Source organism: Marinomonas sp. UCMA 3892 (assembly GCF_012726345.1).
GTDB lineage: Bacteria > Pseudomonadota > Gammaproteobacteria > Pseudomonadales > Marinomonadaceae > Marinomonas.
Window position 1 is genome coordinate 1 of sequence record NZ_PTXN01000002.1, and the last position, 57,671, is coordinate 57,671.

The 57,671-nt window shown below is 43.0% G+C and carries 56 protein-coding genes and 1 tRNA gene (1 of these 57 running past the window's edge); 29 read left to right on the plus strand and 28 right to left on the minus strand.

What is annotated here, in order from left to right:
• On the plus strand, positions 1–285 hold a 285-nt coding region (locus B6N13_RS02960; protein ID WP_169458451.1), incomplete at its 5' end, for an integrase core domain-containing protein.
• 46 nt (positions 286–331) lie between these two features.
• Here the strand turns inward: B6N13_RS02960 and secF are convergent.
• The 5 genes from secF to queA all read right to left on the minus strand — a co-directional run bounded on the left by secF (position 332) and on the right by queA (position 5,796).
• The gene (gene secF / locus B6N13_RS02965; protein WP_012070333.1) at positions 332–1,246 is read right to left on the minus strand and encodes a protein translocase subunit SecF; all 915 of its coding nucleotides are present in this window, start codon (positions 1,244–1,246) and stop codon (positions 332–334) included.
• A 9-nt stretch (positions 1,247–1,255) separates the two neighbouring features.
• Positions 1,256–3,106, minus strand: a complete 1,851-nt coding sequence (gene secD, locus B6N13_RS02970) for a protein translocase subunit SecD (RefSeq protein ID WP_012070334.1) — start codon at positions 3,104–3,106, stop codon at positions 1,256–1,258.
• Positions 3,107–3,184: 78 nt separating this feature from the next.
• Positions 3,185–3,511, minus strand: coding sequence for a preprotein translocase subunit YajC (yajC, locus tag B6N13_RS02975; protein ID WP_012070335.1), 327 nt, complete (start codon positions 3,509–3,511; stop codon positions 3,185–3,187).
• A gap of 72 nt (positions 3,512–3,583) precedes the next feature.
• On the minus strand, positions 3,584–4,729 hold the full coding sequence (gene tgt, locus B6N13_RS02980; protein ID WP_012070336.1) for a tRNA guanosine(34) transglycosylase Tgt: 1,146 nt from the start codon (positions 4,727–4,729) through the stop codon (positions 3,584–3,586).
• A 5-nt stretch (positions 4,730–4,734) separates the two neighbouring features.
• Positions 4,735–5,796 (minus strand): tRNA preQ1(34) S-adenosylmethionine ribosyltransferase-isomerase QueA, encoded by a 1,062-nt coding sequence (gene queA / locus B6N13_RS02985; RefSeq protein ID WP_012070337.1) that lies wholly within the window; start codon positions 5,794–5,796, stop codon positions 4,735–4,737.
• Between the two features lie 158 nt (positions 5,797–5,954).
• Between queA and B6N13_RS02990 the strand changes: the two genes are divergently transcribed.
• Both B6N13_RS02990 and B6N13_RS02995 read left to right on the plus strand, forming a co-directional pair.
• Positions 5,955–6,039: transfer RNA gene (locus B6N13_RS02990), tRNA-Leu, on the plus strand.
• A 101-nt stretch (positions 6,040–6,140) separates the two neighbouring features.
• Positions 6,141–6,338, plus strand: a complete 198-nt coding sequence (locus tag B6N13_RS02995) for a DUF2986 domain-containing protein (protein WP_169458452.1) — start codon at positions 6,141–6,143, stop codon at positions 6,336–6,338.
• On the opposite strand, the gene B6N13_RS03000 is transcribed toward B6N13_RS02995, so the two are convergent.
• Positions 6,335–7,162, minus strand: coding sequence for a helix-turn-helix transcriptional regulator (locus tag B6N13_RS03000; RefSeq protein ID WP_348981519.1), 828 nt, complete (start codon positions 7,160–7,162; stop codon positions 6,335–6,337). The two genes, B6N13_RS02995 and B6N13_RS03000, sit on opposite strands and share 4 nt — an antisense overlap.
• Positions 7,163–7,386: 224 nt before the next feature.
• Here B6N13_RS03000 and B6N13_RS03005 point away from each other — a divergent pair, with 224 nt between their 5' ends.
• Genes B6N13_RS03005 through B6N13_RS03015 form a run of 3 tightly spaced genes read left to right on the plus strand, consistent with a single transcriptional unit; the run spans position 7,387 to position 11,299 of the window.
• Positions 7,387–8,814 carry an alanine/glycine:cation symporter family protein gene (locus B6N13_RS03005; RefSeq protein ID WP_169458453.1) on the plus strand — a complete coding sequence of 476 codons (1,428 nt, stop codon included), beginning with the start codon at positions 7,387–7,389 and terminating at the stop codon, positions 8,812–8,814.
• Between the two features lie 53 nt (positions 8,815–8,867).
• A complete protein-coding gene (locus B6N13_RS03010) occupies positions 8,868–10,271 on the plus strand; it encodes an aspartate ammonia-lyase (protein WP_012070341.1) in 1,404 nt (467 codons plus the stop codon).
• Positions 10,268–11,299 (plus strand): asparaginase, encoded by a 1,032-nt coding sequence (locus tag B6N13_RS03015; RefSeq protein ID WP_012070342.1) that lies wholly within the window; start codon positions 10,268–10,270, stop codon positions 11,297–11,299. Before B6N13_RS03010 ends, B6N13_RS03015 begins: the two co-directional genes overlap by 4 nt.
• Before the next feature lie 69 nt (positions 11,300–11,368).
• On the opposite strand, the gene B6N13_RS03020 is transcribed toward B6N13_RS03015, so the two are convergent.
• The 4 genes from B6N13_RS03020 to B6N13_RS03035 form a co-directional block, all read right to left on the minus strand.
• Positions 11,369–11,722, minus strand: coding sequence for a VOC family protein (locus tag B6N13_RS03020; protein ID WP_012070343.1), 354 nt, complete (start codon positions 11,720–11,722; stop codon positions 11,369–11,371).
• Between the two features lie 7 nt (positions 11,723–11,729).
• Positions 11,730–12,617: an EamA family transporter gene (locus B6N13_RS03025; RefSeq protein ID WP_012070344.1), complete on the minus strand. Its 888-nt coding sequence runs from the start codon at positions 12,615–12,617 to the stop codon at positions 11,730–11,732.
• A 100-nt stretch (positions 12,618–12,717) separates the two neighbouring features.
• Positions 12,718–13,776: a nitronate monooxygenase gene (locus tag B6N13_RS03030; RefSeq protein WP_012070345.1), complete on the minus strand. Its 1,059-nt coding sequence runs from the start codon at positions 13,774–13,776 to the stop codon at positions 12,718–12,720.
• 36 nt (positions 13,777–13,812) lie between these two features.
• Entirely contained in the window at positions 13,813–14,328 is a 516-nt protein-coding gene (locus B6N13_RS03035) for an NAD(P)H-dependent oxidoreductase (RefSeq protein ID WP_012070346.1), read from the minus strand.
• Positions 14,329–14,418: 90 nt separating this feature from the next.
• Between B6N13_RS03035 and B6N13_RS03040 the strand changes: the two genes are divergently transcribed.
• On the plus strand, positions 14,419–14,859 hold the full coding sequence (locus tag B6N13_RS03040; RefSeq protein WP_012070347.1) for a GtrA family protein: 441 nt from the start codon (positions 14,419–14,421) through the stop codon (positions 14,857–14,859).
• Between the two features lie 57 nt (positions 14,860–14,916).
• Here B6N13_RS03040 and B6N13_RS03045 read toward each other — a convergent pair whose 3' ends face one another.
• The 3 genes from B6N13_RS03045 to B6N13_RS03055 form a co-directional block, all read right to left on the minus strand.
• Complete coding sequence (locus B6N13_RS03045; protein WP_157035983.1) at positions 14,917–15,921, minus strand: pirin family protein; 1,005 nt, start codon at positions 15,919–15,921, stop codon at positions 14,917–14,919.
• A 121-nt stretch (positions 15,922–16,042) separates the two neighbouring features.
• Positions 16,043–17,308: a HAMP domain-containing sensor histidine kinase gene (locus tag B6N13_RS03050; protein WP_169458454.1), complete on the minus strand. Its 1,266-nt coding sequence runs from the start codon at positions 17,306–17,308 to the stop codon at positions 16,043–16,045.
• Positions 17,305–17,985, minus strand: coding sequence for a response regulator transcription factor (locus B6N13_RS03055; RefSeq protein ID WP_169458455.1), 681 nt, complete (start codon positions 17,983–17,985; stop codon positions 17,305–17,307). Before B6N13_RS03055 ends, B6N13_RS03050 begins: the two co-directional genes overlap by 4 nt.
• 158 nt (positions 17,986–18,143) lie before the next feature.
• Here B6N13_RS03055 and B6N13_RS03060 point away from each other — a divergent pair, with 158 nt between their 5' ends.
• Complete coding sequence (locus B6N13_RS03060; protein ID WP_169458456.1) at positions 18,144–19,169, plus strand: glycosyltransferase family 2 protein; 1,026 nt, start codon at positions 18,144–18,146, stop codon at positions 19,167–19,169.
• Positions 19,169–20,599, plus strand: coding sequence for a glycosyltransferase family 39 protein (locus B6N13_RS03065; protein ID WP_169458457.1), 1,431 nt, complete (start codon positions 19,169–19,171; stop codon positions 20,597–20,599). Before B6N13_RS03060 ends, B6N13_RS03065 begins: the two co-directional genes overlap by 1 nt.
• 202 nt (positions 20,600–20,801) lie before the next feature.
• On the opposite strand, the gene B6N13_RS03070 is transcribed toward B6N13_RS03065, so the two are convergent.
• Both B6N13_RS03070 and B6N13_RS03075 read right to left on the minus strand, forming a co-directional pair.
• Entirely contained in the window at positions 20,802–21,908 is a 1,107-nt protein-coding gene (locus tag B6N13_RS03070; protein ID WP_012070353.1) for a GlxA family transcriptional regulator, read from the minus strand.
• A 265-nt stretch (positions 21,909–22,173) separates the two neighbouring features.
• Positions 22,174–23,304, minus strand: a complete 1,131-nt coding sequence (locus B6N13_RS03075) for a hybrid-cluster NAD(P)-dependent oxidoreductase (RefSeq protein WP_282434060.1) — start codon at positions 23,302–23,304, stop codon at positions 22,174–22,176.
• Positions 23,305–23,584: 280 nt separating this feature from the next.
• On the opposite strand from B6N13_RS03075, the gene B6N13_RS03080 reads away from it, so the two are divergent.
• The gene (locus B6N13_RS03080) at positions 23,585–24,859 is read left to right on the plus strand and encodes an aromatic ring-hydroxylating dioxygenase subunit alpha (protein WP_012070355.1); all 1,275 of its coding nucleotides are present in this window, start codon (positions 23,585–23,587) and stop codon (positions 24,857–24,859) included.
• An 84-nt stretch (positions 24,860–24,943) separates the two neighbouring features.
• Here the strand turns inward: B6N13_RS03080 and B6N13_RS03085 are convergent, their stop codons facing one another.
• Positions 24,944–25,849, minus strand: coding sequence for a LysR family transcriptional regulator (locus B6N13_RS03085; protein WP_012070356.1), 906 nt, complete (start codon positions 25,847–25,849; stop codon positions 24,944–24,946).
• Between the two features lie 129 nt (positions 25,850–25,978).
• On the opposite strand from B6N13_RS03085, the gene B6N13_RS03090 reads away from it, so the two are divergent.
• The 9 genes from B6N13_RS03090 (at position 25,979) to B6N13_RS03130 (ending at position 34,713) form a co-directional block, all read left to right on the plus strand.
• Positions 25,979–26,965: a 2Fe-2S iron-sulfur cluster-binding protein gene (locus B6N13_RS03090; protein ID WP_169458458.1), complete on the plus strand. Its 987-nt coding sequence runs from the start codon at positions 25,979–25,981 to the stop codon at positions 26,963–26,965.
• Between the two features lie 107 nt (positions 26,966–27,072).
• The gene (locus B6N13_RS03095) at positions 27,073–28,329 is read left to right on the plus strand and encodes an aromatic ring-hydroxylating dioxygenase subunit alpha (protein WP_012070358.1); all 1,257 of its coding nucleotides are present in this window, start codon (positions 27,073–27,075) and stop codon (positions 28,327–28,329) included.
• 2 nt (positions 28,330–28,331) lie between these two features.
• Positions 28,332–28,820, plus strand: a complete 489-nt coding sequence (locus tag B6N13_RS03100) for an aromatic-ring-hydroxylating dioxygenase subunit beta (protein WP_169458459.1) — start codon at positions 28,332–28,334, stop codon at positions 28,818–28,820.
• Positions 28,821–28,855: 35 nt separating this feature from the next.
• A complete protein-coding gene (locus B6N13_RS03105) occupies positions 28,856–29,170 on the plus strand; it encodes a non-heme iron oxygenase ferredoxin subunit (RefSeq protein WP_169458460.1) in 315 nt (104 codons plus the stop codon).
• An 89-nt stretch (positions 29,171–29,259) separates the two neighbouring features.
• On the plus strand, positions 29,260–30,222 hold the full coding sequence (locus B6N13_RS03110; RefSeq protein ID WP_169458461.1) for a TAXI family TRAP transporter solute-binding subunit: 963 nt from the start codon (positions 29,260–29,262) through the stop codon (positions 30,220–30,222).
• 55 nt (positions 30,223–30,277) lie between these two features.
• A complete protein-coding gene (locus tag B6N13_RS03115; RefSeq protein ID WP_169458462.1) occupies positions 30,278–32,221 on the plus strand; it encodes a TRAP transporter fused permease subunit in 1,944 nt (647 codons plus the stop codon).
• 9 nt (positions 32,222–32,230) lie between these two features.
• Positions 32,231–32,872 carry a maleylacetoacetate isomerase gene (gene maiA, locus B6N13_RS03120; RefSeq protein ID WP_012070363.1) on the plus strand — a complete coding sequence of 214 codons (642 nt, stop codon included), beginning with the start codon at positions 32,231–32,233 and terminating at the stop codon, positions 32,870–32,872.
• Between the two features lie 60 nt (positions 32,873–32,932).
• Positions 32,933–33,964 carry a cupin domain-containing protein gene (locus tag B6N13_RS03125; protein ID WP_169458463.1) on the plus strand — a complete coding sequence of 344 codons (1,032 nt, stop codon included), beginning with the start codon at positions 32,933–32,935 and terminating at the stop codon, positions 33,962–33,964.
• Between the two features lie 44 nt (positions 33,965–34,008).
• Positions 34,009–34,713: a fumarylacetoacetate hydrolase family protein gene (locus tag B6N13_RS03130; protein ID WP_169458464.1), complete on the plus strand. Its 705-nt coding sequence runs from the start codon at positions 34,009–34,011 to the stop codon at positions 34,711–34,713.
• 64 nt (positions 34,714–34,777) lie between these two features.
• Here B6N13_RS03130 and pssA read toward each other — a convergent pair whose 3' ends face one another.
• Together pssA and B6N13_RS03140 are read right to left on the minus strand one after the other, a co-directional pair.
• Positions 34,778–36,115 carry a CDP-diacylglycerol--serine O-phosphatidyltransferase gene (gene pssA, locus B6N13_RS03135; protein WP_211172761.1) on the minus strand — a complete coding sequence of 446 codons (1,338 nt, stop codon included), beginning with the start codon at positions 36,113–36,115 and terminating at the stop codon, positions 34,778–34,780.
• Between the two features lie 157 nt (positions 36,116–36,272).
• Positions 36,273–37,226 (minus strand): LysR substrate-binding domain-containing protein, encoded by a 954-nt coding sequence (locus B6N13_RS03140; RefSeq protein ID WP_169458465.1) that lies wholly within the window; start codon positions 37,224–37,226, stop codon positions 36,273–36,275.
• Between the two features lie 130 nt (positions 37,227–37,356).
• Here B6N13_RS03140 and B6N13_RS03145 point away from each other — a divergent pair, with 130 nt between their 5' ends.
• Positions 37,357–37,599 (plus strand): DUF1127 domain-containing protein, encoded by a 243-nt coding sequence (locus B6N13_RS03145; RefSeq protein WP_012070368.1) that lies wholly within the window; start codon positions 37,357–37,359, stop codon positions 37,597–37,599.
• A gap of 117 nt (positions 37,600–37,716) precedes the next feature.
• Here the strand turns inward: B6N13_RS03145 and B6N13_RS03150 are convergent, their stop codons facing one another.
• The 4 genes from B6N13_RS03150 to B6N13_RS03165 all read right to left on the minus strand — a co-directional run bounded on the left by B6N13_RS03150 (position 37,717) and on the right by B6N13_RS03165 (position 41,666).
• Positions 37,717–38,655 (minus strand): hypothetical protein, encoded by a 939-nt coding sequence (locus tag B6N13_RS03150; protein WP_248280219.1) that lies wholly within the window; start codon positions 38,653–38,655, stop codon positions 37,717–37,719.
• 215 nt (positions 38,656–38,870) lie between these two features.
• Positions 38,871–39,488 (minus strand): hypothetical protein, encoded by a 618-nt coding sequence (locus B6N13_RS03155; protein ID WP_169458467.1) that lies wholly within the window; start codon positions 39,486–39,488, stop codon positions 38,871–38,873.
• Positions 39,485–40,402: a hypothetical protein gene (locus B6N13_RS03160; RefSeq protein WP_169458468.1), complete on the minus strand. Its 918-nt coding sequence runs from the start codon at positions 40,400–40,402 to the stop codon at positions 39,485–39,487. The genes B6N13_RS03155 and B6N13_RS03160 overlap by 4 nt, the downstream gene beginning before the upstream one ends.
• Positions 40,403–40,760: 358 nt before the next feature.
• Positions 40,761–41,666: a LysR family transcriptional regulator gene (locus tag B6N13_RS03165; protein WP_012070371.1), complete on the minus strand. Its 906-nt coding sequence runs from the start codon at positions 41,664–41,666 to the stop codon at positions 40,761–40,763.
• 146 nt (positions 41,667–41,812) lie between these two features.
• Here B6N13_RS03165 and B6N13_RS03170 point away from each other — a divergent pair, with 146 nt between their 5' ends.
• The 3 genes from B6N13_RS03170 (at position 41,813) to B6N13_RS03180 (ending at position 45,769) form a co-directional block, all read left to right on the plus strand.
• Positions 41,813–42,739 carry a dihydrodipicolinate synthase family protein gene (locus B6N13_RS03170; RefSeq protein ID WP_211172762.1) on the plus strand — a complete coding sequence of 309 codons (927 nt, stop codon included), beginning with the start codon at positions 41,813–41,815 and terminating at the stop codon, positions 42,737–42,739.
• A gap of 90 nt (positions 42,740–42,829) precedes the next feature.
• Complete coding sequence (locus tag B6N13_RS03175) at positions 42,830–43,825, plus strand: TAXI family TRAP transporter solute-binding subunit (RefSeq protein WP_169458469.1); 996 nt, start codon at positions 42,830–42,832, stop codon at positions 43,823–43,825.
• A gap of 45 nt (positions 43,826–43,870) precedes the next feature.
• Positions 43,871–45,769: a TRAP transporter fused permease subunit gene (locus B6N13_RS03180; protein ID WP_169458470.1), complete on the plus strand. Its 1,899-nt coding sequence runs from the start codon at positions 43,871–43,873 to the stop codon at positions 45,767–45,769.
• Positions 45,770–45,855: 86 nt separating this feature from the next.
• Here the strand turns inward: B6N13_RS03180 and B6N13_RS03185 are convergent, their stop codons facing one another.
• From B6N13_RS03185 to xdhA, 6 genes are all read right to left on the minus strand, one after another.
• Positions 45,856–46,245 carry a tautomerase family protein gene (locus tag B6N13_RS03185; RefSeq protein WP_169458471.1) on the minus strand — a complete coding sequence of 130 codons (390 nt, stop codon included), beginning with the start codon at positions 46,243–46,245 and terminating at the stop codon, positions 45,856–45,858.
• A gap of 487 nt (positions 46,246–46,732) precedes the next feature.
• Positions 46,733–47,032 carry a type II toxin-antitoxin system RelE/ParE family toxin gene (locus B6N13_RS03190; protein WP_169458472.1) on the minus strand — a complete coding sequence of 100 codons (300 nt, stop codon included), beginning with the start codon at positions 47,030–47,032 and terminating at the stop codon, positions 46,733–46,735.
• Complete coding sequence (locus B6N13_RS03195) at positions 47,033–47,302, minus strand: type II toxin-antitoxin system Phd/YefM family antitoxin (RefSeq protein ID WP_012070385.1); 270 nt, start codon at positions 47,300–47,302, stop codon at positions 47,033–47,035.
• A gap of 233 nt (positions 47,303–47,535) precedes the next feature.
• Complete coding sequence (gene xdhC, locus B6N13_RS03200) at positions 47,536–48,402, minus strand: xanthine dehydrogenase accessory protein XdhC (RefSeq protein ID WP_169458473.1); 867 nt, start codon at positions 48,400–48,402, stop codon at positions 47,536–47,538.
• The gene (gene xdhB, locus B6N13_RS03205) at positions 48,399–50,738 is read right to left on the minus strand and encodes a xanthine dehydrogenase molybdopterin binding subunit (protein ID WP_169458474.1); all 2,340 of its coding nucleotides are present in this window, start codon (positions 50,736–50,738) and stop codon (positions 48,399–48,401) included. The genes xdhC and xdhB overlap by 4 nt, the downstream gene beginning before the upstream one ends.
• Positions 50,731–52,230, minus strand: a complete 1,500-nt coding sequence (gene xdhA, locus B6N13_RS03210) for a xanthine dehydrogenase small subunit (RefSeq protein ID WP_169458475.1) — start codon at positions 52,228–52,230, stop codon at positions 50,731–50,733. Before xdhA ends, xdhB begins: the two co-directional genes overlap by 8 nt.
• Before the next feature lie 465 nt (positions 52,231–52,695).
• Between xdhA and B6N13_RS03215 the strand changes: the two genes are divergently transcribed.
• From B6N13_RS03215 to B6N13_RS03240, 6 genes are all read left to right on the plus strand, one after another.
• Positions 52,696–53,184 carry a DUF2127 domain-containing protein gene (locus B6N13_RS03215; protein ID WP_169458476.1) on the plus strand — a complete coding sequence of 163 codons (489 nt, stop codon included), beginning with the start codon at positions 52,696–52,698 and terminating at the stop codon, positions 53,182–53,184.
• A 286-nt stretch (positions 53,185–53,470) separates the two neighbouring features.
• Positions 53,471–54,466, plus strand: coding sequence for an ABC transporter substrate-binding protein (locus tag B6N13_RS03220; RefSeq protein ID WP_169458477.1), 996 nt, complete (start codon positions 53,471–53,473; stop codon positions 54,464–54,466).
• 4 nt (positions 54,467–54,470) lie between these two features.
• Positions 54,471–55,262 (plus strand): ABC transporter ATP-binding protein, encoded by a 792-nt coding sequence (locus B6N13_RS03225; RefSeq protein ID WP_169458478.1) that lies wholly within the window; start codon positions 54,471–54,473, stop codon positions 55,260–55,262.
• The gene (locus B6N13_RS03230) at positions 55,240–56,031 is read left to right on the plus strand and encodes an ABC transporter permease (RefSeq protein ID WP_169458479.1); all 792 of its coding nucleotides are present in this window, start codon (positions 55,240–55,242) and stop codon (positions 56,029–56,031) included. The genes B6N13_RS03225 and B6N13_RS03230 overlap by 23 nt, the downstream gene beginning before the upstream one ends.
• Before the next feature lie 49 nt (positions 56,032–56,080).
• Complete coding sequence (locus B6N13_RS03235; RefSeq protein ID WP_012070393.1) at positions 56,081–56,557, plus strand: nucleoside deaminase; 477 nt, start codon at positions 56,081–56,083, stop codon at positions 56,555–56,557.
• 142 nt (positions 56,558–56,699) lie between these two features.
• A protein-coding gene (locus B6N13_RS03240) for an isopenicillin N synthase family oxygenase (protein ID WP_169458480.1) crosses the window boundary here: on the plus strand, positions 56,700–57,671 show its 5' portion. 15 nt of this gene lie beyond the right edge of the window; 972 of the gene's 987 nt are visible here — the first part of the coding sequence; the start codon lies at positions 56,700–56,702; its stop codon lies off the right edge, out of view.

Genomic DNA, 57,671 nt, shown 5'->3' on the forward strand with positions numbered 1-57,671 from the left:
TCGCAGTATTGTTCGGCTCTTTATCAAAAAGAATTACAACGTAATAAAATACGACCGTCGATGACAGATGGCTATGACTGCTACCAAAATGCGTTAGCAGAAAGGGTGAATGGCATATTGAAGCAAGAATTTTTGATTGGAAGATGCAGAACTTTTAAAGAGTTAGAAAGGCATATTAGTGAGTCTATTGATATTTATAATAGGTATCGACCTCACTTAAGTCTAAATATGAAAACACCAGAAGAAGTGCATGAAAAAGCCAGTATGGAATCCATACTGGCTTAACAAAAATCGTCAACGTATTTTAGGACGAGACAAAGGGATAAAGAAGTTAAGGTAACTCGTCTTCCAATTCAGCCTTTGGCGCTGGGATCAAATCTTCTCGCTTAACCCCCATCGCCAACAGCAAATTTGCCGCCACGAAAATAGAAGAATAAGTACCAATCACAATCCCTACCAACAAGGCCATGGCGAAGTTATGAATAGCCTCACCACCTGAAAAAAACAAAACAACCAATACAAACAAAGTCGTTAATGATGTAATCAAAGTACGACCCAGCGTTTGATTAATAGAATCATTCACTAAATCATACGGTGTTGTATCACGCATAATACGAAAATTCTCACGAATCCGGTCACACACCACTATCGTATCATTCAAAGAATAACCAACCACGGCAAGCAAAGCCGCTAACACCGTTAGATCAAACTCCACCTCAAAGATAGAAAAGAAACCTAACGTGATAATCACATCATGAATCAAAGCCGCAACAGAGGCTACAGAGAATTTAAACTGAAAGCGCACTGCTACGTAAATCATCACGATAGCCAAGGCAAGCAACATGCCTAAACCACCTTGCTCACGCAACTCCTCACCCACTTGCGCACCCACAAACTCAGAGCGCTGTAGCGATACATCAGTTGCACCATGGTTTTGAAGCGTAGCTAACACTTCATCACCAAGAGTCGCCGTGTAAGAGTTGGCCATACGAACAACAACATCAGTTGGCGAACCAAAGTTCTGCACAACAACATCAGAGTAGCCATTTTCACCTAGCAGCGTACGCACATCATCTAGCTGCGGCGCCTCTTTATAAGCTACCTCAATCAAGGTACCGCCAGTAAAATCTAAGCCAAACTGCAGCCCCTTTGTTGCCAAAGAGACAAGAGAGATCAGTATCAGCGTAAGTGAAAAGACAGCTACGATTTTACGCATTGCCATAAACGGAATATTTGTCACTTTCATGGCGCTCTCCTAAATGTACAGTTTCTTATTTTTACGACCACCATACACAAGGTTAACCTGTGCACGGGTTACAACGATTGCCGTAAACATAGAAGTAAGAATACCCAGCGACAATGTCACTGCGAAACCTTTAACAGGACCAGTCCCTACCGCAAACAAAATCACAGCAACCAACAGGGTCGTGATATTGGCATCAAAAATAGTCGTAAATGCACGGTTAAAACCAGAATGAATCGCTTGTTGATTCGATACCCCACTTGCCAACTCCTCCTTTATTCGCGAGAAAATCAACACGTTGGCATCCACCGCCATCCCCATAGTCAAAACAATACCCGCAATACCAGGCAAGGTAAGCGTGGCAGAAAGTAAAGACATACACGCCATTAGCAGTACAATATTCAACGCCAACGATATATTGGCAAAAAGGCCAAATACCTTGTAATAAAGCAGCATAAACACCATAACAACCAATAAACCAATTTGCGCAGAGCTGACACCCAACTTGATGTTTTCAGCACCTAAGCTTGGCCCAATAGTACGCTCTTCAACAAAGTAAATTGGCGCAGCCAAAGCACCCGCACGAAGCAACAAAGCCAATTCAGATGATTCACGTGGGCTATCTAACCCTGTGATACGGAATGAATTACCTAGGGTAGTTTGAATGGTTGCCAGAGAAATAATGCCTTTCTCACTATAACTTCTACGCACTTCTTCCATTTTGCCGTCTTTTTCAACAAAACGACTGCGAGACTTATGCTCTATGAACACAACCGCCATATTACGACCAACAGCAGAACGAGTAACTTTACTCATTTGCTTGCCGCCTTTGGCATCCAAATTAATATTTACCTGCGGGCGGCCGTTTTCATCAAAAGAAGAGCTCGCATCAGAAACACTATCACCAGTTATGATAAGATCACGCTCTAAACGCGCCGTACGACCACTGCCATCACGGAAAGATAAAGTCTCAATGTCCGCACCCTTATCCTCCAAACCAGCTTCCAAATGAAACTCAAGGTTGGCTGTTGCACCGATAATACGCTTCGCTGCCGCTGTATCCTGAACACCAGGCAATTCGACAACAATACGATTACTACCTTGACGCTGCACCAATGGCTCAGCCACACCCAACTCATTTACACGGTTACGCAATGTGGTTAAGTTTTGTTGCAATGCATAAGATTCGATTTCTTTCTTAGCTGCTTCCGTAAAACTCACATCTAAGTAAAAATCACTGCCATCTTGACGAGTAGCATAACGGTATTCAGAAAAATCTTTCTTCAGCAAGGTTTCTGCCGTAGCCAAATCAGGCTGCTGTAAAAAGCGAACCGAAAGCACACCATCCTCAATATCAACGCTACGGTAACGAACACGATCTTTCCGTAATGCAGCTTTCATTTCACTCGCGCTAACTTCAAGCCTTTGCTTTAACGCTGCAGGAGTATCCACTTCTAGTAAGAAGTGCACGCCACCACGCAAGTCAAGACCAAGCTTAGCAGGCCCAGCCCCTAACGCAGATAACCATTCAGGCGTCGTAGGAACAAGGTTAAGCGCGGTTACATAATCATCACCCAGTGCTGCCGCCACAACCGGCTTAGCAGCTAGTTGGTCCTCACCACTATTAAAGCGTAAGGTACCGCCAGCAGAGGTTAGCTCTGCTTCTTTTAAATCTATATTCGCTTTTGTAAGCGCAATTTTTGCTTTTTGCAAAGCCTGCTCATCAACAACAGCAGTCGCTTTTTGGGTAGATAGTTGTAGCGCTGGATCATCCGGATAAAGGTTTGGGAAGGCATACAGTAGCCCCAAAGCCAAAACAAGAAGAATTAGCAAATACTTCCACAAGGGATACTTGTTAAGCATGAAAATTCCTTTACACCTAAAAAATTAAATGGATCGATAAAGAAGAAAAGCGCCTAGGTAGGCGCTTTTCAAAGAAGGTTAAATAGACTTTAACGTTCCCTTAGGTAAAACAGCAGCAACGGAAGATTTTTGAAATTTCATTTCAATGCCTTCAGATACTTCAAGTACTACATAGTTATCGTCTACTTTAGACACTTTACCTAGTACACCACCGCCAGTTACTACCTCAGTACCTTTCGCTAGAGATGCAATCAAGTTTTTATGCTCTTTTGCACGCTTCGCTTGCGGGCGCCACATAAGGAAGTAAAAGATGACAACGAAGCCAGCAAGAAGTACCAGGTTAAAAATACCTGCATCTGCTGGTGCGCCGCCTTCAGCGTAAGCTGGTGAGATCAATGCGATCATGGTGTTAACTCTCCAATGGTTTATGAAACTGTTGCAAACCCTTATGTAAAGAAATTTGCTTAATTTTGTTTATTATTCACTCAAAGCTGGCGTTTCTAAGCCGCGCTTTGCATAAAACTCATCAACAAAGGCGTCAAATCTACCTTCATCGAGCGCCTGACGCAATCCCGCCATGAGTGTTTGGTAATATCGTAGGTTATGAATCGTATTTAATTGCGCCCCTACCATTTCTTGACACTTATCCAAATGATGTAAATAAGACCGAGAAAAGTTTTTACAAGTGTAGCAATCACATTCTTTATCTAGTGGACCTACATCATGACGATATTGAGCGTTACGAATACGCACTACACCATCAGAGGTAAATAAATGACCGTTACGTGCGTTACGCGTTGGCATAACACAATCAAACATATCTACACCACGACGAACACCTTCCACCAAATCTTCTGGCTTACCAACCCCCATTAGATAGCGAGGTTTATCTGCAGGCATTTTTGGTGTTGTATGATCCAACACTTTCATCATTTCGTCTTTAGGCTCACCCACTGACAATCCGCCAATTGCGTAACCATCAAAGCCAATATCAACCAAACCTTCTAGAGACTCGTCTCGGAGGTTTTCATACATACTGCCCTGGATAATACCAAACAATGCAGAAGGGCTGTCGCCATGTTCATCCTTAGAACGCTGCGCCCAACGCAAACTCATGCGCATAGACTTAGCGGCCACTTCTGGCGTCGCAGGATACGGTGTACATTCGTCAAAAATCATCACAATATCAGAGCCCAAATCACGCTGCACCTGCATGGATATTTCAGGGCTTAAGAACACTTTAGAGCCATTGATTGGTGAACGAAAGCTAACACCTTCTTCAGTGATTTTACGCATTTCACCAAGCGAAAAAACTTGAAAACCGCCTGAATCCGTTAAGATCGGCTTTTTCCATTGAGTAAAATCATGCAAATCACCATGCGCTTTCACCACATCCGTTCCAGGACGCAACCAAAGGTGAAAAGTGTTACCCAAAATAATATCAGCACCAATTTCTTCGATATCCTTGGTCAACATACCCTTCACTGTACCGTAAGTACCAACAGGCATAAAAGCTGGCGTTTCAACCTTCCCACGAGGGAACGTCAAGGTAGCACGACGCGCCTTTCCTGACGTTGTGTGAAGCTCAAAATCCATAAAACATTCTGGACGTTTATCAGACATTCGTCTTATTCCTCACCTTGCGGGCCTTTCGCCTGCGGATTTCGTGTAACAAACATGGCATCACCATAACTAAAAAATCGATATTTTTGCTCAACGGCTTTTTTATAAGCGGCCATCACATGGTCATAACCTGCAAAAGCACTGATAAGCATGATAAGTGTTGACTCCGGCAAATGAAAATTCGTTACCAAAGCATCTACTGTTTTAAATTCATAACCTGGGTAAATAAAAATACTGGTATCACCTTGCATCGGGGCGATTTCACCGCTTTGGCTTGCCGACTCAAGACTGCGAACACTAGTCGTTCCCACGGCAATAACTCGACCGCCACGCGCTTTTGCCGCTTTAACTTGCTCAACAACGCTAGGCTCAACTTCTACGTATTCAGCGTGCATAATGTGGTCTTTTACATTTTCGACCTTCATTGGCTGAAAAGTTCCGGCACCAACATGCAAAGTAACAAATGCAGTTTCAACACCTTTTGCTTTTAGCTTTTCAAGCAAAGCCTCATCAAAATGCAAACCAGCAGTCGGTGCAGCAACAGCACCGGGCTTTTGATTATAAACCGTTTGATAACGCTCTTGATCACTGTCTTCATCAGGACGCTCAATATATGGCGGCAACGGCATATGACCAGCACGCATTAAGACATCCAGTACAGGTTCATCAAAAACAAGATGAAACAAGGCGCCAGAACGACCAATCATAGTCGCTTCAATATGCTCGCCTTTATCTTGCCCTAAAATTAGCTTGCTACTTTCTTTTGGCGATTTACTGGCACGAACATGTGCCAGCGCTTCATTCACATTAATCACTCGCTCAACTAGTATCTCAACTTTCCCGCCGGATTCCTTTTGCCCAAATACACGCGCAGGAATCACTCGAGTGTTGTTAAACACCATCAAGTCACCTGGCTGAACCAAGTCCAACACATCTGGAAATTGACGATGGACCACTTCACCGCTATGACCATCAAGATGCAACAACCGACTGGCTGTTCTATCAGGCATAGGGTAATTAGCGATCAATGAATCAGGTAAATCAAAGTGATAATCGGAAACGAGCATGAAAAGAAAACTACCTAGAAAAAACGACCCAGCATTCTAGCGAAAATCCACTCAAAAAGGTACTTCTACGCCACTAGTTGTTAAAAAGATAAAAAATAACACTTCTAGCCGTTGACTTATCTTATAAATACCCTAGAATACGCCTCACCTTTTTCAAGGCCAGTGTGGTGGAATTGGTAGACACGACGGATTCAAAATCCGTTGCCTTCGGGTGTGGCGGTTCGAGTCCGCCTACTGGTACCAACATAAAAAGCCCTGATCAATGATCAGGGCTTTTTTTTCGTTCCTTGAATGTCATTCTTGGGTTATTAAATCAGATAAATGTGTCATTTCAGGAACAAAAAATGAATCGCCGCAAAAAAATCAAAGACATATACGACAAGCGCATGAAGCAAGCTAATTTAAAGATCAACCCTAAAAAAGCTAAGCCTAAATACATATCTAAAGCTGAACGCGCCAAAATGGAAGCCGAAGCTGCTGCAAATCCAAGCATGGATCTTAATGCAGAAGCATCTGAAACAAGCGAAATACAAGACGCTTAAAATCGCGCTCTAAAGTGCCAGTCACCTTCTTTCATATCATTTTTGATTGACTGGCAAATATCCCCATCTATCTGATCACCATCAACGTCATACAAACCGCACTGAGAAACCGCACGTTTTTTATTGATATTCGCCCCCAAAAACTCATAAACCACTCGCGCACAACATGGCGCCCTTTCACCACTTCCCGATACACCTAAACGCAATCCAGTTAATCGCTCAACACGATTTTGAAAAGAAGGATAAAGAATCGTCTGTGTCATCTCCACATGAGTCTGGCTTTCATAGTCGATCAAAAACAATCGGTCCGATAACAACTGAACAACACCATTATAAACACCATGAAAAGACTTTTTTAAATTACGCGGATTCAATCGCTCAGTCCGTCGATAATAGGTTTTGTCGCCTTGGGATTCGATGTGCACTAAGGTTCGCAGAATCTTTCCTGGACAGGCCATAGATAAGTAATATTCGAAGTAATAACCACAATATTTGCCTAAGCCATGCTGCCCAGATTCATTCAATTGATTGAACTGTTGCTGTTCAGGCGTAATACTTTTGACATCATCATTCTGTCGAATTGGCCGCGCCTGCACTAACTTAACAAATTGTGCGTGCGGCAGCGTCATCTCACTAGGCTCAACACCAAAAAATTCCCCTATACGACGCTGAGTACTATTACTCGGCACCGTCGTCCCGTTTAGATAACGATTAAATTGAGCACGATTGATATTTAATCGGCGACATACATCCGCCACCGATTTATAGAAACTGCATAACAACCGTAGATTATCAGCAAAATGTTGCACCATGATTATTTCCACCCAATCAACTCCACAATCCACCCTCACAACAACGCGACCAGTGTAATAAATAATCTTACTAAAAACACGCCAAAAATGGTGCTATTTGATGCTACCAGAGCATCAAATAGCACCAAATAGAGTCTTTTTACGAACTGCCTTTCCTACTAATTTTTCGTTCCAATGAGCCTCTTAGCACGACTAAATAAAACTAAATAATAAATCTAAGAAAACAGGAGTCCCCCATGCTATCTTTTCTCACTGACTTGCTTTGGAGCAAGGTTCTTATCGCCGTATTAATCGGCATTGGTATCTGGTTTACCATTGCGACCCGCTTTGTACAATTTCGCTATTTCGGCAACATGTTCGGCATTCTTACCGCAAAACACCATGAAGCTGATGGCAAACACCTAAGTTCTTTCCAAGCGTTAATTCTCTCTGTAGCCGGCCGAGTTGGCGGCGGTAACATTGCCGGCGTTGCAGTTGCCATTACCATTGGTGGCCCAGGTGCTATTTTCTGGATGTGGGTTGTTGGCCTAATGGGCATGGCAACCAGTTTCGTAGAATGTATGCTGGCACAAACCTATAAAGCAGCCGAAAAAGACGGCACTTATCGTGGCGGCCCAGCATTTTATATTGAGCGCGGTTTAGGCAAAAATTGGAAATGGCTATCCGTACTGTATTCGATCTTGCTATTGGCAACTTTTGGTATCGCTTTCACCACACTACAGTCTTACTCAGTTGCGACTTCACTAGAAGATGCATTTGGTATCCAGCCTTACTACAGCGGCATCGGTATGGCGCTTATTGTCGGTTTGATTATTTTTGGTGGCGTAAAGCGTATTGCTCAAGTCGCAGAAATCTTAGTTCCCATCATGGCGGGCGGATATTTGTTGATTGCACTTATCGTTCTTGCGATGAACCTAAGCGCAGTTCCGGATACTTTGATGATGATAGTTAAAAGCGCGTTTGGCTTAGAACCAGCATTTGGCGGCGGCATTGGTGCAGCTATACTAATGGGCGTAAAACGCGGTCTGTTCTCTAATGAAGCTGGTCTTGGTAGCGCGCCAAACGTGGCAGCAGTTGCTTATATTCCACACCCAGCGAACCAAGGCATAGTTCAAGCCTTCTCCGTATTCATCGACACTATCGTATTATGTACTTGTACTGCACTGATTATCCTTCTTGGTAGCGCTTATGATCCAAGCAGCACTGAAACTGTTCAAGGTGTCGCTCTAACTCAAGCATCACTGGCCACTCATATGGGCGATTATGGTCGCATGTTCGTCAGTATTGCTCTACTACTATTCGGCTTTAGTACCATTTTGTACAACTACTACTTAGGTGAAAACAGCGTTAGCTACCTAACCAAATCAGATAATCATGGCTTCTACATGAATGCCTTCCGCGTCATCATCATTTGCCTTTGCTGCACGGGTGCTATTCTTGATCTAGGCACAGTGTTCGCCTTTGCAGATTTGAGCATGGGTCTATTGGCGCTTGTTAACTTATTTGCTCTAGCTCTGCTATTTAAAGTTGCTAAACGTGTTATGAAAGACTTTGATAATCAGCGCAAACAAGGTAATAAAATGCCAACGTTTGAAGCAAATCGTTTCGCCGATTTGGATCTAGACCAAGAGTCTTGGCCAAATAACGAAAATCACCACCAATAAACTAACTTAGATTACGCCTCATCGTGATCCGGTGAGGCGTCAGGAAGAACATCATGAATACTCGCTCTGAATACGATTTACTTGGCAATATGGACGTTCCCGCTGACGCGTTGTATGGTATACAGACATTGCGCGCAGCTCAAAACTTCTCGATTACTGGCGTTCCTATTTCTCACTTTCCTGAATTGATTAAAGCCTTGGCAATGGTAAAAGCGGCTGCAGCTCGAACCAACCAAGAAATGAAACTACTAACAGCTGAAAAAGCCGATGCCATTGTTTATGCCTGCCAAGATTTGATCCAAGGTCAATATCACGATCAATTCATTGTTGATGTAATTCAAGGTGGTGCAGGCACTTCAACCAACATGAACGCCAACGAAGTTATTGCCAACATTGCACTAATGAAATTGGGTCGTGAGAAAGGCGAATACAAATTTCTACACCCAAACGATGACGTAAACCGCTCACAATCCACCAACGATGCTTACCCAACAGCTGCCTGCTTAGGTATTCAGTTTGCGGCGGACAACTTTATTCCAAGCCTTGCATCACTTAAAGCAGCACTTGAAGACAAAGCACGCGAATTTGCGCATATCGTAAAAATGGGCCGTACGCAGCTTCAAGACGCAGTACCAATGACCTTAGGCCAAGAGTTTGATGCCTTTGCTGTTACCCTTGGTGAAGACATTGATCGTATCGGTGAAGCCTGCGCCCTACTTTGCGAAGTAAACCTCGGTGGTACAGCAATCGGTACTGGCATCAATACACCTGAAGGTTATGCCAAACTGGTAGTAGAAAAATTAGCAACCATATCAACAAAACCGCTCGTACCTGCCAGCAACTTAGTCGAAGCAACATCAGACATGGGTGCCTTTGTATTTTTCTCCGGCATTTTGAAGCGCCTTGCTATTAAATTAAGCAAGATGAGCAACGACTTGCGCTTGCTATCAAGTGGGCCTCGTACCGGTTTAGGCGAAATCAACCTGCCTCCAATGCAGCCTGGCTCATCTATCATGCCGGGCAAAGTAAACCCTGTGATTCCTGAAGCGATGAACCAAACTGCATATCAAGTCATCGCGTCTGATCTTGCTGTAACTCTAGCGGCTGAAGCGGGTCAATTACAGTTGAACGCCATGGAACCTATGATCATTTATAACGTACTAAATTCGTTAAAAATGCTTAAAGAAGCCTGCCAAATGCTGGAAACTCGCTGCATACGCGGCATCACAGCCAATGAGGCAGTGTGCGCTGGCCACGTAGAAAACAGTATCGGTATCATTACTGCACTGGTTCCGCATATTGGTTATGCTAATGCCTCTCGCATTGCTAATACTGCACTACACACTGGCAATACAGTAAAAGCCTTGGTAATTGAAGAAAACCTGCTAACGGAAGAGCAGGTGAATATTTTGCTAAGCCCACAATCCATGCTTTCCCCTAGCAAGGTTGTAATATGAGCGCAAAAGTACTCATCTTGTATACAGGTGGTACCATTGGCATGATTCAAACAGAGCAGGGCTTAGCCCCTGCTTCTGGTTTGCAAGAGCGTATAGAAATGGCGTTAGGGATGAGTGTAAATACTCTTCCCTCTTTTGAAGTACTAGAAATTTCGCCCCTAATTGACAGCGCGAATATAACGCCAAAGCACTGGACTAAACTAGTGTCAATTCTTGCGACTCATTGGCAAGATTATGATGGTTTTGTGATTCTCCATGGTACGGACACCATGGCGTACACAGCCTCAGCCTTGTCTTTCATGCTCGGCGCCTGCACTAAAAACATCATACTAACAGGCTCTCAGATTCCGTTAGGGATGAATAGAAGTGATGCCACTTCAAATTTACAAGCAGCACTATCACTGGCAATTTCTCATAGGATAGCCGACGTAAGCTTGGTTTTTGATGGCAAATTGATGCGCGGCAATCGTATTCAAAAAATTAGCAGCGGCCGCTTTGAAGCTTTTCATACACCAAATGACGATTTGTTAGGTGAATTATCTATTGGCATGCAGCTTTATCCAAATCGTATGATTAAAAGCCATGACGAAAGCACAACAACATCACTTGAAAACAATATTGTCAGCTATAAAACTGGTGCGGTTGGAGTGATTACACTACACCCAAGTCAACCAGTTGCTGTTTATTTAAGCCTCTTGGACGACGATAACTGCCAAGCAATTGTTTTACTTACCTATGGCGCAGGCAACGTTCCAGATCAGAACCCAGCATTTTTATCCTTCTTAACCGAAGCCATGCTACGCAAGAAAAATATTGTGAATCTGACACAATGTCTGCATGGTGGCGTATCTCAGGGAGCCTATGCTGCGGGATCTATCTTGTCTTCAATGAATGTGCTAAGTGGAAGAGACATGACACTGGAAGCAGCTTTTTGCAAGCTACACTGGCTAATTGCTACAGGCGAAAGCTATTACGGCATTTTAGAAAAATGGAACACCAATTATTGTGGTGAATTCACCTCTCAATAATCGATACCTCAAACAAAAAAACGGGAGTAAATCTACTCCCGTTTTTTTGATCTTACGACATTCAAACCGCTAAGCTGGCTCACTCCACACCGCCCACTCGTTACCACACGGATCTAGAAAGTGAAAACGACGACCACCAGGGAAGTCAAAAATCTCTTGCTCTATCGTTCCACCCGCCGCTTGTACTTTTTCCAATGCGACTTCAAGTTCATTACTATACAAAATAATCAACGCCGCGCCATTTTGTGGTCTTGAACAAAAGTTCGCCTGAAAAAAACCACCGTCCAATCCTGCATTTTCAAACGCTGAATATTCTGGGCCATAATCTTTAAACCCCCAACCAAACACTTGACTAAAAAAGGCTTTATTTAACGCCAAATCACGTGCTGGTAATTCAACATAATTGATCTTATTGGTTTCCATATATCCCTCACTTAATCGTCGATGTCACTACCAAGACAACGCTGATCACAATCATTGCACCACCAATCCATTGCTGCGTCGTCATTTTTTCAGAAAACCGTACTTTTGAATAATACAAGGTTCCGATTATTTCAATCTGCCCCAACGTTTTCACCAAAGCCGGATTAACCAAAGCAAAACCAGTAAACCAGCCAATTGACCCTAGAGAACTTAAGACACCTACCTTACAACTTAGCGCAAATTCATGTTTAAACGGCGCTAAAATATCTTTGCTTTTATAAATCTGAATGCCACACAAAATAATAGATTGCAAAGCTAAAACATACCAAAGCGTGACGCCTGCACTAGTAATCAGAGAACCAGATAAAGAATGGCTAGCAATAGACGATGTTACCGAAGCAATAGCAAAACACAAACCACTAGCAAGCCCAAGTAAAAGAGATACGTCCTTGTGTGCTTGTCTAATATTGCCCCACTTAACACTCATTACAACTGCTCCTAGCACGCCAAAAGCAATGCCAAACCATGCTCCCATGGTCAAAGTATAATGCAGCAAAGGCAAACCAATTAACGCAGCCAAAACAGCTTCTGTTTTAGACAACAAGGTTCCCAATGCGAAACTACCAGCCTGAAAGGCTCGCAACATGAAATACGTCGCCATAATCTGGGTAATGGCACAAGTGCTTGCCGCGATAACAAAAACTAGATTTTTTTCGACGGACACCCAACCAAATAGCTGCCAACAAATAACAAGATACACAGTGACTAATGGCAAGCCATATAAAGAGCGCGACATAGTGGCATGTAAAAACCCAGTTTCACGAGCCAGAGTATTTTGATACGCCGTTCGAACCGACTGACAACCTGCTGCAAAGAGAGTAATAAAGATCCACATGCCAACGCCTTATCTCACAATTTGAAAGCGCTAGCATGAGGTGAAGAGGTGTATTTGTAAAAGGAATAAAACTTATATTTTGGATTCCATATAGGAATACCTATGAAACAATTCGACAGGCTTCAGCAAATTGTTTAGTTAACTCAAAAGCGGATATTTCTTGACAACCTGACACATTCTGCCCACTCCACAAAGAAGAGAAATCATCCAAATTCTGCTTCTCTGCCAAATTTTTTAATTGCGCCATTTCCATTGATGCATAAGGAAAATCTGGCACACTGGAATTCATATAGCCAAGATCTTTCATAATACGATTAGCAATACCTCGTGCAGGTCGCCCGGTAAAAACATTGGTTAAAGCCGTATGATGGGCTCTTTGACTTTTTAGTGCAGCACGATGAAGTTGAGATGTTTTTGCTTCGTGACACAACAAATAGGAAGTCCCTATTTGTACTACTGACGCACCCAGAGACAAAGCGCAATTAATACTGCGAGCATCACAAATACCACCTGTAGCAATCACAGGGACACTGACTCGATCGACAATTTGAGGCAATAGTGAAAACAAACCAATTTGAGTAGAAATATCTTTCGACAGAAACATCCCTCGATGCCCTCCCGCCTCAAGACCTTGCGCAATGATGCCATCTACGCCATTTTCTTCTAACCAAACCGCCTCTTCAAGTGTTGTCGCAGAAGACAGCACCTTAGTTCCCCAACTTTTAACCCGTGCAAGCAACTTGGCGTCAGGCAAACCAAAGTGAAAACTAATAACGGGGGGAGCAAAACCTTCTATCACATCGGCAATATCATGACTAAAAGGCATTCGGGTTGCAGCTTTTATGGTCGCATCATATTGGCCCGAAAGCTCCTCAAAATACGGTTTCAACAACGCTCGCCATTGCTGATGCTTTATTTCATTATATCCTGATGTTTCATGACAGAAAAAATTCAGGTTATACGGTTTATTCGTCGAGGCTTTAATTAAGGAAACCTGATGAGCAATATCATCCACGTTTAGCATGGCGCATGGCAAAGACCCCAAACCACCCGCTTCCGAGACCGCAATAGCCAAAGCACTGTCTTGAACGCCTGCCATAGGTGCCTGAATAATCGGATAGTCCATTCCCAACCAATCACATAAACGAAACTGCTTCATCTGGTCTCCTTATACTTAAATCTAAGAACTTAAAACTTAAAACTTAGCAACAATCGCCTTTAAAGACTGCTTAACAGAATCATCTACGATTTCGCCATCTTTCATCACATCATAAAAGTTAGGCACGCTCAGGCTTCCCACAATATTACCTTTGAAAAACGGCATACTGTTAACAGTTTGTGCAAGCACACTGCTTGCACCACCAGGTCCTGGAGATGCAGAAAGCACCACGATTGGTTTATCTTGATAAACAGCTTTTTCGATACGGGACGCCCAATCAAAGATATTTTTATACGCAGAAGAATAAGAGCCATTGTGCTCAGCAAATGATGCAACGATTGCATCTGTTTGAGCAATAGCATCGACGAAGGCTTGAGCTTGAGCTGGAACGCCTGATTCTTTCTCAAAATCTTCGCTGAAAAGCGGCATTTCGAAGTCATTAAGATCAAGAAGCGTCACTTCCGCACCTTCCACAAGGTTTGCAGTGTAACCAGCCAAAGCCTTGTTAATAGACTGGCGGCTTGAGCTAGCACCAAATGCAAGTATTTTCATTTTCGGTCCTTTTATTTCGTTAAGATTAAAAAACTCTTCGAGAGAAATAGTTTCATATTTTTTTGATGTTCAGCCGCTTAGAATGCCACCATGAACTTAATTTTCAAACATACTTTTGTACGCTTTGCTATCGTCGGCGGTGCAGGCTTTCTAGTTGACCTTACCTGTATGCTGCTGCTTTCCATTTGGTTGCCACATCTTGTTGCTCGAGGTATCGCATTTTGGGTCGCAGCCAGTTCGAACTGGTGGTGGAATCGCACTATTACTTTTACTGACCCCAAACAAGAAAAAGCAAGCAACAGCAAAAAGGCTGCTGCTCTGCAGTGGATACAATTTCTCGGCAGCTCTGTTATTGCCTTTGTGCCTAATTGGGGTTGCTATCTAATATTAATGTCTCAACCACCAGCAACATCCAATTCTACACTGATTATTTTATGGCCTTATTTAGCCATGATACCTGGCATATTAATTGGCATGATGCTCAATTATGCCTTCTCACGCTTTTGGGTATTTTCTCCCGCTAAGCTGTAAGCCGCCAAGTTTACTGATTTAATTTGTATTGATTAAATCAGTTTTCATTCAATCAGCTTAGGCTTCTTCGCCGCCATGCTCAGCAAATCGCCCTTTCGATTTATCATGCACTTGATCATGGCGCGGCCAAGGCCAACCACCAAATTGTGTACGCTGATAATCTTGAAACGCTTGCTGTAACTCTGCACGTGTATTCATCACAAAAGGTCCATGTTGTTCAACATGCTCACCGATTGGGCGACCTTGCAATAACAAGAATCTGGCTTTTTTACCCTTATTCAGTAGAGTTAAAGCCGAATCACTTTTCAAAACAAAGGCTTCATTAATAGATGCATTTGCACCATCTAACGTGACATTCTCACCTTCAAAAAAGTACAAAGTACGGCTCAAATTAGCTGCCGCTGCAGGTAAGGTCCATTCACCGTTTTCTGGCAAATCAATCAACCAAATAGCAACGTCGTTTTTACTATCCGCAGCCCATGAATTAGGCGGACAAGGTGAAGGATCAACATTTTGAAACCGCCCTGCAACCACTTTAACTTGCGTTTCCAGGCCTTTACTGTCAGCCACTTTAACAACTGGAGTATCTTCATTCCACAACATAGCGAAATGCGGTGGCACCATTTTGTTTTTACTGGGTAAGTTCAGCCAAATCTGAAAAAGCTCTAATGGGTTCACACCTTCTTCATTCAACAAAGGAAACATTTCAGAATGCTGAACACCTGACCCTGCAGTCATCCACTGAGTGTCGCCTTCACCGTAACGACCTGCCGCACCAATTGAATCAGCATGATCAACAAAACCTTTATTCACAATAGTCACTGTCTCAAACCCGCGATGTGGATGAGCAGGAAAACCTGGAATACTTTTTCCGTGATACATACGCCAACCATCAATACCGCCAAAGTCTTGACCCAATGGACGGTTATTTAGCGGGGCATCAGGCCCCATAGATGCGTTTGCTTTTGGATACGTATCGTTATGAAAAGCACAAAACAAAAAAGGATCAAATGTAGGCCAGAACATTTGCAGAGGAATTCGCTTTAAAATTGACGAGCTCATCATGTTTCTCCATCAAAAAATAGTGTAACTGATAGACACATCATAACATCTATAATCTTGATTGTTTTATGCTGATATTAGTTTCAATCCATCTAATTTTTAAATATGTTGTCTGGCAGCTCTATCCGACACTTGGAAAAATTACTTTAGCAGTACAACCAATCGAATTTGCATTATCTTCTAACGAGAATGAACATTGATATTTGGCACAAATATCCCGCACTATCATCAAGCCCAACCCATAGCTTTCGCCCCCCGGCTTTCCGCTTAGACCACAACCTGTATCAACAATAGATAATTCATTTTCCTTGATCACCATATTCACACTGCCTTCCTCGGTACAGGCCATAGCATTTTTTAATAAATTCCCTACTAAAATATGGAACGTAGGAATTGGCAACTTAGTAATAATTTGACCATTTTCGACAATATCAACCGCAACAGACTTTCCTGTAAGGTATCCCAAATGTGTTTGTCGAATATCTTCATATTCATGAAGCTGCACGACGCGTGAAGTAATAGCACCAAGATCTTCATCCCGAGTCAAAGACAATAGCGTAGTAATGTAATCTTCCATCTCTTGACAAGCTTGAACCATACGCACCCGTTGACGCTCTAAAAATTCCTTCGAATCGGATTTACCAAGTAACGTTGTTGCCCCCTTCATAACCATTAGAGGTGTCCGTAACTCATGGCTCGCATAGCGATTAAATGCTCGCTCCCGCTCAATCAACTCTCGAATTTGATTTTGGTAGCTGTTTAGCCTATCAACCAAATGACGAATCTCTCTTGTCGCCGCCCCTTCTGGCAGCTCAATTGCAGACAAATTGGCAGGTGTTCTTTCACCGAGACTTTTTGAAAGTAAGGCAAGTGGTTTAGTTAGACGATCAGAAATGCGCATTACTACCCACAAACTGACAATCAACAACAACAAAGACAAGACCAGTTGAGTGCTCTGTGTTTCAAACATTTGCTCTTCCGATATTTCATAAATCTCATCGTAATGAATCACATAAATATCTTTCATCTCACCATTTAGCATCGCCTTAGAATGCATAGAAAACATTTCTAGTGTCGTATCGGACTCTTTATCCAATTCATAAGGTTTATTATCTTTGGTGTTAGCAGCAAGAACCACACCTGATGGTAAATTTTCTTTACCCACGTAGACTTCGGAAAAAGGTGGCACAGAAACATGTGTTAACTGAGTACCATCGAGTAAAGAGATCGCTGTATTTTTATCTTTTAACATACGATTTTCAGCATAAATCATTTCTATATTTTCGATCATCGACGTAAACATAGAAAAATGAAATGCAATAATCGCGAATGCTACGATTGAAAAATAAGTAAAGGTTAACTGCTTCGCGGTTTTAATTCGTTTCATTCATCACCTTCAGCAACAAGACGATAACCCACCTTGGAGACCGTCCTCAGATAAGCATGTTCAAATGGTCGATCAATCAAACTACGCAACTGATAAATATGGCTACGCAATACTTTACTATCTGGCTCTTCGTCCCCCCATAAGGCATCGCAGATTTCATCTTTTGACACCACATCTGGGGCTTTTTGAATAAGGCATTTTAAAATAGTGTATTGAGAAGGATTTAATGAATAACGACCACCTTCACGCTGCAAAACTCGTGTATTCATATCCAAAGACAAATTACCAAAAGTTAACGTCCGGTTGGCAACACTGCCTTTTCGCCTTCTGACCAGAGCTTGCAATCGAGAGTCAAGAATCTCCAAATCAAAAGGCTTCACTAAATAATCGTCAGCGAAATGGGCAAAACCAGTCAATATATCGTCTTTGGTATCACGTGCTGTCAGCATTAATATAGGTGTATCGATGCCAGCTTCTCGTAACGATTTACATACAGTCAACCCATCCATTTTAGGCAACATTACATCTAAAATAATGGCATCATAATGTTCGGTTTTCGCTAATTCATAGCCTTGTAAGCCATTGTTCGCATAATCTAATACATAGTTCTTGATTTCAAAATAATCAAAAATCACACCAGCAATATCTTTATGATCTTCCACTAACAGTAATTTCATATTCGTCTCAATTATCCAAAAAAGGCTGTAAAAAAAGAGTGGGCTAATAAAGCCGAATTGTCACTTAAAAGCGTGAAAAAAAAGTGAATCACCTTTTTGCGACACCACTGTTATTAGGATGTACTCATGAACTTTTTTTCCGTTTCAGGAGAATGCCAATGAGCGCCATTCCATATAGACAATACGCGAACTTTGAACCCACGGCAAAGGAGCCTACGGTAACGGCGCAACCACTCGTATCCGTTATCATTCCATTCCTAAATGAAGCCGATGTCTTGGCAGTTTGCCATCAGCGAGTCTGTAAAGCACTCTCTAAACTCCAACAGTATTGTGAAATCATCTACATTGATGATGGCAGCAATGACAACAGCTGGAAAATGGTGAGCCAGTTCAAACATCCCTTACATCAAATACGCAGTTTAAGATTAAGCCGAAATTTCGGCAAAGAAGCCGCAATGAGTGCAGGCATGAAAGCAGCCTCAGGCCGATGTGTCATTCTACTTGATGCGGATTTACAAGATCCACCAGAATACATTCCCGATATGGTACAAGCCTGGCAAGATGGCGCACAAGTTGTCGAAATGCAACGCCGCGAACGTCATGGAGAGAGCTGGGTAAAGCGCACCACTGCACATTGCTTCTATCGTTTTATGTCCAAAATAAGCGATCACCCAATTACTGAAAACGTCGGTGATTTTCGTTTGATGGATCAAAAAGTCGTTAACGTTATTAACACCTTGCCCGAAAGAACCCGCTTTATGAAAGGCTTACTTGCTTGGCCTGGCTTTACTCGTAAAGTCCTCACCTTTGACCGCGACCCTCGCCTCGCTGGTGATACCAAGTGGAATTACCCAAAGCTGATTCATTTGGCATTGGAGGGCATTACCTCTTTCAGCACCAAACCATTACGTTGGGCGACTATGGCAGGTTTAACTACATCAGCTATCGCCTTTATTATGGCCCTGATTATTTTTACTAAAACCATCGTTTGGGGTGATCCAGTTGCTGGTTATCCATCGACAATACTCGTCGTTTTATTTTTAGGTGGCATTCAGCTTTTATCCATTGGTGTATTAGGTGAGTACGTTGGACGATTGTTCATTGAGTCCAAACAACGACCTTTGTATGTACTCATGGAAGATGCCATGACAAAACCCACATTCAAATACTCGGATTCTGAATAATGCAACAACCTACCTACTCATTACCCTCAGCCAAATTACTGCTGACATTATTAATCAGCTGTTTGGCATTACGTTTTATTTCTTTATCTCTTTATCCGTTAATGGACACTACCGAAGCGCGTTACGGTGAAATGGCACGCATCATGTTCGAAACTGGCAACTGGATCACGCCGATGTTTGACTACAACGTGCCGTTTTGGGGAAAACCACCAATTTTCACTTGGTTAAGTAGTATTGGTTTTAGCCTATTTGGCGTCAATGAATTTGCCGCACGAGTACCACATCTGATTGTTGGATTAGCAGTTGTTTGGTTAGTTTACAAATTGGCAAAAGACCACTTTCAATCTTCTGCAATGGGCATTTTTTCTGCCAGCATATTAGCCTCTACCGTCTCATTTATTATCTTAAGTGGCGCTGTAATGACGGACACGGCTCTCACCTTTTCAATCACCCTAAGTATGATTAGCTTCTGGCAAGCTTGGGTCAATAAAGGCAAAATCTGGGGGTATTTATTCTTTATAGGTTTAGCGTTGGGCATGCTATCAAAAGGCCCACTGGCAGTTGTATTAATTGGCATAAGTTTAACTATTTGGCTAACCCCTAATAACCGCTGGAAAAAGCTATGGAGCGCTCTACCTTGGGGGTATGGCACATTACTTTTTCTCGTTATTTCTGTGCCTTGGTACGCCATTGCTGAATACAAAACACCGGGGTTTTTAGATTACTTTATCGTTGGGGAACATATTAAGCGTTTCATCGTTAGTGGCTGGCAAGGTGATTTATATGGCAGCGCGCACGAAAGAACTCGCGGCACTATTTGGGTTTACGCGTTAGCCTCTATGCTACCTTGGAGCCCTCTTATTATCTGGCAATGGATTCGCTCTATCAGAGACGACAAAGATGTTGAAGAAAGCCCTGATGGTTTCGGCACATTCTTATTATTCTGGATGTTATCACCAATGATTCTGTTCAGTTTTTCTGGCAACATTTTAGCAAGCTACGTGATGCCGGCACTGCCAGCAATGGCGCTGTTATTAGTGCATCTTCATAACCAAAGACCATTACAAAACTGGCTCTATAAAATCGGATTCATAACACCATTTTTGCTCATCTTGTTAGTCGGTATTTTGCATTTTGATTTAATACCAAAACGTTCAGAAAACAAGATACTTGCTGTTTGGAAAGAGCAACCAGAAGCGACACAAAGCGATTTGTTTTATCTTCATAAACGCCCTTTTTCAGGTCAATACTATTCATCGGGCAAGGCAAAGCAACGCTCAACCGATTTAAAGTCTTGGCTACCAACACAAAACAAGCCATTTTTTATCGTGCAATCCGATAATGACCATATTGTCTACGAAAATTGGTTGTGTGAGAAAAGAAACACAACAGGGAAAGAAAACCTACTGTATTGTAAATTCAAGCCATAAGCCCTTATCTTCACTTTAATATACACCCAGATTAAGGCATAAACTTAAGCACTTAAACAAACAACTTTCAGATATGCTGGATATCAATTTAGCTTTGCCTGAAACTACAAGAATAAAATGGCACAAAAAAATCCGATTAAGAAAACTTAATCGGATTTTTTGAGGCTATTCAATTAACCTTAATTGACTCCCTATCAATATGCTAAGTCAGAGCAACAGTTCCATAACTTGGTTCAGTATGCGAATTATTTAATGCCTCATGTGCATGAGGAATATAGACAATTGCGTCCTCTTTATCGGTTTTAATCGACTCAGGCGTCTCTCCTTTCCAAGCGATTTTCCGTTCATCACGAGGAGATACGCCGATATGTTTGCGATAGCAGCGACTAAAATGCGGCGTCGAGATAAAGCCACACGCCATAGAAATTTCCACAATCGACATATTCGATTGTTTTAACAATTTACGCGCCCGCTCAAGTCGTAAGCGCAAATAAAAGCGTGATGGTGAGCATTCTAAATGACGATGAAACATACGCTCAATTTGACGACGAGATACGTCAACAAAGGTCGCCAATTCATCCAGTTCAATAGGCTCTTCTAAGTTGTTTTCCATCAGCTCGATCACATCTACTAGCTTCGGCGTGCACACACCCGCACTGTTAAACTGACGCATTGGCATGCGCTGTTGATCTGACTCGTTACGAATACGATCACAGATGAACATATCAGAAATAGCGTTAGATAGTTTTGGACCGTGCTGCTTAGTCATCATGTTTAAAAACATGTCCATCGGAGCACTACCACCAGAAGACGTCATACGATCTTTATCGATGGAGAATAGCTTGTTATTACAGTTTACTTTTGGAAAAGCCTCTTGAAGAGCCGTTAAACATTCCCAATGCACACTACATTGATAACCATTCAACAGACCTGCATAAGCAAGCACATAAGCACCAGTACAAATACCACCAAGCTGAACGCCTTTACGGGATTGTTTCATCAGCCAAGAAACTTGCTTTGTGGTAAAGGTACGAGTGATATCAACGCCACCGGCGACGATAATCAAGTCAAACTCTCCACTATCTTCCATGGACAAATCTGGGGTCAAAACTAAACCATCACTGGCAGTGACAGGCTGACCTTTTTCGGAAATCAAATTCCAACTATACAACTCTTCTGCCGACAACTGATTCGCCATACGCAGCGGTTCTATAGAAGAAGCCAGAGCGATCATCGTAAAATGATCGAGCAATAGAAAACCTACTTTAGTTGTGCTTCTTGCATCAAAAGCTGGGGGGGTATTTGCCATATCAATGTCCTCATATATGTGCATCTTTATTACTTAGGCAAGATCCAGACCACTTTGTCTAGATAACCTCAATCAATATCAACAACACATATTTTTTTTATTTTTCTAAGGAAACACAAAGTTCTTAATTCACACAGTAAAAGCAAATACACAGAGCTACAGCTTTAAAAATATAGCCCTGTGTTTTTTTACTAAAAACGACACTGCGTCATGCACCAATATAGACCATAACCGCCCCTTGAAGGAACACTTTATTTAATGAAATTTAGTACTCAATAACCACATCTGATTTAGGAACAGTACAACATGAAAGAACATAACCCGCTTCCACATCCTCATCCGTAATACCGCCATTATGGTCCATCTGAGTTTGCCCTTCTTTAACCATAACCTTACATGTACCACAAATCCCCATACCACAGGCTTTCGGTATCATTAGATCTAGCCTTGCTGCGGCATTGTGCAGTGTTTCACCAGCCACAATCTGAATACTTTTACCGCTGTTTACAAACTCAACTCTTAACAAATCTTCTTGGTTAACAGAATCTGCTTCCGCCTGAGCCACTTCTGCTTGTTCAAGCGCATCTTCTACCACGCTTGCAGGCGTCGCACCAAAGGATTCTTCATGATAACGACTCATGTCAAAGCCTCTTGACTGAAGAAGACTTTTCACCGCTTTCATATATGGCACAGGACCACAGCAAAAGATTTCTCGTTCCATAAAATCTGGCGAGATCATATCTAGTTTTGCTTCATCCAAATAGCCACGATAGCCCTGCCAAGGCAAGCCATTTTCCATGCGTTCAACAATCAAATACAGACCAAAGTTGTCTAATCGCGCCGCCATATGATCTAGTTCACGGGTATAAATAACGTCTCTTGGCGAACGAGCACTGTGTATAAAGGTAACATCGACATCCGCATTAGTATCAAACCACCAACGCGCCATAGACATCACAGGAGTGATACCAACGCCACCAGATAACAACAACACTTTATCAGCAGGAAAATCAATACAGTTAAATTGACCAACTGGACCATGCACTGCTAACTCAGAGCCCGTAGCCATATTATCATGCAACCAGTTTGACACTTGACCACCTGGTACACGTTTAACCGTAATAGAAAAACTATACGGTACAGAAGGTGAGCTCGAAATAGTATAAGAGCGCATCACCTGCTTGCCTTCAATTTCAAGCTCTAAAGTGACGAACTGTCCCGGTTTAAAGAAGAACATAACCGGTTGCTGCGCCATGAAACAAAATGTTTTCACATCCCACGTTTCATGAATCACTTTCACGCAACGAACGTTATGACGTCCGTTTACCCAAGTTTGAGTATTAACCGGCGCTAAGTAATCAGCGTTCACCATATTTGTAGAAGAGGAATTGGCCATATTTAAATCTCTTATTAAAGTCGAGTACCTATAAAGTAAAATGACACCATTTCGAGCCATTTTGGGTCCAGTTGAACATTGCAAGTTAACTCTGCGCGACAATTAGTTGCTCGTGGCGGTCAAGACCCTATCAAGACTAGGCATTTCATACGATAGCGGGTCGATTTATGTATCAACTCTTGTCGCTAATGGTCATTTCATTCCCTATTGATTAAGCGACTATAGCCTCGTAGTCAAAAGACGCATTCCATCACTCTTTTTGTCATTAAGGCCCAGAAAGATGAATCAACACGACCTACTGAATGTACGCCACGCTTCCTTAGATGAAGCCAAAACAACTATGTCAGATTTGCTAGAAAAACGTCCTAGCAATTATTCACTTGACGCTCAGCTTTATAATGACCCACACATGTTCAGAATTGACATGGAAGAAGTCTTTCAAAAAGAATGGCTATTTGTGGGTATGACTAGCGAGATCCCTAAAAAAGGAGACTATATAACCGTCGAAGTTGGCCAAAACCCAGTGCTAATTTTGCGTGACGGTGAAGGCAACGTAAACGCCTTCCACAACACATGTAGACACCGCGGTTCAGTGCTTTGCACGGAGCACAGAGGCAAGGTTGCCAACCTTGTTTGTCCTTATCACCAATGGACTTACGACCTAAAAGGCAACTTATTGTTTGCTGGAACAGAAATGCCCAAAGACTTTGACAACAAGCAACACGGTCTAAAATCGGCATTTTGTAAAACGGGTGGCGGTTTCATCTTTGTTTGCTTAGGCGAAACAGCACCTGATGACGGATTTGATGACTTTCTAGTAACACTAGACGAATACATGGAACCCTATGACGTGGAAAACACCAAATTGGCTGTTGAATCCACCATGTACGAACGCGCTAACTGGAAACTGGTACTAGAAAACAACCGCGAATGTTATCACTGTGCTGGTAGCCACCCTGAGTTACTTCAAACATTACTAGAATGGGACGACACCGAAGATCCACGCGCACCACAAGATTTCCACGACCACTACAACGCTCAAGCTGCGAAATGGGACGAAGAAGGCATTCCGCATAAGAGCAGAAGTTTTGGTGAAGTGCAGCGTAACCGAATCGTACGTATGCCACTGAAAAAAGGCACCCAAGTAATGACAATAGATGGATCTTCCGCTTGTTCATTACCGATTGGCCGTATTCAAAACCGTGAACTAGGCTCTATGCGTATTTTGCATTTGCCAAACTCATGGAACCATATGCAATCCGACCATTTCATCGTATTCCGTGTACTGCCTGTTTCAGCACAAGAAACGATTGTTACGACCAAATGGTTTGTACACAAAGACGCAGTAGAAGGTATTGACTACGATACTGAAAACCTACGCCGAGTTTGGGATGCTACCAACGAACAAGACAAGGTACTCGGCGAACGAAATCAACGAGGAATCAACTCAATTGGCTATCAGCCAGGCCCTTACTCAGAAACCTACGAGTTTGGCGTTATTAACTTCTTAGAATGGTACTCAAATACCGTTCAAAAGAACCTTAAAGCTAAGTAACATAGCTTTAAGTTGCTCAGCAACACAAAACCAAAAAACACCAAAAGCGAATCTTCGGATTCGCTTTTTTGCTTTTTGTAAGTGTCATTCTGAAAACAATTCAAAGATCAGGTTACGAAACCAAATGTTGCCTGTATCTTGGTGATAGCGTCGATGCCAAAACATATTGATCTGTGCTGGAGGAATATCGACAGGGTGCGGCTTAACGATCAACCCAAGATTTTCAGCTGTCTGTAAGGCAAGCTTCTCGGTCACTGTAGCAATTAGATCTGTTTTCGCAACAATGTACGGAGCAGAAATAAAGTGCGGCAACTTCAATTTACTGACTCGTAAAATACCACTTTTAGCCAATAACTTTTCTACTCGCCCATGTCCTGTATCTTGAGCTTCTATAATAATATGCTCCGATTCAGAAAAACTATCTAAAGTAAGAGCCTCTTCTGCGTAAGGATGCCCTTTACGCATCAAACAAACATAATCTTGATCGAATAATCGACGTTGATAAAAACCTGCTTCTAACTGAGGCAAAAGCCCTATCGCAAGATCCACACTCCCTGTTTCTAATTCCTCTTTAAGTGATTGCCCTTGATCTCTTACGGTACTAACCGAAATATTAGGTGCATGCTCAGCAAGGTACGCCATCAATCGTGGCAACATATAAATCTCGCCTAAATCCGTCATATTAATGCAAAAGGATCGATCACTCGAAAGCGGATCAAAACGTTCCTGATAATTTAAGCCGTCTTGTAATGTGCTTAACGCATAGCCAACAGACTCCGCAATACTGTCGGCAAATGGTGTGGGCCTCATGCCACGTGCCGTTCGTTCAAACAGTTCATCATTTAACGCCAACCTTAATCTGGCTAGGGCGTTACTTACAGCAGGCTGAGTTAATCCAAGCTGCTCTGCCACTAGCCCAGTCTTACGTTCTCGATACATTAGTTGAAAAACAACCAACAGGTTTAAATCAATATCTTGTAGGCGAATCATGTTAGAGATCTCACTGTCGTGAATATGCATTATTAGGATTATTTTATATCTGAATATCTCTACAACTTCTATAGTCCGTTTATGCAAAAGCATCGCACATAAATCAAATAATAATAAGTAAGAGCAAAGATGGAAATTTTAATTAAGCCTACCAATAAAACGATAACAGCTACTCAAGGCAGCACCTTACTAGAAGCGTTTTTGGAAAATCAGATTCCTATTTCCTATAGTTGCTTATCTGGCCGTTGCGGTACCTGCCGCTGCAAAGTAATTGAAGGTACTGTAAGCGGACCATCCGCTGCAGAAGGCCGTTTGGCCCAACATGGTCAATTTGTTTTAGCCTGCCAAAGCCGTATTGAAACCGATTCAATCATTGAAATACCTGAACCAGATGAAATCATTACGCACCCAACCAAAACAGTAAAAGCCCAAATTGTTGCTTACGATGTGTTATCCAATGACGTTCGCAGCCTTAAGCTCAAAATCAACAAAGGCTTCGAGTATTCTCCAGGACAATTTGCTAACCTCACTTTCTGGCGTGAAGACGGAACCCGCTCTTACTCAATGGCAGGGGTAACAGAAGACGATTTGCTAGAATTCCATATACGCCTTATTCCCAATGGCCGAGTCACATCAAAACTAGATGAACACATCGAAATTGGCGCATCGATCAAACTCAATGGTCCTCTTGGCGCCTCTTACCTAAGACGTAAAAATAACGACCCTATACTGTGTGTCGCAACTGGAACAGGGCTTGCTCCCATTCTTTCAATTGTTCGTGGTGCATTAGAGTCTGGTATGAAAAACGACATTCATTTGGTATTTGGAGCCCGCACCGAAGAAGATTTATACGGCTTGGGTTATTTGGATCACTTGGCGACTGAGTACACAAATTTCCAATACCTAATCGCTTTAGATCATGCCAACCCCAATAGCACCTCTTTCCGTGGCTTGGTAACTGATGCCATCGCAGCCCATTTTCCCGAACTTAAAAACTGGCGAATTTATTTAGCCGGCGCTCCCGCTATGGTAGAAGCTGCGTCCTTAGCGTGTACTAAGCGCGGTGCAGACATCGAGCGGATATACGCCGATGCATTTTATCCGAGTGGGGTATAAGCCAGTATTTCTAATTTTTGAATCCAAATAATGCCTTTAAAGAAAACCAGTCATTTCTTTAAAGGACAAAATCCAACCCACAATAAAGACAAAAAAGGGTGAACAAAATGAGTCAGGAAAATCGCATTCCAATGACGCCAATTTGGAACCATGAAGACACGAGTCGAATTCCATTTTGGGCTTACACAAACGAAGACATACACAAGCAAGAACTTGAAAAGTTCTTCTACAAGAATCATTGGTGCTATGTAGGATTAGAAGCAGAAATTCCACAACCAGGCGATTTCAAACTCACCGTGATTGGTGAACGCTCTGTCATTATGGTACGCCATGAAGATAACAGCATTTATGTAGTAGAAAACGTCTGCGCCCACCGCGGCATGCGTTTTTGCCGTGAAAAGCATGGCAACACTAAAAGCTTCACCTGCCCCTATCATCAGTGGAATTACGACCTAGAAGGCAATCTTCAAGGTGTTCCTTTTCGTCGCGGCGTCAAGCAAGACGGCAAAGTAAAAGGCGGCATGTCAAAAGACTTTAAAACCTCCGATCACGGGCTAACCAAATTATTAGTAGCAGAACGTGGTGGTGTGGTATTCGCCAGTTTTGATCATGATGTGGAATCTTTCGAAAGCTTCCTCGGCCCTACTATGTTGTCTTATTTTGACCGCATGTTTAATGGTCGAAAACTCACTTTATTGGGTTACAACAAACAACGCATTCCAGGTAACTGGAAACTCATGCAAGAAAACATCAAAGATCCTTATCATCCTGGCTTATTGCACACTTGGTTTGTCACTTTTGGCTTATGGCGTGCAGATAATCGCTCAGAACTCAAAATGGATGAACATTTTCGTCATGCAGCAATGATTTCAACTCGTGGTTCTGGCGGTAAAGATAGCCAAACTACCAATGTATCAAGCTTTAAAGAATCCATGCAACTCAATGATCCGAGCTTCCTGGATGTTGAGGTAGAACCATGGTGGGACGGCCCTACAGCAGTAATGATGACCCTATTCCCTAGTGTCATTCTGCAACAACAAGTTAATAGTGTCAGTACTCGCCACATTCAGCCCAATGGCCATGGCTCGTTCGATTTTGTCTGGACGCATTTCGGTTATGAAGACGACACTCCAGAAATGACAGAACGCCGTTTACGTCAAGCTAATTTATTTGGCCCGGCAGGTTTTGTTTCGGCCGATGACGGTGAGGTTATTGAATTTTCCCAGCAGGGCTTTGAACAAAAACCCTTCCATAGGTCACTTGCAGAACTTGGCGGTAAAGACATAGAAGAAACCGATCACATGGTTTCTGAAACCTTAATCCGAGGCATGTATGCCTACTGGCGCAAAGTGATGGGAGTATAGCCATGAAAACACCCCTAATAACAACTGAAAACTATCTAAAGCTGACTCAGTTCTACCAAACCTACGCTGCCGTAGTAGATCAAGCTAATTGGACGGCATGGCTCGATATGTTCGTAGAGGATTGTGTCTACAAGGTTCAAGCGCGTGAAAACTATGACAGAAACTTGCCAATGGCAGCGCTTTCGCTAACCAGTAAAGGCATGTTGAAAGACCGTATTTATGGCATCACAGAAACAATATTTCACGACCCTTACCATCAATTACATATGGTGTCATCACCATTAATTCTCAGTGAATCTGATCAGGGTGTTATTGAATCACAAGCAAATTACACCGTTTTCCGAACCAAAAATGATGGTATTGCAGAAATCTATAACGTAGGTCGTTATCTCGATCGCTTGCGGATAACAGATGATGGTATTCAGATTGAATCTCGCCTCTGTATTTTTGATAACGAGATGATCCTCAACTCGTTAATTTACCCCATCTAACCCACTGAAAAACATAAGGATAAGTCGAGGTCCCTATGAGCGAAAATTGGATAAACACGATCAGTATTAACGATATTCCCGAAGATGACGTTATTGGTGTCACTGTAAATGGCCACCAGATAGCACTTTATAAAGTAGAAGATGAAATCTTCGCTACAGACAATATCTGCACACATGGGCATGCCTTGTTAAGCGATGGTTTCTTGGAAGATGGGGAAATTGAATGCCCTCTCCATCAAGGACGGTTCTGTATAAAAAGCGGTAAAGCCATGAGCGAACCGCTAACAGAAGACATAAAAACCTATGTAACTCGAACGGAAAACGGGCAGGTTTTCCTAAGATTTAGTTAACGATATTCACTGTCTGATGTTTATAACATCTGCTGTGATATCACTGGCAAACCAGCAAACAATAAATATAAATAATCTGGAGAGAAACAATGAAAAAATCACTATTAGCAGTTCTTACGACTTGCTCAATCACGCTGCTATCAACCAATACCTCTGCACAAATTTTGTCTATTGCGTCACCACCACAAGGTTCTGTTTGGAACACGATGAGTAATGGCATAGCCAATGTAGGCAGATCCAAAGAAAACATTAATTTAGTAGTTCAGCCTTATAGCGGCAACCGCGCCATGATGGATGCGGTAAACCAAGGCTTAGCAGAGTTTGCCATTAATGATGTAAACGATGCCATAGTGGCGGTCCAAGGAGAAGCAGATTACAAAGGTAAAAAACGCGATCATTTAAGAATTGCCTTACGAATCAGCCCTCAACCTATTGGTATTTTTGTTCGTAAAGACGCGGGCATAAATACGATTGCAGATTTAAAAGATAAACGCGTTGCATCAGGTTGGAATGCTTTTCCAATTGGTCGTCCACACATGGAAGCCATGTTGGCAACAGGCGGCTTAACTTGGGACGATGTTCAACAAGTTCCTGTTCCTGACTTAATTCGCGCTGCAGATAATCTTTCAGCCAATCGTTTAGACGCTACTTATTTTGCTGTAGGTGGTCCCAAAGTGGCGGAAGTTGATGCGTCTGTTGGTGGCGTCACCTTTCTTCCTGTAAACGCGGATCAAGCTGCGCTCGACGCAGTACTAAAAATACGCCCTGCTTTTTATTTTTCAGAAATTAAACCTGCACCACATCTAGTTGGCATCGACAAAACCATAAACATGCTGACATGGGATAACGTCTTAGTCGTCAATGACAAAGTCTCTGATGAGCAAGTCTACCAAATGGTAAAAGCCATTTTGGAAAACAAAGACGCCTTGGTACAGCTTTACCCAGGCTTTAAAACATTAGCTATTAATACACCAAACAAAAACTATCCCGGAATTCAATACCACCCAGGTGCGATTCGTTACTTCAAAGAAAAAGGCCTTTGGCAGGAGTAATACCTCTCTTTTTAACCATCAGTACTCTTATTTACTTCAGTTAAAGGTGCTTTAAATGAACACGGAATCATCAACTCAAGAAGTTGTTATTCACGAGCCTGCGATGATATCAGTATTAAGAAATGGCTTGGGAGTGTTAATCGCTCTCGCCGCCATTGCTTTTGCCGCTGATCTTTTCAGCCGCTTAGGAATTGCAATTTATACTGAGCAATATCTAGCGGTGATCTTGGGGATCAGCTTAGCGCTGATCTTTCTAAAACCCCAAAGTAGCCAATTAAAACGCAGCCTAAATGGTCTGCTTGCGCTACTCGGTTTGATCACCAGTCTATATTTAGCTGTGCAATATCCGGATCTTGTTGAGCGGCAACTCGATCTTCCTTTAGATGCCTTAGCAGTTTCCGCCATACTATTTGTTCTGGTATTGGAAGGATTAAGACGAGTAGTTGGGCTCACCTTAGTCGTTGTCGTCATGCTATTTATGACATTCGCACTACTAGGTAGCCATCTTTCGGGCCCGCTACAAACACGTGACATTGACCTAGATAGACTCTTCGTTTATCTCGGTGTCGATACTAACGGTATGTTAGGGTTAACCCTTAACGTAGCGGCCACCATTGTTATTGGCTTTATTTTATTCGGGCAGCTGTTACTTCGTTCTGGTGGAGCTGACTTTTTCAATGATATTGCTTTAGCTCTAATGGGTCGAAGCAAAGGTGGTTCAGGCAAAATCGCCACTATCGCTTCAGCGTTATTTGGCTCCATTTCCGGCGTCGTTGTATCGAATATTGTGGCTACAGGTGTCGTCACTATTCGTATGATGAAAAAAGGTGGATTCAAACCTCACACGGCAGCCGCCATTGAAACTGTTGCATCAACGGGTGGGCAAATTATGCCTCCTGTAATGGGTGCTGTGGCTTTCTTGATGGCAGAATTCCTGCAAATTGGTTATAGCGAGGTGGTCATTGCCGCTTTGGTACCTGCCATTCTTTACTATGCAGCACTGTATATCCAAGTAGATTTAGAAGCGGCAAAAGAACAAATCAAACCGATTGATCCTGCACTTATTCCCTCTAAAAGAAAGGTTCTACAACAAGGTTGGATTTTTATCATTCCTTTCGCTGCCGTAATTTTAGCCCTCTTTAGCTTTAACCAACGTCCGGAAACGGCCGCCCTTTGGGGTGCTCTTGGTGCACTAATTGTTGGTGTATTAAAAGGTTATAAGGGCAAACGCATGGGCGCTAAAGACATCTTGGGCAGCCTAGAGGAAACTGGGCATTCTATTGTCGATATCATCATGATTGGTGCCGCTGCAGGGTTCATTATCGGCATACTAAATATCACCGGCTTAGGCTTCGGATTAACCTATTTCTTGGTCGAATTAGGCCAAGGCAATCTATTCCTCTTACTGGTCATTTCTGCTGTGGTTTGCATCGTACTCGGCATGGGAATGCCAACCGTCGGCGTGTATTTATTACTCGCTGTTTTAGTCGCACCCTCATTAATTCAAGTTGGTGTAGAACCCATCGCAGCACATCTGTTCATCTTCTATCTGGGCATGATGTCCATGGTGACGCCGCCGATTGCCATCGGCGCTTTCTTTGCAGCCAGCATTGCCAAGGCGAATCCAATGAAAACAGCATTGACCTCAATGAGACTCGGTTGGACTGCATACATTATCCCATTCTTGTTTGTCACAACGCCGTCACTCTTATTAATCGGAGAGACATCACAAATTGTCATTACTGTGATGAGCGCACTGATCGGTGTTTGGGCAGTATCGGTAGGCTTTGCGGGTTACTTCAAAAACAATCTAAATCTCGTATTTCGATTTGGCTTTGTCATCGCGGGAAGCTTATTTTTGCTGCCAAATTTACAAGGCGGTGATACGCCAATTGCTCCAAAGGTGGCAGGTCTGGCTCTATTAGCTACTCTACTTTGCGCAACTCTTCTCGTTAATAAAGCAACGTCTCAGGCATCATCTAAACAGACTCAATCTTAGGAAGAAGCTATGTATTTATATAATTTTTTCAACAGTTCGACCTCCTATCGAGTTCGTATCGCTTTAGCCCTAAAGGGACTAGATTATCAGCACCATGGAATAAACATCCGCATTGGTGAGCAATCGAGCATGGATTACATACGTATAAATCCATCAAAAGGTGTACCTGTGCTCATTACCGATGATGAGCAAACGCTCAGCCAATCCATGGCTATCATCGACTATTTGGATAAAACCCATCCTATTCCAAGACTTATTCCCGCAGACAACATGGATCGAAGCCGAGTCCTAGAGCTAGCCAATGTCATTGCCTGTGATATGCATCCAGTCAACAACCTACGCATTCTAGGGTATTTGAAAAAAGAAATTGGCATTAGTGACGAACAAAAAAATGACTGGTACCAACATTGGATCAATGAAGGCTTTACTGCAGTAGAAACACTACTAACAAGACATGGTCACGGTTCTTATTGTTTTGGAGAACAACCGACTCTAGCCGATTGCTGTCTGGTCCCACAAGTCGCTAATGCTTTGCGCTTCGGTTGTGATCTATCGACTTTCCCTAAAGTATTAGCTGTATATGAGCATTGCCAGCAGCAGCCTCCTTTTCAACAAGCGGCACCGGATCAACAACCCGATTACATGAACTAAAGAGCATGAATTAAACAACATTATCTAAACACCGACACATCCAAATACGAGGAGAGTCATATGCAATCATTAGGAACTTTAGAGGATTTACCGCAATCCTATCGCGACAAATTAACAGAATTGAATTTGGTACCATTGTGGCCAAATATGCGAGCAGTTTTGCCCCATAAAGTCCCAAGTCGTAAAACACAAACGCTAAATTGGCGTTTTGATAAGCTTCGTCCCTTATTGATTGAAGCTGGTGATTTAACGCCAATGGAAAAAGCTGAGCGCCGAGTGTTGGTATTAGCAAACCCAGGACATGGACTGACCAACATGCAAGCCACTCCGAGCATTTACATGGGCTTGCAATTGATTTTGCCTGGTGAAACCGCCCCCAACCATCGTCACACTCCGAATGCGGTACGCATCATCATTGAAGGCAAAGGCGCCACCACCATTGTCGATGGCGAACCTTGCATAATGGAACGTGGCGACCTGATCTTGACGCCTTCAGGTAAGTGGCATGAACACCAACACGTTGGTGATGTGCCTATTATCTGGCTAGATATTTTAGATTTACCTTTGATATATCAACTTGAGGGGTCATGGGCAATTGAAGGGAAAACCCAAACCTATACCCTCGAACGCGACAAGTCTTTTGCCGAATACAGCGCAGCAGGCGTAGTTCCTGAATTGAATTTTCAAAGAGCAAACAACAACGCTCCAATGCTGCGTTATCCATGGACAAGAACTCGTTCCTGTCTTGTCGAAATGGCACAGCATTACCCTGATAAACCGCTACGCATTGCTTATGTGAATCCAGAAACAGGTTCCAGCTTATTCCCAAGCATTGGTTTTGGCGCCATGATGTTACGTCCTGGGGAAACCTTATCACTACCCAAACGCACCACAGCATGCGTTTTTCATATTGTAGAAGGCCAAGGCTCACTAAAAGTCGATACCAATGACTCTATCCATTGGACAGAAAAAGACACTCTTAGCGCTCCTGGTTACACAGAAATAACCATAAACAATACCTCTACCACCGAACCAGCTTTCATCATTACCGCTGACGAAGCTCCTCTGCATCGTTATCTTGGTATTTTTTAATCGGTTTATTCTGCCTCCATTGTATTTAATAAAAGGACAAAATCATGACGAACAAACTTGCGTTTCCTGCCAAAGAACCCGTTTTAGCTAAAATTGCTGATTCAGACCATCTATTTCCAATACATAGAATTTTTTGTGTTGGCCGCAATTACCACGCCCACGCAGCAGAAATGGGCGTCGCTGTTGATAAAACCACACAGGAACCTTTTTACTTTATCAAGGATGCCAGTACTTACGTGTCCAGTGGTTCCAGCATCAACTATCCACCACAAACTGCCAACTATCATTATGAAATGGAATTTGTTGTTGCCATTGGCAAGGAAGGTTTTAACGTCACTGAAGAACAAGCGGAAGACATCATCTTCGGCTACGCCTGTGGACTAGACATGACACGTCGTGACCTACAATTAAAAGCCCGTGAAACTGGTCGACCATGGGATTTAGGTAAAGACTTCGAAGAATCCGCCATACTGGCCCCTATAATTCCGATTAACAAAACGGGCTTCATTAACCAAGGTAAAATTGAGCTAGCAGTAAATGGTAAGACAAAACAATCCTCGGATATCAACCTTTTGATTTGGAACGTACGTGAGATCATCGCTCATCTATCTAAGTTCTATCACCTACAACCGGGTGATTTAATTTACACAGGCACACCAGACGGTGTCGGTCCCATAGTACAAGGAGACAGAATCATTGGTGCTATCGAGGGAGTTGGCTCTATACAGCTGGATATTAATCAGAATTAGATCAAATGAAAAAGGGTTGAAGCATACAGCTTCAACCCTTTTTTAAGAAAAAACATTCAAAAAACTACAAAATCCGCTTAAGTAATCTATCCGCTCGCGTTCGAATGACTTTCTTCAATAGTCTTTGGATTTTTACTGGATAATCATGAATGGTTTCAAGCTGAGCAAAAGACGAAATTCGCTGCGTATACTGATGAATATTGTCAAACTCAGCCGTAAACTTAGCTAGCAAATGCTGCTTTGGATCTTCAATCAACAAACCATTTTCCAAATCAAGCGCCCATGCTCTTGGGTTCACATTATTGCCTGTTAGCAACATAGTTTGACGATCTACCCAAAGCCCTTTTAGGTGATAACTATTGTTGTCGTGCTTCCATAAATGAATAGACAAACCACCCGATGCAATATGGCTTTCATTGGCTCGAGCAAACTTACGTAAATTCATCTCGTACAAATACGGTAAACCACCAATAGCTTTAAAAGGCTGATCTGGCGCGATATAAAAGTCATTGGCGGTTTTATCACCCACCACAACATGCACCTTCACGCCACGCTTGATAGCACGTTTTACTTCTCTCAACACCACCTTGGGAAGGTTGAAATACGGCGTACAAAGAACAATCTCTTGTTTTGCATTCGCCAACAACGCAGTAATTTTTTGGTTAAGCACATTGTTACGTTTACCAACACCAACCATAGGCGTAACGGCTACTTGCTGATCGTTTACTTTCTGCTTTTCACCACCATAGGATGACTTGCCCAGAGAGATTCTAAATTGTCGAATCGCTGATTTTAACTCTTTCGTCGAAGGCAAATCCGCTACAGCAAGATTATTCACTGCAGGATTTTGAATCATATCGTTACGAATGAATCCCGCCATACTGTCAGCCAGCGATGGATTCTGAATAACATGATACCGATCAAAGCGATAACGATCCTGATAATGCAGATAAACGTTGTTTAAACTCGCACCACTGTAAATTACCGTATCGTCGATAACAAAACCTTTTAAATGCAAAACACCAAACACTTCACGATTACGCACTGGTACACCATAAACCGGAATCGCATGCTCGTATTTTTCAGCAAACGCCTGATACATAGCAGCATTGCCTTTGGCCTTTTCCGCGCCGATCAAACCTCGCTGAGCCCGATGCCAATCCACACAGATAACAATATCTAGCCCAGGATTACGCTGCTTGGCCTCATAAGCCGCCGTCAAAACCTCCCTGCCCGCTTCATCATTTTCAAGATAAAGCGCAACAAGATAAATTCTCGACGTCGCGTTATTAATCGCGTCTAACAAATATTCTCGAAAACTAAGGGCAGATTGCAAAACTTGGAATTGGTCAGGTTCAACTGCAAAAGTAGGCAATGAACCGAATAAATTTCTAATGAGCATAATACAGAGGTGCTACCTTATTTTTAACTAACGACAGACTGTAACAAATTCGCCGCTTTTTTCCTAAAAAATAATCACTTGTGCTCGAAAAGCTCTGAATTTACAAGCGTTATCTACATCATACACAGGGCATAAAACACAAAACATCAAATACGATTTAAACCTTAACCTCTTCCATTCCAGGGTTATTCTTTAAATACGCCATCCAAGATGAGCCAATAACCTTCACCTCACCTTCAATCCAATGCTTGAACATTATCACCTTTTGATACTTAAAATGCGGTGCGGGCGCGACAAGATAAAAGTCATATTGCGACTTCATATAAATGGGTAGCGGACATATCAGCTGCCCCTTCTCAATCAGCTCATAAACCAAACCATAACGCATCATTGCCAGACCTTGTTGCGACAACAGCGCCTCCACCAAGGAAGTCGAGTCCGCCACATGCAAATGCGACTTCATCGGCATATCATAAAGATCCAAAAATCGCTGTAGCACAGGCCATACATGTCGTACATCCGGCCCAGTATCGGTAATAACAGGGATATTAATTAGCTGTTCTTTAATAGGTTTATCCATATTAATCATTGAGGGATGACACACCAGCACCAAATGCTCTCTGAATAATAATTGCGATTTTAGCCCTTCATACTTACCTCGGCCTAAGCGGATGCATAAATCCAAATCATTATCGGCAAAAGTCGATAACTCAATGCTCGGACTCAAGCGAAGGTTAATCTCCGGCTCTTGCGATTGAAAACGCCCCAAACGCGACACCAACCAACGGCTCGAAAACGACGGCACTGAGCTAATCACCAAAGTATTTGGCTTAGGATCTTCCGTGATGCCTTTTACACCCTCTTCTAATAACCCAAACGCTTTCTCAACATAATCAAACAAATACTGTCCTTCAGACGTCAACACCACTTGCCGAGTCTGTCGCTCAAATAACTCAACACTCAACGCCTGCTCCAAGGTTTTAATCTGCTGACTCACCGCCGCCTGCGTCACAAAAAGTGACTCTGCCGCCTTTTTAAAACTTAGCGATTGCGCTGCATAACGAAACGCCTGTAAGGATTTAAGCGGCGGTAATGCTCGATTAGAAGACATGAAAGACACCCTTTATAAGTAAGATTTTCTTAACTATAAAACACTTTTTCTCGTTTGTCGCACCGCAATTAAAAGCCGATTATTTGGACATAAAGCAAACACATCAACCAACCGAGAAAAGGAAAATGCCATGAAAAACAGTACATCAAACGAGATGCCTATTCTCACAAACCGTCCGCTAGACATAAGCCAATGCGGCAAAGCCACATTAGATAACCTGAAAGAAAAACCATGGAAAGCGATTATCAAGAAAATCGCCCATAACTGGCGCACGAGAAACCGACTCAGCCACCTAAACGAAGCGCAACTGAAAGACATCGGCCTCACCGCGGCGGATGTGGATCACGAAGTGAGAAAGCCGCTGTGGAAGTGATTTTTGTGGGGGAATAAGGGCGCTTGGTGGAGTGCCCTTGTTGTTGGGTTGTGATTTATATAGACAGGGTTGTTTTCTGGCGCAACTAATAAGCGGCTTGTCCGCTGTAATGTTTTGTTAGTTGCGAACAACACGATCGACCTTCCAATTTGTATACTTATAATTACTAAATTCTACCGGTTCACCATATTGAATCGACCTTCTTGCCATAGACTCGATTAAGATTTTTTTATTATTCTCAAGCCCATTCAACCAACTCATAGAAAAGTAAACGTTCTCTATATAGCTAAAAATCAATTCGACCAGTTTACTTGGAAGGTCACTATGATTAATGCTCATTAAAGATTCGACGAATTCAGCGCATTTCGTAAAACTTTTAGGCCATGAAAAAACTAAGGCATAACCATCTTTTGTATTCAAAGTATTAACTGCAATATTCTCTACAAATTTGACACCCGACGCCAAGGTTTGGATACGCTTGCCACTGGTAGTAAAGTCAGGTGAAAAACAACCTGAAACTGCAATGTCTAAATCACCAGTAAAGTAAACTGTTAGACTCTCAAAATCATCGTAAGCTTGAGACTTATGGCTTTTTTCATAAGTACTTAACGTTTCTTTAAAATCATCGATTCCTTTAAAAAAACCTTGCTTCATTGAGTTCAGGTTTCTCTGAAATTCAACTTGAGTTTCCACTGGCATACCTCGATCAACATATTGACTCATAAAAGGTAACCCTTTAAGTGAGCTGATTTTTTTGAAGTACTCTAAGGCTACAGCTCTATAGCCAGCGATAAAACTTTGACTTTTTGAGCCTCTATATAATTCATCTTCAATGGGGCTAAACATTGCCTTATCGTGTTTCGCACAGAATCCCTTGAAAGTAGACGCCTTTTGCCAACCTAATTTCAAAACTACATCTTTTCCATTCTGGTCTGTTCTGAAGCAATAAACATGATTTGATTCATCAGCTATCGACTTCAACGGCCCTTTCTTTTGAATTGTATGGGCGTCAATAATTTTGCTACTACAAGAACCATTAGATGCATCAGGATGCATGCACTCTTTATGGAATGTCTTTGATTTTAGTTCAGCAATAAGTCGGTTGATTGAGTACGCTTCTTCAATAGATCTATTTAAATGGCACTTTTTATATTTCTGACCAGATCCGCACCAACACGGCTCATTTCTACTAATTTTCCTCATATGTACCTTGTTGGAACTAATGCTTCAAACACCGACGCAGCTTTGCTGTGTCTGTATGCTTTTATTTGTTATATTTTTTTGGTTAACTCATTCATCTCATTCTTGGTTACATGTCTTCTTTCGTAGGTGTAAGACAATAACCCATCAACACTACCCAATATTTTTGGAGGCACAGAAATTTCATCATACGTTTCACAAACCGTCACCGTTGTTTTATTAGAAAGTGAATGAGATTCATGAAATATCCCTGAGGGTACTTCGTAAACTGAACCTTTTGAATAAACTGATTTTTTATTTATACTCTTTGAGCAGAATATGTTTGTTCTGTTAAGTATTGAATAATCACCTTCATATCGAGCTTCATAAATTAAATGTTCCTTACCGTTAACATCTATAACATACTCTTTGTTTTCAATTTCACCAGATAAAACCCAGCTCTTAAGATGAAAGAGATGATCATGAATCATCCAAGCTGGAGTCTGTTGATGACCTTTGTGATTAGGCCATATATGAACGCGAAGGCTTCTGCTTTCCCATCTAGCAACTCTGCACATTACAAAGCCTAGCGGATGCCATATAAAATTATAGTTTTCTTCAAGAAGGCTCTCAATTAAATCATTGGGGCAGATTTCATGATTGTTTAGTGCCTCAACCCAATCTGTATTTTTAAGGCTGTGTATATTCATGAGTAAGGATCTTCTGGTACATTAACGCACTTTACAACGTATTCTAAGTCCAACTCCTCACAATCGATTTCATTCACAACTCCAATTTCAATCGCAAGGTCTTTGATGTTACTTGTGTTCAAATCGCCATCTAATGGTATTTTTTTGTTATATGAAACTCTTTTCGATTGGCGCTCACTTAATCTTGAATCATCAATATATGAATCATAAAAATATGTTGACTTATCAGCTTTAAGACCTGCCGCCTCACTATCTTCCTTTGTTACGATGACATATTGATCCGATATATCAAATCTAAAAGCTGAGAAATGATTTACTAAATATATTTCTATTCTTAATAATGGTTCTTCATGCTTATATCTCAGCGCAGATATTACCGTTGCTACTACTTCTTCTTTAACTTTACTTTTTGTCCAGAGACTACCATTTTTTGCGGATTTTAAACTTCTTCTATAAGTTGCATATTCATCACAAAGTAAATCATTACTTGGATCCAGAAGAATAATCCTTATATCTCGACCGATTCCTTCTTGTCTTGCAGACTTTGCCATCATGGGAAGTGTCGTAGAACGAGTATACCTTCCGCAAGCACCTTTATATATCCAAGTCCTAGAATCAGAAGTGGCTTTCTTTAAAAGCGGGCCAATCTCTTTTGGATCTATAACATCCATAACAGATTTTTTAACGATATCTGGAGTTACCCAAAATACAAAACCACCAATGAGAACAGAAACTAACAGTGATATAGAAAACCCATCCAATACTAATGCTAAAAATTTGAGAAAACTTGCCTCAAGTGAGTTATCAAACTGCGGCAAAACTAAATACCTTAGAATAACTGAGATAAAAAAAAGTAATCCTACAAGCCCATAAAATACATTTCGGTAATGCTTCTTTTTTAAGATGGATTCCAATTTTTTCTCCTGATATATAACAATTAATGGTTATACAGCAGCGTAGCTGCGGCTATAACCCACTTTTGAACGGCTGCGTTGTCTATGTAGGGGATTGGCTTTTTTCATGGTGGGACTTCCCTGTTATATAACTCGCTAAAACCTAAGCCTATTTGGACGATGCCGCTTCAGATCGTCTTTGATCGCCGCTATGTTGGTTCTTTATTTATTCTTTTGTAGCGCGATTTGACCCGCGAGGCAAGCTATTACCTCAGACCCTATGACCTGACCCGCTTTCAAGGCAATGTATATATGCCTAACTAAATGGAAGAAAATTTATGACGTTATCGGGCTGACACCGCGATCTCCAAAAATGTCTTTACTCAAACCCCGGTGGGTATTTTTCCGATACTTCTTTAATAAGCTCTTTGACTTTTTTAATGGCGAGGGTGAGCTGTCCATGGGGGGACATAGATAATGCTAGGTATCGTTTTATGCCCGGTGCAATGATGCGGGAAACAGATAAACCCAATAGATTACGCGCGGATTCACTGGCGTAAGCGCCTAGCATTGCATAACATTTATCAGAAGCGACCGCATGGGTCTGGAGGGATAAAGAGTCAGCTTCCAGTACCACATTAAGTTCTATGTCATATCGTCTTGCTAATACGTCCAACCTATCTCGCCAGCTACTAGGACGGCAAAATAGAGTTAATGGAATGCCATTTATTTCGCTGAATTCTATGGTTGGATTGGCGGTCAATGGATCATTCGGTGGGCCGACTAAAAAAGTTGCGGTATCACGTAAATATATATCGCCACCTTTGTCATCAATGGAATGTCGAAACAGTAATGCCAGATCAACACGCCCTTCTTCTAACCAGTTTTCTAATTGATTGCCCTGTGCTTCTCGCACTTCAAGCTGTATTCCTGGATAGCGCTCTTTGGCAAGTTTATAGACTTCACTTAACCAAGGCGCGGCAGTGGAAGGCAAGATTGCCAGTCTCACTTTACCAATAGGAATACCCGAGGTATTTCGAATGCTGTTTTGCAGCTGCTCGGTATGCTGTAGCCAGCTCCTTACCTCGGGTTCTATGCGCTTCCCTAAATCTGTCAGTTCGACCCCTCTGCCCGTGCGAATGAATAGCTGACAATTAAACGCCTCTTCAATTGTCTTCATTTGGCGGCTCACTTGCGGTTGGCTAATTCCGTGAAGTGAAGCCACTTTACTCAAGCTACCCAGTTCGCAAACATCGACAAAGGTTTTCCAAACTTCGTAATTCATGCTCTACAACCTATACATTTAATACATATCAGAAATACTACTTACACAGTATTCACATAGCAAAACAAATTCTATGCTGATTTACGTGCTCTTAACCCAAACAGAGCAACATTAAACCAACAACATAATAACTATAGGTAATTCTGATGAGTAAAATTGATATAGACCTTCGTGGACTGAACCCAGCACCTGTTACACCTTTTAATCGCGATGGCACTGTCGACTATAAGGCAATTCACAAACTTGGTTCATGGCTGAAAAGTGTTGATGGCGTCAAAAGTCTTACTGTTTTGGGACATGCTGGTGAAGGCACATTCCTATCTGAAAAAGAACAAATGAAAGTAATCGAAGCATTTGTTGAATCGGTTAATGACGAAATTCTAATTATTGCAGGTATCACTAGAGAAGGTACTGAAGTCGCTGCAGCTGAATGTCGTAACGCAGTTGAAGCAGGTGCAAAAGCAGGTTTGTTGTACCCTTCACATGGTTGGCTGCGTTTTGGTTATCAAAAAGGAGCGCCACAAGATAAATACAAAGTTTGCTACGAAGAAAGTGGCTTACCGCTGATCTTGTTCCAATACCCAGATGCTACTAAATGTACCTATGATCTAGAAACACAGCTTGAAATTTCTGCTCAGCCTGGTGTTTTTGCAATGAAAAACGGCGTGCGAAATATGAAAAGATGGGACACAGAAATCCCAGTAATTCGTGCAGAACGCCCTGATCTACAAATACTAAGCTGCCATGACGAATACCTATTGCACACTATGTTTGATGTAGATGGTCTTTTGGTTGGTTACGGCAACGTGGCTCCAGAGCTATTGGTCAAACTTATCGAAGCAGGCAAAGCCAAAGATTATCCTGCGGCAAGAGCCATTCATGATCAACTTTTGCCAGTTACTAAAAATGTGTACCACCGCGGATCGCACATGGAAGGTACAGTAGCATTGAAACACGCCTTGGTGGCACGCGGCATTTTGGAACACGCTACCGTACGTTCTCCGCTACTACCGCTTGCGGAAGGGGCAGATGTTGAGATCGCGGACGCATTACGTGCAGCGGGTATAATTTAATAGCAAAATTATATCACCTTAAATACACTGAAATTCATTTTCATAGAGGGCGGTCACGGCCGGCCGCCCTTAATTAAGGAGAACAAGATAATGAAAATAACAAATAAGTTTTCTGTACTTACTTCGGCTCTTATCATTACGAGTGCTCTTTCACTACCCACCCAAGCTGAAGAATTAAAACTAGGTGCCATGCCAGTAGGATCTGGTTGGTATGTTGGTGCTGCTGCTATCCAAAGGATGGCACAAGAAAAAGATTCTAAATTAGACATTGAAATCATTGCCCGTGGCGGCGGTGTTGCTAACCCTATGGTGGTTGAATCAGGTAAGGCTGACATTGCCCTATCCAACGTTGCCACTTCGCGCTGGGCTTCCGAAGGCATGTTGTTATACAAAGGAAATTCAGCCACTCATATTCGCTCTTTGGTCGGTGGCCTCAACCCTGTTTATATCGGTGCCATCGTTCGCAAAGATTATATGGAGGAAAATGGTTTCAAGACATTAGATGATATTTTGAAATCCGATCGTCCAGTAAACATCATGATGAAGCCAGCTGGCTCCAATATTCCTCCCGTTGTGGAAGCCATTCTCGCTGCATATGGTTTAGATAGAGATAAAATTAAGTCCCAAGGCGGCAGTATTCTCCAAGTGGATTCCTCACAAATGTCCGGATTAATCAGAGATAAACGGGTAGATCTTTATTTCGATACGATTTTACAAGGACACCCGTCTATTACTGAAATCAGTTTAACTGGTGGCATTGAGTTCTTAGACATGTCAGAAAGAGCGTTGGACGTAATGGCCTCGCTAGGCCTACAAAAAGGCAGCTATGGAAAATGGTTTGACGCGCAAACTGGCAGCAATATTGGCGGAGACTTTGGTACACATTTAATTGCCAGCTCTAAAATGAGTGATGATACCGCTTATGCCATCACTAAAATTGTTATTGAAAATATGGATCAGCTAAGCAATGACTTTAAAGCTTGGAAAGCATTTAAGCTTGAAGATGCGGCTAAGCCGGAAAAAAATGGCATTCGTTTGCATCCAGGCGCCATTCGTTACTACAAAGAAATCGGCCTGTTAAAATAATGTCGTGCTAGCCTCAACAATAAATATAAAAATCAGGTGTAAAAGATGCAAAAACTTGTTCGTAGATACATGCTAGATCCTTGTGCTTGGTTAGCACTCGGGTTAATAGCTTACCAGTACTGGATTTTATTTAATCCAGACCTCCCCTTAGTCGAGCGTGCAACGCATTTAGTACTGACTTTAGCGATCGCTTTTCTTTCAACACCCTTTTTAAAATCCAATCCCTCATCAACACTAAACAAAGTTATTGCCGTAGCCATGTTTGCTTTGGTCGTTGTTGTTGGCTGTTACTACTTTTTTGAAAGCGGTAGACTGTCGAGCCGAATTGAAAATGTCTCACCAATTGAAACTTATGACATTGTGATTTGCACCATTCTGGTCGGCCTACTATTAGAAGCAGTACGAAGAACCGTTGGCTATGTGCTGCTCATTGTTATTGTTCTGTTTCTACTTTACGGCGTGTTTGGCTATTTATTACCAGGGCAAATGGGCTTTAGTAATATTTCGTGGACCGAGTGGAGCGAGATTTTTGGCATGACAACCAGTGGCATTTTGGGGGTCACCACAGCCACGTCTACCAACTTCATTTTTTACTTCATCGTCTTTGGCGTAGTGTACAGTTCCGTTGGCGGTGGACGACTCTTTATAGAGTTGGCCATTAAATTGGTGGGTAAATCCAAAGGCGGTGGTGCCAAAGTCGCCATTATTGGATCTAGCTTAATGGGCACCATTTCTGGTAGTGCGGTAGCAAACGTCACGGCGACTGGTGTATTTACCATCCCATTGATGAAAAGAACGGGCATCAAACCAGAAAAAGCCGCAGCCTATGAAGCCATTGCTTCAACTGGCGGTCAACTTATGCCACCCATCATGGGGATCGCTGCCTTCGTAATGGCAGAGATGCTAGCTACCTCTTACACCAACATCGCACTCGCGGGTATTTTCCCAGCGCTTGCCTTTTACTTTTCACTGTTTGTTTTTGCCGGAATCCATGCCAGAAAAACCAACACTGGCACGCTTAACGATGAAGATATAAACGAAATCAAATCTATCTTCCCAAGATTAAACATGCTGTTGCCTCCTGTTGTATTGGTGGCTGGTTTGATGATGGGCTATTCCGCGCAAATCTCTGTTTTCTGGGCCACAATAACCTGCTTTATCGCGCCATTTTTAAGCAAAAAAACCCGCTACGACCTAAAAACCCTACCGCAAATGGTACTGGACTCTGGTATTCAAGCGGCAAAAATTGCTTGCCCTATCATGGCTATAGGAATAGTTGTATCGGTCGCAATACAATCTAACTTAGCACTAAAATTTGCTTCAGGACTCATTGATATTGGTGGTGGTTCTTACACGGTTTCTTTAATCATGATTGTGCTTGGCTGCATCATCATGGGTATGGGGCTTCCTACTGTTGCAGCGTACATCATTGGCGCTGTACTCTATGTTCCAGCACTTAAAGAGCTAGGTGTTAGTGAGCTACAAGCGCATTTCTTTGTTATGTATTTTTGCGTCCTTTCGATGGTAACACCGCCGGTATCATTGGCGTCTTTTGCCGCGGCCGGCGTTGCTAACACAGATGCCATGAGAACCAGTGTGGAAGCCTTTAAAATCTGTGCAGTAGCCTTCCTCATTCCATTCGCCTTCCTTGCCGACCCAGCGTTACTGTTTGTAGGAAGCTACATAGACATTTTATTTGCAGGCGCCGGCTTGATCTTTTCAACCGTCATCTGGGCAATTGGTGTCATAGGATTTGCGAAAAGAAGAATGAATCTAGTTGAACGCATCATCATGATGGCATGCGGATTCTTCGCGATGATCTCTCAAACAGCAAGCAACATGTGGTTGATCGCCATTGGAACCAGCATTGCTTATTTGGTCTATCATTGGTTAACAAAAAATAAGGAACCCGCATTAGCACATTCCTTAAATCACACTAAATAACTGGCCTACTTCAGGACGGGACAACATGACCTACAAAAAAGCCCTTTCAGATTGAAAGGGCTTTTTTCATGGAGCGGACAATGACTTTATAACTTGCCATTGAGATACTGAATCTCGCCGTGTGCAAAACTCCAGTCAACATCTGTATTGGTCATAATAGAGATCAATAAATCTTTTGGGTCTAATCCGCAGTTGGCATGTAGCTTTTCCGCCATTAACTCGCAGAACTTCTTTTTCATGACCGTTGCTCGAGGACTTGTGAACACTTGAATCGCAATGGCATCGTCTGTTCGTTCAAACCCCAACCCCGTGTCTAGTAGAACCATGCGACCAGGTTTGTGTTCAGTGACAATTTGATATCTGTCTCTTTCAGGCACTTCGAACGCGCTAACGACACATTCCTGCACGGTATCCATTAACACACGAAGATCTTCTTCATTACGGCCTTCAGTGACATCTATACGTACTAGGGGCATATTCAATCCTTATTGCATTTAGGTGAGAATGAGCGGATTTTTGTCGATAAAACCCGTCTATTTAAAAGCTGACCCACGCTGTAATTCACAGTCAAATACCGTAAACCAGATTAAGATTGGCTAAACAAGGCCAGCATCGGAATCCGCTTGGGGGCAACAGTCTATGACCGTCTTGAACTTGCTCTCGTCTTGATCAGTAAGGAAATTCCGTTTAGAAGTGAAAGGTCGAAGTAATAAACTGTGTACACATACCTTCTATCGACCAGCTATTGTCCGTGTATGGAGCAAGCTACTCAGTTTCATACGGCGATATTAGAAAATTGGATCAATATTCAGAAATTTTTTCTAACGCTAGGTTTGTTTGTTACTTACTGCCGCCTAGATCTTAATCTCAGAAATCAGGGCCAAACTCCTTAGGAGTAAGGCAAACACCAAGAGCGAGGTCAAACGGCAATCTAAAGCAGTCAAGTTGAGTTATGGCATTTGCTTATGTTTCATTTTCTGTCAATTCAAGCTGTCTTTCACTTCGCCAGACGCGTATGAGCACGATCTCTTTAACTTGCCTGAGGTAGACAACCCGAAATGGCGCGTGAATCAATTCACGAATGTGGTCCATGTTGAATTCAGGAACAATTCGTCCTACATCAGGGTGAATTTGAAGCATGCCGCAATGCTTCAAGATAGCAGTGACGAAGTCCTCACCGATATGCGGCACTCCCTCCTCTCGGTAATACTTCTGAATCGCTTGTAAATCTTCAAGAGCAAACTGTGCAATGCGTAATTCCATTTATTTGATACCCAAGGTTTTCTTGGCGTCCTCCAAGGATACGGTGTTGCCTTCACGAGCATCCATTAGTCCCTGCGCCACAGCTTTTACAAATCGCAATTCCTCTGCGGTTTTCTCATAATCTTCAAGCCCCTGAACCACCGCTACGCCGCGGCCGCGACTGGTAAGCAAAATTGGGCGATGCGTTTCCTGTGTTCGACCAACTACCTTTCCGGGATTGATCTTAAGGTCTGATAGAGGAATAACATCCTCGGAAAATTTAATCTGCATAGTGACTTCCTAGCGAGCAATCAAGTGCTATTAATAGCACCCGTTAGCAGGTGCGGTCAAGGAGCAACCCAAAGCTCAGAAGAGCCAAAGTTATAACCCCTCCCTCGCCCTCCCCTTGGAAGACATAAGGGGAGGGAATAATTACGTTAATGCGGAGCAAGGCGAACACCAAGAGCGAGGTCAAACGACAGTGTCGAGCGGTGGTGTTTGTCTTGCTCCTGCTACCAAACGACCTAGATGCGAGCCTTCTCTTCACTTAAAGCGTTGTTGATTTCTTTCCAAGTCAGTCCACTGCCCTTTTTGTTGGGCGTTTGAGTTTGGGTCACTTGGATGATTTGCCCTGCGATGGAGATGGCGATTTCGAAGGGCTTTTTGCCTGCGATTTCATCCAGCCCAACGGGGCAATGCACTGAGTCAATTTCCGCTTGGCTGAAGGAGGCACTGACAAGACGTTTTTTGAAGCGTAATGCTTTGGTTTTCGAGCCGATTAAGCCGATGAAACGGCAGTCTTTTCGGTCTAATAAGGCTTCCACCAATTGATAATCCAAGGCGTGGTCATGGGTCATCACCAACGCGATTTCGTTGTGACTCATGTGGTCGATGTGTTCCAACATGGACTCATACAAGAAAGGCGTGACGTTGCTCGGTAGAGCTTTGATGCTGTGATCTTGAGCAAGGTTTTCACGGCTGTCGACCCAAGAGATTTTCGCCTGCATGTTACCCAAGACATTGACCAAGGTGGTCGCCACATGACCCATTCCAAAAATGGTGATCTTAGTGGCGGGCTCTGGAAAATACTCTAGCAACACACTGACCGTGCCGCCGCAACATTGATTGGTCTTGGCGGCGAGCGGAAAGTTTTCCAACACATGAGAAGGCGAAGACGCGTCTTGCAGCATAGCACGGGCTTTTTGGCAGACAGCGTATTCCAGCTGTCCACCGCCAATGGTATCGAAGCTGTGCTCCGCGGTAATAATCATCTTGCTGGATGATTCCCGCGGTGCGGAACCTTGGGTGCCAATTACAGTGGCGATTACCCAAGCTTGCCCTGCTTTTTCCACTTCCTGCAAGGCATGAACCCAACTCATGGAAGACATCATAGGCTTGCGTCCTTAGCTTGCGCCATGTGGTTTTTTGCAGCTTTCATGGCATAAAACACAGCTTCTGGTGTGGCTGGCACCGCCAATGGTGGCGAGAAGGTGTAATCAGCTAAAGAAGCACAGGCGTCTTTTAGCGCGCACCAAACCGAGATGCCTAACATCAGTGGTGGTTCACCCACAGCTTTTGAACGGTATACCGATTCTTCACTATTAGGGCGATCAAACAATTTAACCGTGAACTTTTCAGGAATATCCGCTGATGTTGGAATTTTATAATTGGCTGGGCTGTTGGTGGTGATGCGGCCTTTTTCATCCCAGCTCAGTTCTTCCGAGGTGAGCCAGCCCATGCCTTGAACAAACGCGCCTTCAATCTGACCAATGTCCAAATCCGCATTAATCGAGTCCCCCACATCATGCAAAATATCCACTTGGGTAACTTTGTATTCCCCTGTGAAAGTATCGACAATCACTTCAGAAACCGCCGCACCATTGGCGTAATACAAGAATGGACGACCTTTTGCGGCTTTGCGGTCATAACCGATTTTCGGTGTTTTATAAAACCCGGTAGACGACAAAGACACGCGATTCATGTAGGCCAATTTAATGAATTCAGGGAAGTTCATAGTTTCACCGCCTAAAATCACTTGATCATTCTCGATCGCAAATTCCTCCACAGCAATGCCGAAATGTTCCATGGCAAATTCTTGCAAGCGGGTTTTGATCGTCATAGCCGCATCCAAAGCCGCCATGCCGTTCAAATCGGTTCCTGCTGATGCCGCGGTTGGTGAAGCATTAGGCACTTTATCGGTACGAGTAGAACCAACATTGACCCGCTGATAATCGATACCAAAGGCTTTGGCGACAATTTGCGCTACCTTGGTATAAAGCCCCTGCCCCATTTCCGTTCCACCATGGCTCACGTGCGCACTGCCATCCGTGTAGATGTGTAACAAAGCACCACCTTGGTTCAGGTGTTTGGAAGTGAAGGAAATGCCAAATTTCACTGGTGTCAGCGCCAAGCCTTTTTTCACAAAAGGACTTTGCTTGTTGAAGGCTTTTATTGCGTCTCGACGAGCACGATAGTCGGAGCTTTGTTCCAGTTCTTCGATCAGACTGAGCAAAACATCGTCTTCGATTTTTTGTCCGTAGGGAGTGGTGTTTTTCTCCCCTTGATAGCAGTTCAGCTTACGAATATCTAAGGCGTCTTTACCAACGGCGCAGGCGATTTCTTCAATGACATTTTCCGCTAAGATCACGCCTTTAGGGCCACCAAAGCCACGGAATGCTGTATTGGAAACCGTATGGGTTTTACCTCGATAACCGCTGATTCGAGCATTTGGAAGGAAGTAAGCATTATCCGCATGGAACATAGCGCGATCCACCACGCCGTCCGACAAATCGGCCGTACAGCCGCATTTACCGACCATGTCGTATTCCGCTGCGAGTATCTCCCCTTCATCGGAAAAGCCCACTTGGTAGCTGTTCCAGAAGTCATGACGTTTGCCCGTTTGCACCATGTCATCTTGGCGCGGCATACGGTATTTTACTGGGCAGCCATTTCGCACCGCCAGCACCGCAGCCATGCAGCTGAGCACAGCCGCTTGGGATTCTTTACCACCAAAGCCACCGCCCATACGGCGCACTTCAACCAGCACTTGCGCCACTGGCAAACCAAGTACCCGCGCCACCAGTTTTTGCACTTCGGCAGGATGCTGGGACGATGCATAAACTTGCACGCCGCCATCTTCATTTGGCACGGCGACACTGATTTGACCTTCTAAATAGAAGTGCTCTTGGCCTTTGATATACAGATCGGATTTCAGTTTGTTTGGTGCTTTGGCAAGCGCTGTTTCTGCATCGCCACAACTAATGGTGTGAGTGGGCAACACAAACTCTTGGCGTTCCAAGGATTGACGAGGATGCAAGGTGGCTTCGCGAGGTTTGTACTCTATTTCCGCCAAAGCAACCGCTTGTTTAGCCGCACGCAAACTGGTGGCCGCCACAGCAAAAACCGCTTGTCCGATAAAGTGTACGAAATCGCCTGCCAATAAAAGATCACCGCTTAATACGGGTGACACGTCCACTTCACCGGGAATGTCCGCTTGCACGATCACATCCACTACGCCTGGGTAGGCGCGCACCTTGTCTAGATTAATAGACACAATGTCCGCATGCGCTTCGGTAGAAAGCCCCGTGGCAACAAACAATTCATTTGGCCATTCGGGCATATCATCAATATAAACCGCTTGGCCAGTTACGTGTTTGATCGCCGATTCATGAACAGGTAGCAGACCGTTTTTCGTCGTGATATTAAAATCCTGTGGCAGTTTACGCATGAGTGCTTGCCTCCATGTCTGTCGATAGCGAGGCATCATTAAAAGGATGACCAGAGAAAGTCATCACATTCGTGCCATTTAATTCCAACCAGGCTTTATGCACTAGGTTACAAGCCATATCGAGACGATACTCAGCACTCGCGCGCATGTCGCTCATTGGTGTAAGTTCGCTGCGCAGTGCTGCAATGGCTTGGTGTAAGGCTTGCTCGTCATTAAGCGTTTTGCCTTGCAGCGCCGCTTCTGCTTTCATCCCACGAATCGGCGTCGCCGCCATGCCACCAAAAGCTAAACGTACGTCCGTTAATACACCGTCTTTCTCTTCAAATCGAACCGCTAACATCACGCTGGAAATATCATCTTCCATGCGTTTGGAGACTTTATAAAAACGGTGGAATTGCGCGAGTTTATCAAGAGGCAAATCGAACGAAGCGATCATCTCATCGTCCGCTAATTGGGTTTGTTTGTAGCCTTGGTAAAAGTCAGCAATATTGACAACTCGGGTACTACCGTCGTTTTTCAGTAGTTGAATATCCGCATCAAACGCCAGCAATAGCGGCGGTAAATCAGCAATTGGGGAAGCGTTCGCCACGTTGCCGCCTATCGTTCCACGGTTACGAATTTGGCGAGAAGCGATTCGGCTGAGTAAAGCGAAAATATGCGGATACAGAGTTTTACTGAAACTTTCCAGTTCACTATAGGTTACGGATGCACCAACACTCAACGTACTTTCACCTATGTGGATATGCTTTAGTTCTGACACGCAGGATACGTCTATAAAAGTACCAAAGTCACGATAACGCTGTGTATTTTCTAGCATCAAATCCGTCCCACCCGCGATCAACTCCGCCTCAGGATAAGATGTCAGCGCATGAGCCAGCTGCTCTAAATCTGTGGGTTGTAAATAATTGCTGCTGCCACGATTATCTGCCTGTAGGTTTTCAAGTAGGACTTTAATACCACTATTTTTACTCATCAGTTCAATAAAAGGCGTTTCTTTAGACTCTTGCACCTTAATCATAGACAAACCTGCATCAATGATCGGGCGATAACCAGTGCAACGACACAAGTTACCCGATATCGCATCACAGACAGCTTCGCGATCAATGGGTTGATCTGCATTCTGTTTGTTTTCGTATAGACCCGCCAAAGACAACACAAAACCCGGTGTACAAAAACCGCACTGAGAGCCATGAGATTCCACCATGGCTTGCTGGGCTGGGTGCAATTCCCCTACCTTAGATAAGTACTCAATCGAAACAACATGCTTACCCGCCAAGGCTTGCATTGGTGTAATGCAAGAATTAAGAGTCGAATAGGTTAATTCTCCGCCCTCCACAGCCCCAACAAGAAGCGTGCATGCACCACAATCGCCCGAAGCGCAGCCTTCCTTTGTTCCCGTTAATCCACGCTTTTCTCTTAGGTAACGCAAAGCGGTAAAGTCACTAGGGAGCGTGCTTTCGTCGATGAGCTCATCGTTTAGTATAAATTTCAAAGCGCTCTCCTTATTTTAAATAATGTCTATGATGGTGGTTATAATGATAGTTGAAATGCAAAAACCTGACCAATCGTACAAATTATTAATTAAAAACTAATATTGTTCCCTGAACAATCAATTTTGCAATGCAAAACGCGTTACCTACCAATCGAAACATGAATAAATGGCACAAAAAGCCATGACTCAGGCTTCTTACGGTAAATATAACTTGGATCTGAATCAGCCTTGTATATGCTATCCATTAGCAAACAAAGCAGAGATGCTGTTGATAAAAAGTTCACATTAAAAGTGCTTTAATACTACACCTATATCGAGCGAGAAAAATCAGGACATGTAAACGAAACAGTATTTTTCACGTTATAGTAAATATTATTTATTTTTCAACAATCTATTGGCTTTATACTGGTATAACTAAGCATGCACTTGTTGTACACATACTATTTGGCTTGTTAAGAGGTCGAGATGACACCATCAAAAAATGGGCTGAAAGCCATCGCAGTTATAGAAGCGCTAAAAGGCTTAATGTCTCTGATCGTAGGGTTAGGAATCCATGTATTAGCTGGCGAGAATTTACAAAAAATAGCTGAATCCATCGTCTCTCACGCTCATCTAAATCCTGCAAGTCATTTTCCAAGTATTTTCCTCCATGCTGCGAGTTCAATAACAGACAGCAATATGAGCCTGATTGCTTTGGGTGCCCTAGCTTATTCTCTGGTGCGATTCGTTGAAGCCTATGGCTTATGGAAGGCGTTTGTATGGACTGAATGGTTTGCCTTGGTAAGTGGGGCAATCTATTTACCATTTGAAATCTATGAAATAATTTTTCACCCGCACATTTTAACTATCGGTGTATTCTTGCTAAATGTCATAGTGGTTTGCTACATGGCGAATGTGCTTTACAGTAAACGAAAAAAAGAAGCCGCATCGCTGCTGCCCCGTAAAACTCCATAGAACTGGATTTAATAACTACCCTCTATTTCCATGTAAACCATCTTTCCGTCACTGCCCACCGTGTCATCCAATATCTCTTTTTTAATGCACCATTTTGTTTCACACTCTCTATATAGCGCCTTACAAGCCTTACTACCCGAAGCCTTATATTTTATTTTTTAATATAAAATTCAATCAGTTAAATAAAAAATTACATTTTCAATAAAATTTGGAACAAATGTTGCTAAATCATAACAATGTGAAACAAGCGGGTCTTTAGTCCCTATTAATTGTATGGAGCATGTTTATGAAAGCGGCAAAAAAAACAGCAATCCGATTGACTCTTTTAGCCAGTCTCATCTCAAGTACTTCTGTCATGGCGGCAGATCAAGTGACGTTTCAATTAGACTGGCTACCAGGCGGTGATAAAGCGCCTGTTTATGTGGGTATTCAACAAGGTTTTTTTGCTGATGAAGACTTGGAAATCAAGATCGCCAGCGGTCGCGGCTCTACCGATGCGTTGACTAAAATGGCAACAGGCCAATCTGATATTGGTAGTTCTGATATTGGTGCATTGATGGCAGCAAAAGCACAAGCAGATGTACCTGTAGTCGCTGTCTTCCCATACTTCACCCAAGCTCCTCATGCGTTCTTTGTGCTGAAAAGCAGCGGCATTAAGTCCATTAAAGATTTGAAAGGCAAAAAAGTCGCGACTTCGCCTTTCACTTCATCAAATGCTTTCTTGCCTTTGGTATTGAAACAAAATGGTTTGAGCGAAAGCGATATTAAATTAGTGAAATCGGATCCAGGTGCCTTGGCTCCCATGATGATTACCGGCAGTACAGATGCCATTATTGCTTGGGTTACCAATACAGCACTTTATGACGCACAAGCAAAAGGCGCGGGTAAAGAGCTAATCGAAATGCCTTGGTCGAATTCTGGTTTGTCCCTTTATAGTTCATCTGTTTTAGCCTCTGAACGCTTTTTAGAAGAACGTCCAGATGTGGCGAAACGCTTTATAAAAGCCTTTGCCAAGTCCATTGAATTCACTTACGCAAATCCAGATCAAGCCGGTATCGACCTGCACAAAATGGTACCAGAGGTGGACGCCAGCATTGTCTCTGCACAAATTAAGAGCATTTATAATTTGGTGTACAACGATGTCACGACAAAAGATGGCTTCGGTAATTTCACCGACGAACGCATTCAAAAAACATGGGAATACGTGGCGGAAGCAAATGGTTTAAAAATGGATGCTATCGATCCAGAAACCGCAGTAAACAGCAGCTTTAAACCGGAGTAATAAGATGGAAAACAGCGCTAAAGCGGCAGCCTACGTCAGTATGAAAAACGTGGGTCATAAATACGATCCTCGCCCAGAAACACCAATGGTAGTGCAAGGTATTAACCTCGACATCCACCGTCACGAGTTTGTGGCGGTGGTAGGGCCTTCCGGTTGTGGTAAATCGACACTGTTGCGCATGGTGGCAGGGTTGTTAATTCCGTCTCATGGTGAAGTATCAGTATTTAATCTGCCAGTCACCGAACCTCGTGATGATGTGGGCATCGTTTTTCAAAAAGCCAACTTATTGCCTTGGCTAACAGTGCGTAAAAACGTTTTGTTTCCGCTCAAACACAAATACGGCAGTTACTCCGCCACTGATGAAAAACGCGCCAACGAGCTATTGGAAATGGCGGGCTTAACCCAGTTTGCTGACAAGATGCCAGACGAATTATCTGGTGGTATGCAACAACGTGTTGGCATTATTCGCGCGCTCTTGCTTAACCCAGACATTCTCCTAATGGATGAGCCGTTTTCGGCGCTGGATGCCTTAACACGCGAGCAAATTGGTTTTGATCTACTGGATATTTGGAAGAAAAATCCAAAAACCGTGTTGTTTATCACTCACTCCATTAGTGAAGCCGTTTTGTTATCTGATCGCATTTTGGTAATGAGCAAACGCCCCGGCACGGTTCTGGATTTGATCGAGGTGGATTTACCGCGTCCGCGTTCTTCGAAAACCATTAACTCCCCTCGTTTTGCTGAGCTAACCGATTTAATTAGAGGCTATATTTATGAACCAAACGTACCAGCCTAAATCTTGGCTTGCACATCAGGCAAACCGTTTCGCGCCTGGCTTGTTCTTTATCGGCCTTGTGCTGTTATGGGAATTAGTCTGTCGTTTTGGCAATGTGCCAAACTACATTCTGCCCTCTCCGTCCGCGATATTCATGGCGTTTTTTGATGTGGAATTTTCTCGTTGGCTAACGCATCTTTGGGCGACATTACGTGTTGCTTTGATGGGTTTTGCCTTGTCTATCGTGATTGCTATTCCACTGTCAATTGGCATGATGCGCTCTGAGCTAATGAACCGAGTGCTTTATCCTGCATTGATCGTGATTCAATCAACACCTGTGGTCGCGGTTGCGCCTTTGATTATTGTCTTGCTAGGTACAGACGATCCATCTCGCGTACTGATCACTTGCTTAATCACCTTCTTCCCTCTTGTTGTATCGACCACGACAGGCATGTTGGAAACCCCACCCGAAATGATCGAGCTAAGCCAGTCTTTACGCGCTCCACGCTACCGTGAAACCTGGCAGATTCGCATTCCTTATGCGATTCCACACATTTTCAGTGGCCTTCGTGTCTCTATCACCTTGGCGATTATCGGCGCTGTAGTAGCGGAATTTGTCGCCGCAGAGGAAGGATTGGGCTATTTCATTCAGTTCTCCACGTCTTTCTTTAAAATTCCACAAGCTTTTGCTGGACTCATTTTCTTGTCGGTTATTAGTTTGTTGCTGTTTAAATCGATTCAATGGATTCAGGCTTGGTGGTTTCCGTGGAGCCTTCCTAAGAAGAAATAGTTTGCGGTGATTGTGCTGTTAAATACCCTATTGAAGACTGGGAATAAATATGAAGCTTAATACAAAAGACACCGAATTTTTACGCCAAAGCTTTGCTCTTGCAGAGGAAGCCAAGCAACAAGGTATTCACCCGTTTGCGGCGATCTTGGTTGACGATGAAGACAATGTACTAATGACCCAAGTCAACGGCTACTTGCCAGATTTCGATATGACAGGTCATGCAGAGCGCAAGTTAATGACGCGCGCCAGCAAGGCGTATCGCCCTGATTTTCTGGCGAAATGCACCATGTATGTTTCCGCAGAACCCTGCGCGATGTGCGCAGGCTCCGCCTATTGGGCGGGACTTGGGCGTCTGGTATACGGATTAAGCGAAGACAGCTTAAAACAAATTACTGGCAATCATCCTGAAAATCCCACGTTGGCGTTACCTTGTCGCACTGTCTTTGAATCTGGTCAACGACAAGTGGAAGTCATTGGGCCTTGCCTTGAAGAAGAGGCCGCAAAATTGCATGAGGGGGTTTGGTAAATAAAAGCGTTAACTAAACAATAGCAACAACCGGAGTAGAAGCAGTCAGATGTTTTTCAGAAGAAATGCATCAGGTCATTGCTCCATTTTCCACTAGGCAAAACGTCTAGTTATTTTAAACCTAGGAGAATGGAAGAAAACCATGACACATTCATATTCACTTGAAGAACTACAACGCGAAACCACTTTTGGCGGTACAGGGGAAGACACCAACGATCGAGAAATTCGCATCATAGATATGAGCGATTTTGAAAATCGCCGAGAAGAAATCACCGAACAACTTTGGCTAGCGGCCACGCAAATCGGCTTTTTCCAATTAAGTAATCACGGTATAGATCAGCAAGATATAGACGCAGCCTTCAAAGAATCAGAGCGTTTTTTTAACCTACCAGAAAGCATCAAAAGCCAATACCCTCGCCCCAAAAGCGTCAATGCCGGATGGGAAAGTCGCAGTCAAATCCGCCCTTCTACTGGCACCAAGGACCAAAAAGAATCTTATCAAATCACCCAATACCACATGGATAATTTGTGGCCGACTGAAGAAGAGTTGCCAGACTTTCAAGCCAATACACTAAGTTTTGAAAAACAATGCTGGGAAGTCGGCATGAAAGTACTATCCTGTTTTGCAGACAAACTTGGCTTTGCTAGAGACTTTTTTACTCAAGCACACGACCCAAGCCAAACGGACTACCAAAGCACATTACGCTTACTGCATTATTACCCAACAGAGGGAGTCACTGAGCAAGGTAATATTTGGCGTGCTGGTGCTCATACCGACTTCGATTGTTTAACGCTATTGTTCCAACACGAAGGCCATGGCGGTTTACAAGTTTGTCCAGGAGCAGAAGCCGATACGCAACGCTGGACCAGCATTCCGCCCATTGCCAATGTGATCACCTGTAACATCGGCGATATGCTAATGCGTTGGAGCGATGACCAGCTTAAATCCAACCTGCATAGGGTTCGCTTGCCACTTATAAATGAATATTGCGGCAGTCGCCATTCCATTGCCTTCTTTTGCCAAGCCAATAAAACGCAGATCATCCAAGGCCCAGCCAAACGCTACCACCCCATCAGTGCGGCAGACTTTTTGACCCAGCGTATTCAGGCTAAC

Bases quoted from the DNA above. Each gene is read 5' to 3' on its own strand.
- secF (WP_012070333.1), bottom strand. From the start codon at position 1,246: ATGAAAGTGACAAATATTCCGTTTATGGCAATGCGTAAAATCGTAGCT.
- secD (WP_012070334.1), bottom strand. From the start codon at position 3,106: ATGCTTAACAAGTATCCCTTGTGGAAGTATTTGCTAATTCTTCTTGTT.
- yajC (WP_012070335.1), bottom strand. From the start codon at position 3,511: ATGATCGCATTGATCTCACCAGCTTACGCTGAAGGCGGCGCACCAGCA.
- tgt (WP_012070336.1), bottom strand. From the start codon at position 4,729: ATGTCTGATAAACGTCCAGAATGTTTTATGGATTTTGAGCTTCACACA.
- queA (WP_012070337.1), bottom strand. From the start codon at position 5,796: ATGCTCGTTTCCGATTATCACTTTGATTTACCTGATTCATTGATCGCT.
- B6N13_RS02995 (WP_169458452.1), top strand. From the start codon at position 6,141: ATGAATCGCCGCAAAAAAATCAAAGACATATACGACAAGCGCATGAAG.
- B6N13_RS03005 (WP_169458453.1), top strand. From the start codon at position 7,387: ATGCTATCTTTTCTCACTGACTTGCTTTGGAGCAAGGTTCTTATCGCC.
- B6N13_RS03010 (WP_012070341.1), top strand. From the start codon at position 8,868: ATGAATACTCGCTCTGAATACGATTTACTTGGCAATATGGACGTTCCC.
- B6N13_RS03015 (WP_012070342.1), top strand. From the start codon at position 10,268: ATGAGCGCAAAAGTACTCATCTTGTATACAGGTGGTACCATTGGCATG.
- B6N13_RS03020 (WP_012070343.1), bottom strand. From the start codon at position 11,722: ATGGAAACCAATAAGATCAATTATGTTGAATTACCAGCACGTGATTTG.
- B6N13_RS03025 (WP_012070344.1), bottom strand. From the start codon at position 12,617: ATGTGGATCTTTATTACTCTCTTTGCAGCAGGTTGTCAGTCGGTTCGA.
- B6N13_RS03030 (WP_012070345.1), bottom strand. From the start codon at position 13,776: ATGAAGCAGTTTCGTTTATGTGATTGGTTGGGAATGGACTATCCGATT.
- B6N13_RS03035 (WP_012070346.1), bottom strand. From the start codon at position 14,328: ATGAAAATACTTGCATTTGGTGCTAGCTCAAGCCGCCAGTCTATTAAC.
- B6N13_RS03040 (WP_012070347.1), top strand. From the start codon at position 14,419: ATGAACTTAATTTTCAAACATACTTTTGTACGCTTTGCTATCGTCGGC.
- B6N13_RS03045 (WP_157035983.1), bottom strand. From the start codon at position 15,921: ATGAGCTCGTCAATTTTAAAGCGAATTCCTCTGCAAATGTTCTGGCCT.
- B6N13_RS03050 (WP_169458454.1), bottom strand. From the start codon at position 17,308: ATGAAACGAATTAAAACCGCGAAGCAGTTAACCTTTACTTATTTTTCA.
- B6N13_RS03055 (WP_169458455.1), bottom strand. From the start codon at position 17,985: ATGAAATTACTGTTAGTGGAAGATCATAAAGATATTGCTGGTGTGATT.
- B6N13_RS03060 (WP_169458456.1), top strand. From the start codon at position 18,144: ATGAGCGCCATTCCATATAGACAATACGCGAACTTTGAACCCACGGCA.
- B6N13_RS03065 (WP_169458457.1), top strand. From the start codon at position 19,169: ATGCAACAACCTACCTACTCATTACCCTCAGCCAAATTACTGCTGACA.
- B6N13_RS03070 (WP_012070353.1), bottom strand. From the start codon at position 21,908: ATGGCAAATACCCCCCCAGCTTTTGATGCAAGAAGCACAACTAAAGTA.
- B6N13_RS03075 (WP_282434060.1), bottom strand. From the start codon at position 23,304: ATGGCCAATTCCTCTTCTACAAATATGGTGAACGCTGATTACTTAGCG.
- B6N13_RS03080 (WP_012070355.1), top strand. From the start codon at position 23,585: ATGAATCAACACGACCTACTGAATGTACGCCACGCTTCCTTAGATGAA.
- B6N13_RS03085 (WP_012070356.1), bottom strand. From the start codon at position 25,849: ATGATTCGCCTACAAGATATTGATTTAAACCTGTTGGTTGTTTTTCAA.
- B6N13_RS03090 (WP_169458458.1), top strand. From the start codon at position 25,979: ATGGAAATTTTAATTAAGCCTACCAATAAAACGATAACAGCTACTCAA.
- B6N13_RS03095 (WP_012070358.1), top strand. From the start codon at position 27,073: ATGAGTCAGGAAAATCGCATTCCAATGACGCCAATTTGGAACCATGAA.
- B6N13_RS03100 (WP_169458459.1), top strand. From the start codon at position 28,332: ATGAAAACACCCCTAATAACAACTGAAAACTATCTAAAGCTGACTCAG.
- B6N13_RS03105 (WP_169458460.1), top strand. From the start codon at position 28,856: ATGAGCGAAAATTGGATAAACACGATCAGTATTAACGATATTCCCGAA.
- B6N13_RS03110 (WP_169458461.1), top strand. From the start codon at position 29,260: ATGAAAAAATCACTATTAGCAGTTCTTACGACTTGCTCAATCACGCTG.
- B6N13_RS03115 (WP_169458462.1), top strand. From the start codon at position 30,278: ATGAACACGGAATCATCAACTCAAGAAGTTGTTATTCACGAGCCTGCG.
- maiA (WP_012070363.1), top strand. From the start codon at position 32,231: ATGTATTTATATAATTTTTTCAACAGTTCGACCTCCTATCGAGTTCGT.
- B6N13_RS03125 (WP_169458463.1), top strand. From the start codon at position 32,933: ATGCAATCATTAGGAACTTTAGAGGATTTACCGCAATCCTATCGCGAC.
- B6N13_RS03130 (WP_169458464.1), top strand. From the start codon at position 34,009: ATGACGAACAAACTTGCGTTTCCTGCCAAAGAACCCGTTTTAGCTAAA.
- pssA (WP_211172761.1), bottom strand. From the start codon at position 36,115: ATGCTCATTAGAAATTTATTCGGTTCATTGCCTACTTTTGCAGTTGAA.
- B6N13_RS03140 (WP_169458465.1), bottom strand. From the start codon at position 37,226: ATGTCTTCTAATCGAGCATTACCGCCGCTTAAATCCTTACAGGCGTTT.
- B6N13_RS03145 (WP_012070368.1), top strand. From the start codon at position 37,357: ATGAAAAACAGTACATCAAACGAGATGCCTATTCTCACAAACCGTCCG.
- B6N13_RS03150 (WP_248280219.1), bottom strand. From the start codon at position 38,655: ATGCATCCTGATGCATCTAATGGTTCTTGTAGTAGCAAAATTATTGAC.
- B6N13_RS03155 (WP_169458467.1), bottom strand. From the start codon at position 39,488: ATGAATATACACAGCCTTAAAAATACAGATTGGGTTGAGGCACTAAAC.
- B6N13_RS03165 (WP_012070371.1), bottom strand. From the start codon at position 41,666: ATGAATTACGAAGTTTGGAAAACCTTTGTCGATGTTTGCGAACTGGGT.
- B6N13_RS03170 (WP_211172762.1), top strand. From the start codon at position 41,813: ATGAGTAAAATTGATATAGACCTTCGTGGACTGAACCCAGCACCTGTT.
- B6N13_RS03175 (WP_169458469.1), top strand. From the start codon at position 42,830: ATGAAAATAACAAATAAGTTTTCTGTACTTACTTCGGCTCTTATCATT.
- B6N13_RS03180 (WP_169458470.1), top strand. From the start codon at position 43,871: ATGCAAAAACTTGTTCGTAGATACATGCTAGATCCTTGTGCTTGGTTA.
- B6N13_RS03185 (WP_169458471.1), bottom strand. From the start codon at position 46,245: ATGCCCCTAGTACGTATAGATGTCACTGAAGGCCGTAATGAAGAAGAT.
- B6N13_RS03190 (WP_169458472.1), bottom strand. From the start codon at position 47,032: ATGGAATTACGCATTGCACAGTTTGCTCTTGAAGATTTACAAGCGATT.
- B6N13_RS03195 (WP_012070385.1), bottom strand. From the start codon at position 47,302: ATGCAGATTAAATTTTCCGAGGATGTTATTCCTCTATCAGACCTTAAG.
- xdhC (WP_169458473.1), bottom strand. From the start codon at position 48,402: ATGATGTCTTCCATGAGTTGGGTTCATGCCTTGCAGGAAGTGGAAAAA.
- xdhB (WP_169458474.1), bottom strand. From the start codon at position 50,738: ATGCGTAAACTGCCACAGGATTTTAATATCACGACGAAAAACGGTCTG.
- B6N13_RS03215 (WP_169458476.1), top strand. From the start codon at position 52,696: ATGACACCATCAAAAAATGGGCTGAAAGCCATCGCAGTTATAGAAGCG.
- B6N13_RS03220 (WP_169458477.1), top strand. From the start codon at position 53,471: ATGAAAGCGGCAAAAAAAACAGCAATCCGATTGACTCTTTTAGCCAGT.
- B6N13_RS03225 (WP_169458478.1), top strand. From the start codon at position 54,471: ATGGAAAACAGCGCTAAAGCGGCAGCCTACGTCAGTATGAAAAACGTG.
- B6N13_RS03230 (WP_169458479.1), top strand. From the start codon at position 55,240: ATGAACCAAACGTACCAGCCTAAATCTTGGCTTGCACATCAGGCAAAC.
- B6N13_RS03235 (WP_012070393.1), top strand. From the start codon at position 56,081: ATGAAGCTTAATACAAAAGACACCGAATTTTTACGCCAAAGCTTTGCT.